The 46962-nt window shown below is 73.9% G+C and carries 39 protein-coding genes and 1 riboswitch (1 of these 40 running past the window's edge); of the genes, 24 read left to right on the plus strand and 15 right to left on the minus strand.

The window, feature by feature from the left end:
- A protein-coding gene (locus ACI8AF_RS05965; RefSeq protein ID WP_456538760.1) for a tetratricopeptide repeat protein crosses the window boundary here: on the plus strand, nt 1-464 show its 3' portion. Its footprint begins 127 nt before the window's first position; the window shows 464 of its 591 coding nt (coding positions 128-591); its start codon lies off the left edge, out of view; the stop codon is at nt 462-464.
- On the opposite strand, the gene ACI8AF_RS05970 is transcribed toward ACI8AF_RS05965, so the two are convergent.
- Together ACI8AF_RS05970 and ACI8AF_RS05975 are read right to left on the minus strand one after the other, a co-directional pair.
- Nucleotides 458-604: a hypothetical protein gene (locus ACI8AF_RS05970; RefSeq protein ID WP_456538761.1), complete on the minus strand. Its 147-nt coding sequence runs from the start codon at nt 602-604 to the stop codon at nt 458-460. The two genes, ACI8AF_RS05965 and ACI8AF_RS05970, sit on opposite strands and share 7 nt — an antisense overlap.
- 143 nt (nt 605-747) lie before the next feature.
- Complete coding sequence (locus tag ACI8AF_RS05975; RefSeq protein WP_456538762.1) at nt 748-1704, minus strand: helix-turn-helix domain-containing protein; 957 nt, start codon at nt 1702-1704, stop codon at nt 748-750.
- An 81-nt stretch (nt 1705-1785) separates the two neighbouring features.
- Here ACI8AF_RS05975 and ACI8AF_RS05980 point away from each other — a divergent pair, with 81 nt between their 5' ends.
- The 5 genes from ACI8AF_RS05980 (at nt 1786) to ACI8AF_RS06000 (ending at nt 6776) form a co-directional block, all read left to right on the plus strand.
- The gene (locus ACI8AF_RS05980) at nt 1786-2640 is read left to right on the plus strand and encodes a hypothetical protein (RefSeq protein ID WP_456538763.1); all 855 of its coding nucleotides are present in this window, start codon (nt 1786-1788) and stop codon (nt 2638-2640) included.
- Nucleotides 2641-2702: 62 nt separating this feature from the next.
- Complete coding sequence (locus tag ACI8AF_RS05985) at nt 2703-3842, plus strand: serine/threonine-protein kinase (RefSeq protein WP_456538764.1); 1140 nt, start codon at nt 2703-2705, stop codon at nt 3840-3842.
- Between the two features lie 12 nt (nt 3843-3854).
- Nucleotides 3855-3992, plus strand: coding sequence for a hypothetical protein (locus ACI8AF_RS05990; protein WP_456538765.1), 138 nt, complete (start codon nt 3855-3857; stop codon nt 3990-3992).
- Between the two features lies 1 nt (nt 3993).
- Nucleotides 3994-5169, plus strand: a complete 1176-nt coding sequence (locus tag ACI8AF_RS05995; RefSeq protein ID WP_456538766.1) for a hypothetical protein — start codon at nt 3994-3996, stop codon at nt 5167-5169.
- Complete coding sequence (locus ACI8AF_RS06000; RefSeq protein ID WP_456538767.1) at nt 5154-6776, plus strand: hypothetical protein; 1623 nt, start codon at nt 5154-5156, stop codon at nt 6774-6776. Before ACI8AF_RS05995 ends, ACI8AF_RS06000 begins: the two co-directional genes overlap by 16 nt.
- Before the next feature lie 12 nt (nt 6777-6788).
- On the opposite strand, the gene ACI8AF_RS06005 is transcribed toward ACI8AF_RS06000, so the two are convergent.
- A complete protein-coding gene (locus tag ACI8AF_RS06005; protein ID WP_456538768.1) occupies nt 6789-7622 on the minus strand; it encodes a phytanoyl-CoA dioxygenase family protein in 834 nt (277 codons plus the stop codon).
- A 58-nt stretch (nt 7623-7680) separates the two neighbouring features.
- Complete coding sequence (locus ACI8AF_RS06010; RefSeq protein WP_456538769.1) at nt 7681-8715, minus strand: LacI family DNA-binding transcriptional regulator; 1035 nt, start codon at nt 8713-8715, stop codon at nt 7681-7683.
- Between the two features lie 164 nt (nt 8716-8879).
- Between ACI8AF_RS06010 and arfA the strand changes: the two genes are divergently transcribed.
- From arfA to ACI8AF_RS06045, 7 genes are all read left to right on the plus strand, one after another.
- Nucleotides 8880-10418: an arabinosylfuranosidase ArfA gene (gene arfA / locus ACI8AF_RS06015; protein WP_456538770.1), complete on the plus strand. Its 1539-nt coding sequence runs from the start codon at nt 8880-8882 to the stop codon at nt 10416-10418.
- A gap of 51 nt (nt 10419-10469) precedes the next feature.
- Nucleotides 10470-11780 (plus strand): ABC transporter substrate-binding protein, encoded by a 1311-nt coding sequence (locus ACI8AF_RS06020; RefSeq protein ID WP_456538771.1) that lies wholly within the window; start codon nt 10470-10472, stop codon nt 11778-11780.
- A gap of 2 nt (nt 11781-11782) precedes the next feature.
- Nucleotides 11783-12784 carry a carbohydrate ABC transporter permease gene (locus ACI8AF_RS06025; protein WP_456538772.1) on the plus strand — a complete coding sequence of 334 codons (1002 nt, stop codon included), beginning with the start codon at nt 11783-11785 and terminating at the stop codon, nt 12782-12784.
- A 3-nt stretch (nt 12785-12787) separates the two neighbouring features.
- Complete coding sequence (locus ACI8AF_RS06030) at nt 12788-13690, plus strand: carbohydrate ABC transporter permease (protein WP_456538773.1); 903 nt, start codon at nt 12788-12790, stop codon at nt 13688-13690.
- On the plus strand, nt 13687-14718 hold the full coding sequence (locus tag ACI8AF_RS06035; RefSeq protein WP_456538774.1) for an aldose epimerase family protein: 1032 nt from the start codon (nt 13687-13689) through the stop codon (nt 14716-14718). The genes ACI8AF_RS06030 and ACI8AF_RS06035 overlap by 4 nt, the downstream gene beginning before the upstream one ends.
- Nucleotides 14715-15710, plus strand: a complete 996-nt coding sequence (locus ACI8AF_RS06040) for a glycoside hydrolase family 43 protein (RefSeq protein WP_456538775.1) — start codon at nt 14715-14717, stop codon at nt 15708-15710. The genes ACI8AF_RS06035 and ACI8AF_RS06040 overlap by 4 nt, the downstream gene beginning before the upstream one ends.
- A gap of 65 nt (nt 15711-15775) precedes the next feature.
- On the plus strand, nt 15776-16321 hold the full coding sequence (locus tag ACI8AF_RS06045) for a hypothetical protein (protein WP_456538776.1): 546 nt from the start codon (nt 15776-15778) through the stop codon (nt 16319-16321).
- Between the two features lie 64 nt (nt 16322-16385).
- On the opposite strand, the gene ACI8AF_RS06050 is transcribed toward ACI8AF_RS06045, so the two are convergent.
- Nucleotides 16386-19094 (minus strand): MGH1-like glycoside hydrolase domain-containing protein, encoded by a 2709-nt coding sequence (locus ACI8AF_RS06050; RefSeq protein ID WP_456538777.1) that lies wholly within the window; start codon nt 19092-19094, stop codon nt 16386-16388.
- Between the two features lie 673 nt (nt 19095-19767).
- Between ACI8AF_RS06050 and ACI8AF_RS06055 the strand changes: the two genes are divergently transcribed.
- Both ACI8AF_RS06055 and ACI8AF_RS06060 read left to right on the plus strand, forming a co-directional pair.
- On the plus strand, nt 19768-20493 hold the full coding sequence (locus ACI8AF_RS06055; RefSeq protein ID WP_456538778.1) for an alpha/beta hydrolase family protein: 726 nt from the start codon (nt 19768-19770) through the stop codon (nt 20491-20493).
- A 15-nt stretch (nt 20494-20508) separates the two neighbouring features.
- The gene (locus tag ACI8AF_RS06060) at nt 20509-21417 is read left to right on the plus strand and encodes a protein-tyrosine phosphatase family protein (RefSeq protein WP_456538779.1); all 909 of its coding nucleotides are present in this window, start codon (nt 20509-20511) and stop codon (nt 21415-21417) included.
- Here the strand turns inward: ACI8AF_RS06060 and ACI8AF_RS06065 are convergent.
- Nucleotides 21414-21608 carry a hypothetical protein gene (locus ACI8AF_RS06065; RefSeq protein WP_456538780.1) on the minus strand — a complete coding sequence of 65 codons (195 nt, stop codon included), beginning with the start codon at nt 21606-21608 and terminating at the stop codon, nt 21414-21416. The two genes, ACI8AF_RS06060 and ACI8AF_RS06065, sit on opposite strands and share 4 nt — an antisense overlap.
- Before the next feature lie 330 nt (nt 21609-21938).
- Nucleotides 21939-22028, plus strand: a riboswitch (cyclic di-AMP (ydaO/yuaA leader).
- Nucleotides 22029-22063: 35 nt separating this feature from the next.
- Here ACI8AF_RS06065 and ACI8AF_RS06070 point away from each other — a divergent pair.
- Both ACI8AF_RS06070 and ACI8AF_RS06075 read left to right on the plus strand, forming a co-directional pair.
- The gene (locus tag ACI8AF_RS06070) at nt 22064-22573 is read left to right on the plus strand and encodes a C40 family peptidase (RefSeq protein ID WP_456538781.1); all 510 of its coding nucleotides are present in this window, start codon (nt 22064-22066) and stop codon (nt 22571-22573) included.
- Nucleotides 22574-22759: 186 nt separating this feature from the next.
- Nucleotides 22760-24280 (plus strand): lytic transglycosylase domain-containing protein, encoded by a 1521-nt coding sequence (locus ACI8AF_RS06075; protein WP_456538782.1) that lies wholly within the window; start codon nt 22760-22762, stop codon nt 24278-24280.
- A gap of 7 nt (nt 24281-24287) precedes the next feature.
- Here ACI8AF_RS06075 and ACI8AF_RS06080 read toward each other — a convergent pair whose 3' ends face one another.
- The 4 genes from ACI8AF_RS06080 to ACI8AF_RS06095 form a co-directional block, all read right to left on the minus strand.
- Nucleotides 24288-25112 (minus strand): MBL fold metallo-hydrolase, encoded by an 825-nt coding sequence (locus tag ACI8AF_RS06080; RefSeq protein WP_456538783.1) that lies wholly within the window; start codon nt 25110-25112, stop codon nt 24288-24290.
- 151 nt (nt 25113-25263) lie between these two features.
- Nucleotides 25264-26949: a CocE/NonD family hydrolase gene (locus ACI8AF_RS06085; RefSeq protein ID WP_456538784.1), complete on the minus strand. Its 1686-nt coding sequence runs from the start codon at nt 26947-26949 to the stop codon at nt 25264-25266.
- 23 nt (nt 26950-26972) lie between these two features.
- Nucleotides 26973-27776, minus strand: a complete 804-nt coding sequence (locus ACI8AF_RS06090) for a DUF427 domain-containing protein (RefSeq protein ID WP_456538785.1) — start codon at nt 27774-27776, stop codon at nt 26973-26975.
- A gap of 29 nt (nt 27777-27805) precedes the next feature.
- The gene (locus ACI8AF_RS06095) at nt 27806-30133 is read right to left on the minus strand and encodes a transketolase-like TK C-terminal-containing protein (RefSeq protein ID WP_456538786.1); all 2328 of its coding nucleotides are present in this window, start codon (nt 30131-30133) and stop codon (nt 27806-27808) included.
- A gap of 306 nt (nt 30134-30439) precedes the next feature.
- On the opposite strand from ACI8AF_RS06095, the gene ACI8AF_RS06100 reads away from it, so the two are divergent.
- The 5 genes from ACI8AF_RS06100 to ACI8AF_RS06120 all read left to right on the plus strand — a co-directional run bounded on the left by ACI8AF_RS06100 (nt 30440) and on the right by ACI8AF_RS06120 (nt 35361).
- Nucleotides 30440-31255: an N-acyl homoserine lactonase family protein gene (locus tag ACI8AF_RS06100; protein ID WP_456538787.1), complete on the plus strand. Its 816-nt coding sequence runs from the start codon at nt 30440-30442 to the stop codon at nt 31253-31255.
- Nucleotides 31252-32541 carry a hydroxyacid-oxoacid transhydrogenase gene (locus ACI8AF_RS06105; protein ID WP_456538788.1) on the plus strand — a complete coding sequence of 430 codons (1290 nt, stop codon included), beginning with the start codon at nt 31252-31254 and terminating at the stop codon, nt 32539-32541. The genes ACI8AF_RS06100 and ACI8AF_RS06105 overlap by 4 nt, the downstream gene beginning before the upstream one ends.
- A gap of 5 nt (nt 32542-32546) precedes the next feature.
- Nucleotides 32547-32996 (plus strand): zinc ribbon domain-containing protein, encoded by a 450-nt coding sequence (locus ACI8AF_RS06110; RefSeq protein ID WP_456538789.1) that lies wholly within the window; start codon nt 32547-32549, stop codon nt 32994-32996.
- A gap of 10 nt (nt 32997-33006) precedes the next feature.
- Complete coding sequence (locus ACI8AF_RS06115; protein WP_456538790.1) at nt 33007-34476, plus strand: aldehyde dehydrogenase; 1470 nt, start codon at nt 33007-33009, stop codon at nt 34474-34476.
- Between the two features lie 300 nt (nt 34477-34776).
- Complete coding sequence (locus ACI8AF_RS06120) at nt 34777-35361, plus strand: hypothetical protein (protein ID WP_456538791.1); 585 nt, start codon at nt 34777-34779, stop codon at nt 35359-35361.
- Nucleotides 35362-35383: 22 nt separating this feature from the next.
- On the opposite strand, the gene ACI8AF_RS06125 is transcribed toward ACI8AF_RS06120, so the two are convergent.
- The 5 genes from ACI8AF_RS06125 to ACI8AF_RS06145 all read right to left on the minus strand — a co-directional run bounded on the left by ACI8AF_RS06125 (nt 35384) and on the right by ACI8AF_RS06145 (nt 43747).
- Nucleotides 35384-36340, minus strand: coding sequence for a D-2-hydroxyacid dehydrogenase family protein (locus ACI8AF_RS06125; protein ID WP_456538792.1), 957 nt, complete (start codon nt 36338-36340; stop codon nt 35384-35386).
- 22 nt (nt 36341-36362) lie between these two features.
- A complete protein-coding gene (locus tag ACI8AF_RS06130) occupies nt 36363-37196 on the minus strand; it encodes a GmrSD restriction endonuclease domain-containing protein (protein WP_456538793.1) in 834 nt (277 codons plus the stop codon).
- Nucleotides 37197-37443: 247 nt separating this feature from the next.
- Nucleotides 37444-40758 carry a tetratricopeptide repeat protein gene (locus ACI8AF_RS06135; RefSeq protein ID WP_456538794.1) on the minus strand — a complete coding sequence of 1105 codons (3315 nt, stop codon included), beginning with the start codon at nt 40756-40758 and terminating at the stop codon, nt 37444-37446.
- Complete coding sequence (locus tag ACI8AF_RS06140; RefSeq protein WP_456538795.1) at nt 40758-43037, minus strand: putative bifunctional diguanylate cyclase/phosphodiesterase; 2280 nt, start codon at nt 43035-43037, stop codon at nt 40758-40760. The genes ACI8AF_RS06135 and ACI8AF_RS06140 overlap by 1 nt, the downstream gene beginning before the upstream one ends.
- 104 nt (nt 43038-43141) lie before the next feature.
- Nucleotides 43142-43747: a hypothetical protein gene (locus tag ACI8AF_RS06145; protein ID WP_456538796.1), complete on the minus strand. Its 606-nt coding sequence runs from the start codon at nt 43745-43747 to the stop codon at nt 43142-43144.
- Nucleotides 43748-43910: 163 nt separating this feature from the next.
- Here ACI8AF_RS06145 and ACI8AF_RS06150 point away from each other — a divergent pair, with 163 nt between their 5' ends.
- Both ACI8AF_RS06150 and ACI8AF_RS06155 read left to right on the plus strand, forming a co-directional pair.
- Complete coding sequence (locus tag ACI8AF_RS06150) at nt 43911-44420, plus strand: HAD domain-containing protein (RefSeq protein ID WP_456538797.1); 510 nt, start codon at nt 43911-43913, stop codon at nt 44418-44420.
- Between the two features lie 88 nt (nt 44421-44508).
- Nucleotides 44509-46833, plus strand: a complete 2325-nt coding sequence (locus ACI8AF_RS06155) for a family 43 glycosylhydrolase (protein WP_456538798.1) — start codon at nt 44509-44511, stop codon at nt 46831-46833.
- Nucleotides 46834-46962: the final 129 nt, after the last annotated feature.

The raw sequence follows: 46962 nt of genomic DNA on the forward strand, positions 1-46962 counted from the left end.
AGGAGGCCGGCCCGGCCGCGCTGCTCTCGGCGGCCGCGTGGCACCTGGACCGGGCCGGCGACGCGGCCGGCGCGCTGGCGATGCACCGCCGGGCCGCAGCCGCCGCCGGCCACGTGCCACCCGATCCCCGGGTCTACCTGCACGCCGCGCTCCTGCGGGCCGGCGAGGTCGAGGAGGCCCGGCAGCTGGCCGACGCGCTGCGCCGCGAGCGGCCGGAGGACCCCGACGTCTACACGTTCATGGCCGAGAACTTCGAGGAGGCCGGCGACCTGCGGCAGGCGCACCGCTGGGCGGAGCTGGGGGCCGGCCTGCTCGAGGCGGCCGCCGCGGAGGGCCTGCTCGCCGACGAGTGGTCGACCGAGCAGCTGCTGCGCACCCGCCGGCGGGTGCGGGAAGCGCTGGGCTTCCCGCCGGACGACCTCGACGCGGTCGTCCCGCCCCCGCCGGCGGACGGCGCTCAGTAGCCCCGGCTGCCCTTTTTCGCGTTCTTGTTCTGCATCTGGGCGACGAACTGCTTGATCTTCGCCTGGTTCTGCGGCTTGCGGGCCTCGTCGATGACCTTCTTCGCGACGGCCGCCACGATGGCGCTGCGGACCAGCTTCACGTCTTCTCCTCGTTCGAGCTGTCGTCGATCCCCGGCAGGTGGCCGACCGACACGCCGTCGGCGCCGGCCACCCGCCGGTGATCCCGGCGGATGTCGGATCTCCCAACGCCCTGTGCCCGGTGATCGGTTCCGCGAACCGGCGTTCACCCGACCTGTCGAAAGGCGCGGCGGTACTCGGCCGGGCCGACCCCCCGCCCGGCGGCGAAGTGGTGGCGCAGCGTGTCGCCGCTGCCGAAGCCCACGCGGCCGGCGACCGCGTCCACCGGCAGGTCGGTGGTCTCCAGCAGCTGCTCGGCCAGCCGCAGCCGCCGGTGCAGCAGGTGCCGGTGCGGGGTCGTGCCGGTGACCGCGCGGAAGCGGCGGGCGAAGGTGCGCGGTGACATCAGCGCCCGCGCCGCGAGCGCCTCGACGGTCAGCGGCTCGGCGACGTGCGCGTCGATCCAGTCGAGCAGCCCGGCGAGCTCGCCGTCGTCCTCGGGCTCGGGGACCGGGGCCTGCACGAACTGCGCCTGCCCGCCGGCCCGGTGCGCGGGCACCACCATCCGCCGGGCCAGCGCGTTCGCGACCGCGGCGCCGTGCTCCTGGCGGACGAGGTGCAGGCAGGCGTCGATGCCGGCGGCCGCACCCGCGCTGCTGAGCACCGGGCCGTCCTCGACGTAGAGCACGTCCGCGTCGACCCGCACCGCCGGGTGCGCGCGGCGCAGCGCGTCGGCGAACTGCCAGTGGGTGGCGGCGCGGCGGCCGTCGAGCAGCCCGGCGGCGGCCAGGAGGAACGCGCCGCTGCAGATGGACAGCAGCCGGGCACCGCGCTCGGCCGCCGCGCGCAGCGCGTCGACCAGCTCGGGCGCCGGCGGGGCGGTCAGCTGCGGCCACGCCGGGACGACGACCAGGTCGGCGCCGGCCAGCCGGTCGGGGCCGTGCGGCACGTGCAGCGGGAAGCCCGACGTCGTCGGCACCGGGCCGGGGCGGGCGCCGGCGAGGGCGAAGTCGTAGACCGGCAGGCCGTCGTCGGCACGGTCGAGGCCGAACACCTGGCAGGCGATGCCCAGCTCGAAGGCCGCTGCCCGCTCGCCGACCACGGCCACCACGTCGCGGATCACCCGGCCATGATGGCAGGAAGTTCCGGCATACCGGCATTCCTGCCGGTGTCCGGAGCCGCGGCCGCTCGGCAGGGTGGCGGCATGACCACCTTCCCGATCCCCGGCTCCACCCCCGCCGTGACCGTCGTCCCGGCGCCCGGCCCCGGGCCGCAGCAGTGGGCGGGCGCCGCCGCCGTCGCGCGGGACGCCGACGGCTCGCTCGTCCTCGCCTACCGCGAGCGCTCCGGCGCAGGTGACCGGAACGTGCTCGCCCGCAGCGACGACGGCGTCCGGCTGACGACCGTCGCCGTCCTCGAGCCGGCCCGGATCGGCGCGGCGATGGTGGAGCGCCCCGCGCTGGTCCGCACGCCCGGGGGCCGGTGGCGGATGTGGGTGTCGGCCGCGACGCCCGGCACCAAGCACTGGTCCGTCGCCCTGCTCGAGGCGGCGTCCCCGGAGGAGCTGCCCGGCGCCGCCCCGCGGCCGGCCTTCCCCGGCGACCCGGCGACCGTGGGCGTCAAGGACCCCGTCGTGCGGCTGCGGGACGGCCGCTGGGAGGCCTGGCTGTGCTGCCACCCGCTCGACGTCCCCGGCGCCGAGGACCGCATGACCACCGCGTACGCCACCAGCGCCGACGGTCTGGACTGGACCTGGCGCGGCACGGTGCTGCGGCCGACGCCGGGCAGCTGGGACGCGCGCGGCGCCCGGGTGACCGCGGTCCTCGACGACGGCCGGGTCGCCTACGACGGCCGCCCGACCGCCGAGGCGAACTGGTTCGAGCAGACCGGCCTCGCCGTCCCGGCGCCCGAGGGGCTGCGGCCGGTCGGCACCGCCCCCGCGTACGACGCCCGCTACCTGACCGTGCTGCCGCTGCCCGGCGGGGGCACGCGGGTCTGGTACGAGTTCCGGCTCCCCGACGAGTCGCACGAGCTGCGCACGGAGCGCCTGCCGCGCTGACCGCCGCCCTCCCGCCCAGCCGCCCGAAGTACCGTCCGGGAACCGCACAGCCGCTCCCGCGCGTGAGGGGGGCGACCGACAGCGAGGAGGGCGCCGTGGTGGAAGAGGAGCTTCCCCCCACCGAGGAGGTCGCCCTCATCGGCACCCGGCGGGTCCACCCGCTGGAGGCCGGCGACCCGGCGGCGATCGGCCCGTACACCGTGCTGTGCCGGCTGCCGCGCGGCGGGCAGGGCGCCGACGTCTTCGTCGCGCGCACCGACGAGGGCGGCGCGCTGGTCGTCGTGAAGTGCCTGCCGGCCAGTGCCGGCGAGCTGACCCGGCGCCGGTTCGCCCGCGAGGTCGAGAACGCCGCCCGGATCAGGAGCCCGCGGGTGGCCCGCATCGTCGGCCAGGACCTCGAGGCGGCCAGCCCCTACTACGTGCAGGAGTACGTCAGCGGCATCCCGCTCGACGAGTTCCTGGCCCAGCGCGAGCGCGGCGGGCTCAACGCCGAGGAGCTGCGCCGGATCGCGATCGGCCTGCTGCGCGCGCTGCGCGACGCGCACGCGGCCAAGGTCGTCCACCGCGACGTGAAGCCCGGCAACATCATCATCAGCGAGCGCGGTGTGCACCTGGTCGACTTCGGCATCAGCCGCTACCTCGGCGGCGAGCGGCCCGACGGCACGGTGACGACGGCGATGGCCGGCTTCGGCTCGAAGCTGTTCGCCAGCCCCGAGCAGCTCCAGGGCCAGCCGCTGACCGAGGCCAGCGACGTCTACAGCTGGGCGATGGTCATCGCCTACGCCGCCGGCGGCCGGCACCCGGTCGACCCGGACGACGAGCTCTCCCCCGCCGACTACTGGCTGGAGCTCAAGGCCGGCCGGATCGACCTGTCCGCCGTCCCGTCGAACCTGCTCGACAGCGTCACGCACGCGCTGCGGTTCGCCCCCGAGCGGCGCCCGACGCTGGCCGAGCTGGCCCGCGACGTGGAGTCGAGCACCCGCTGGCTGAACCAGACCTCGCAGATCCCGTCGCCGCAGAGCGGGTTCGGCGACTTCCGCTCGCTCGCCTCGGTGCTCGACGTCGCCCGCTACCACCTCTCCCGGCTGGAGCGGGCGATCGCCGACACCACGAGCGGCTTCGCGATCGCCGTCGCCGTCGTCCTGGTGCTCGGCGCCGTCACCGGGCTGGTGCTCGCCGGCCTGTACCACGTGGTGTTCTGAGGAGGAGGTCTCGTGTCCGGCATGTACCAGCGGGCCCTGGCCCAGCAGGCGCTGGAGGCGCGGCGCCACCGCTACCTGCAGCGCCAGCGCGTGCTGCTGCTGGTGTTCGCGCTGAGCGCGCTCGCGATCTTCCTGCTGACGGTGCGCTGACGTGCCGAAGACCTTCGTCTGCCCCCGCTGCCTGGAGCGGTTCACCGAGCCGATGTGGATGAACTCGGCCGGCCAGCGGGTGGCCCCGCCGCCGCCCACGCGGACCCGCTGGTCGCGGTTCACCGAGGCGTTCAAGGCCCCCGAGCCGAACGGGCCGGGGCCCTCGCCGGAGTTCCGCGCGGCGATGGGCGACGCCCGCCGGCTCACCGCCGTCTGCCCGCGCGGGCACCGGCTGCCGCCGGACTACCTGGAGCGGCCGACCGTCGTCGTCGGGCTGGTCGGGCTCACCGGCGCGTCGAAGTCGACCTACCTCACCGTGCTGCTCGACCAGCTCTACGCCGGGGCGCTGGCGCCGCTGGACATCTCCGTGGAGATGGACGAGGAGAGCGCCGACCGGTTCGAGCTGAACTACCGCCAGCCGCTGCTGGTCGACCACCGGCAGCTGCCGCTCACCCCGCTGCTGCTGGAGGAGGGCCAGTCGCCCGAGCCGCTGACGGTGGTGTTCCGGCGGTCGACCCGCGGCGAGGCGGAGCGGTCGCTCAACGTCGTCTTCTTCGACGCCTCCGGCGAGCAGCTCTACCGCAAGGAGGACCTCGGCCGGTTCGGGAAGTTCCTCTACGTCGCCAGCTCGATCGTCGTCGTCCTGTCGCCGGGCATGTTCCCCGGGCTGGCGTCGGCGGCCGACCCGGGCGAGTCCTCGATCGGGCTGGCCCGCCCGACGCAGATGCTGGTCAACCTGGCCGACCTGCTGCGCTCGGCGCGCGGGCTGAAGAAGGACGCCTACCTCTCCGACGTCTCGGCCTCGGTGATCCTCAGCAAGGCCGACAAGCTGCTCGGCCGGCCCGACTTCCCCGCCGACGCGCTGCGCGACCCGGAGCTCTCCCCCGCCGGGCTGCCGCGGCTGTTCGAGGAGGTGCGGGTCAACTCCGGCCGGCTGGTCGACTTCCTCGAGACCAACGGCGGGTCCAACCTGCTGACGGCTCTGCTCGGCCGGCTGCCCGACCCGACGGTGCACGCCGTCTCGGCCACCGGCTCCGAGCCCACCGGCGGGCGGTACCCGACGATCGCGCCGCGCGGGGTGCTCGACCCGCTGCTGGTGCTGCTCGCCCGCCACCGGTTCATCCCGCGGGAGGGGCTGGAGCTGGAGTCCGCGCTGGCCGAATGGCCGCGCGCATGACCGCCTGCCCGCAGCTCGTCTACACCTCCGCCAGCCGCACCCTCGAGGGGCCCGGCTTCGGGGTGTTCGCGATGTCGCGGGACTGGCCGGCCGCGCTGGGCACGTCGCGCTCGTCGCTCGGGGCGCTGATCCGCCCGCCCGGGGACGGCGAGGCGTTCGGGCTGCTGTCGGCCTCCGGCGGGCGGCTGGCCTACTCCAAGGCGCCGGCGGTGTCCGACGACTTCGGGCGGGCCGGCAACTACGTCGTCCAGCTGCTGTGGGACGCCGGGTCGTCGCTGGGCCCGCGCGACGTGCTGGCGCTGCACCGCTCCGGCGGCTTCCTCTCCTCGGTCGCCGGGGCGGAGCCGTCGCGCGACGCCCCGCCGGTCGCCGTCCCGCGCGCCCGCCGCCTCACGCCGGTGCTGGCGCTGCACGAGGTCGAGGCGCTGGTGCCGGCGGTGGGCGTGGTGCTCGCGGCGCTGGCGGCCGGCGTCGGCCAGGTGGGCCTGCCGGCGGCGTCGGTGGTGTTCGACGTGCTGCCGCGGGCGCTGGCCGACGGCGTCTCGCTGCACGTCGGGACGGCGGAGACGATGGGCGACGCCGGCGCCGTCCAGGTGCTGGTCGGGGCGTACCGGCAGCCGCCGGTCGACGCCGCGAACGCCGCCCGCGCGCGGGCGCTGCTGGAGGCCGCCGCGAAGGGCGACCTGTGCCCCGACGACGTGGCGCGGGTCGACGAGCTCGACGCCTGGCTGTTCGCCGACGAGTGGCGCGAGCTCGACCCGGCCACGCTCACCGACGCCCAGCTGGTCGCCGTCCTGGCCTCGCCGGCCGCCGGGGCGTGGCTGCAGTCGCCGCGGGCGGCGTCGGTGGTCACCGTGGCCGCGGCGGGGTCGCCCGCCGTCGAGGCCGCGCTGCGGGCGGCGCTGGCGCGCGATCCCGCGGCGCGGTCGGGCGTGCGCGCGGCCGAGACCGGCGCGGCGCTCCGCGCGGTGTTCGAGGGCAGCCCCGGGCGGACGACGGACTTCGCCGGGCTGACCCAGGGCGACCTGTGCGCCGGGTTCGTCCGCGAGCTGGGCCGCGGGCGGCGGGTGCCGCGGATCAGCGCCGAGGCCGGGCTGCTGGTCGAGCAGGCGCTGGGGCTGGGCCACGACGTCCCCCTGATCGGGCTCACCGACGACGCCGAGGGGCTGGCCGGGCTGGTGGCGCGGCGGCCGGTGGTGCGGGAGGCGCTGCTGCGGGAGTGGTCGCTGACCGCCTGGAGCCCCGCGCACGAGGAGCTGCTGGTGCAGCTGCTGCGCTACGACGCCGAGTGGTTCACCACCCTGGCGCCGCTGACGCCGGAGAAGCCGACGCGGGCGGCGCTGCGCGCTGCCGCGCGGGAGATGTCGGCGCGGCAGGTGGAGAAGCTGGCGGTCACCGTCGCCTCCAGCGAGGCGGCCGGGCACGGGCTGGCGCTGCGCTGCGTGCTGTTCCCCTCGGGCCTGCCGCCGGAGGAGATCTCGGCGATCGTGGCCCGCAACTTCGCGCTGCTGGCCCGCGACGACGGCTGGCCCCGCGGGATCGCGGCGCGGACCGCCGGCCGGCTCGGCGACGACCCGCCGCCCGCGACGAGGCGCCGCCGCCGCTGAGGTGGTCCGGGCTCAGGCCTCGCCCATCACCAGGCCCTCGATGGTGTGCTGCTGGACGATCGGCTCCAGCCGGTCCACCACGCGGCCGAGCAGGTGCCGGCGCACGTCCTCGGGGATCGAGTCGAAGTACTCCTGGGTCATCGCCATGTCGTGGAACGCGTCGTGGCCGGCGCCCGGCGCGTCCACGCCGACCACCAGCACCGGCCGCGCCTTCTGCGACTCGTTCTTCGTCCCGCGGTGCACGGTCAGCGCCGAGCGGGCGGAGATGTCCCCGCGCTGCGGGTACTTGCGGACGGCGAGGGACTCGAAGCGGGGGTACTCGCTCTTCGGCGGGAACATCTGGTGGTGCCAGTCGAGGCCGGCCTCGAACTGGGTGCCGAGGGCGATCTCGAACGGCCCCATGTCCTCGGCGGTGTCCACGGCGGTGAGGTTGAACGCCAGCGAGGTCAGCCGCCGGCCCTCGTAGGTCTCCGGCGGCGAGGGGAAGTCGCGGTGCCACGGCTGGTTCATCGCGCCGGCGAAGGGGATGTCGAAGCCCAGCTCGAGCACCTTGTAGTCGGGGCCGAGCGCGGTCTCGCAGACGGTGCGGAACCACGGGTGCGAGACGATGTCGAGGAAGCCGCGCAGCTGCTCGGGGTGGATCTCGACGTAGTAGCGGTTCGGCCCGCGCCCGACGGCGCCGCCCTCGCGGTCGACGGCCTCCTCGAACGCCGCCTCGATGTCCTCCCGCATGCGGTCGGCCCACTCGGTGGAGAACGCGCCCTTGAGCGCGGTGATCCCGTCGGTCATCAGGGCCTGCTCGATCGCCGCGCGGTCGTAGCCGGTCTGAGCTGAGGTGGTGGTCATCGCGAACCCCTTCGTTCGACGCCGCTCCCCCATTTCACAACGTTGTAACGGGCGGCTGTCAAACCGAGCAGCGACCGGCGGTGCTCTCGCGGACGGCGAGGGTGAACGGCGCGGTCACCTCGCGCGGCCGCTCCGCCCGCCCCTCGCCCAGCCGGGACGCCAGGAAGTCGACCGCGAGCTCGGCGATCTGCGCCTTGTCCGGGCTGATCGTCGTCAGCGTCGGCGTGCTGTACCGGCTGTCCTCCACGTCGTCCCAGCCGACGACGGCGACGTCCTCCGGCACCCGCAGGCCGAGCTCGTGCAGCGCGCGCAGGGCACCGAGGGCGAGCAGGTCGTTGAAGCAGAACACCGCGTCCGGCGGCTCGGGCAGGGTCATCAGGCGGCGCACCGCCTCGGCGCCGTCGGCCCGGTGGTAGGCGTCCACCCGGACCACCAGCTCCGGCGGCGCGGGCAGCCCGTTCGCGGCCAGGGCCTCCTGGTAGCCGCGCAGCCGCAGGTGCGCGGTCTGCGACTGCGGCTGCGGCTGGTCACCGATCGCGGCGATCCGCCGCCGCCCCAGCCCGACGAGGTGCCCGGTGGCCACCCGCGCGGCCGCGACGTTGTCGATCGAGACGTGGTCGGCCGGCCCGTCGTACACGCGCTCACCCAGCAGGACGAGCGGGACGGTGTCGCGGCGCCGGCCCAGCTCCTCCGCGCCCAGGGCGATGGGGCTGAAGATGAGCCCGTCGATGAGCCGCCCCCGGATGCCGTCGAGCACGAGCTGCTCGCGGTCGACCAGCCCGTCGGTCTGGTCGATCAGCACCGTCCAGCCCTTCTCCTCGGCGCACTTGATCACCGAGCGCGCCAGCTCGGCGAAGTAGGGGGCGTCGATCTCGGGCAGGGCGAGCGCGATGACGTCGGAGCGGCCCTGCCGCAGGTTGCGGGCCGCCAGGTTGGGGCGGTAGTTCAGCTCGTCGATCGCCCGCTGCACCCGCGCACGGGTCTCGTCGGTCACGTGCACGTAGCCGTTGACCACGTTGGAGACGGTCTTGACCGACACGCCGGCCCGGGCCGCGACGTGCTTGAGGCTCACGCGCGAGTGGTCCCCGTTCATCGGCGGAAGGGTAGCGACCAACCGAACCGCGCGGCTCCTTTCGCGTCAGGTCACCACTCGGTAACGGTGCTGTGGCGGGCGCCACACTGCCCGTGTACAACGATGCAAAACCACGCCGACCCCGAGACCACCGCCGCTCTCTCCCCCCGGACGGTTCGCACCAGATGACCTCCCCGACGGCCCGATCCACGGACGACGGAGCCTCCCTCGTCCTCGACCCCCGGTTCGTCCTCGCCGACGTCGACCGCCGCCTCTTCGGCTCCTTCGTGGAGCACATGGGCCGCTGCGTCTACACCGGCATCTACGAGCCGGAACACCCCACCGCCGACGAGTCCGGCTTCCGCGGCGACGTCCTCGAGCTCGTCCGCGAGCTCGGTCCCACGGTGGTCCGGTACCCGGGCGGCAACTTCGTCTCCAGCTACCGGTGGGAGGACGGCGTCGGCCCGGTGGAGGACCGGCCCACGCGCCTCGACCTGGCCTGGCGGTCGATCGAGCCGAACAGCGTCGGCCTCAACGAGTTCGTGCACTGGGCCCGCACCGCCGGCGTGGAGCCGATGATGGCGGTCAACCTGGGCACCCGCGGCGTGGCCGAGGCCTGCGACCTGCTCGAGTACACCAACCACCCGGGCGGGACGGCGCTGTCGGACCTGCGGCGCTCGCACGGGGTCAAGGACCCGCACGACGTCAAGCTGTGGTGCCTGGGCAACGAGCTCGACGGGCCCTGGCAGATCGGGCAGAAGACCGCGCACGAGTACGGCCGGGTGGCCGCCGAGGCGGGCAAGGCGATGCGGCTGGTCGATCCGTCGATCGAGCTGGTCGCCGTCGGCAGCTCCAACAGCGGGATGCCGACGTTCGCCTCCTGGGAGGCGACGGTGCTCGAGCACACCTACGGAGTCGTCGACTACATCTCGCTGCACGCGTACTACGAGCAGCACGGGGACGACGTCGCGAGCTTCCTGGCGACCGCCACCGACATGGACATGTTCATCGACGCGGTCATCGCCACCGCCGACCACGTCGGGGCGCGGCTGCGCTCGCCCAAGAAGCTGCGGCTGGCCTTCGACGAGTGGAACGTCTGGTACCAGGAGCGCTTCGTCGGGCAGACCAACCTCGACTGGCAGTACGCGCGGCCGCTGATCGAGGACAACTACTCGGTGGTCGACGCCGTCGTCGTCGGCAGCTACCTCATCTCGCTGCTCAACCACGCCGACCGGGTGGCCATCGCCTGCCAGGCGCAGCTGGTCAACATCATCGCGCCGATCCTCACCGAGCCCGGCGGCCGCGCGTGGCGGCAGACGATCTTCCACCCGTTCGCGCAGGCGGCGCGGCTGGCCCGCGGGCGGGTGCTGCGCCTGCTCGTGGACACCCCCCTGCACCCGACCGAGCGGTTCGGCGAGGTGCCCACGCTGCACGCGACGGCCACGTTCGACGACGACACCGGCGACCTCTGCCTGTTCGCGGTCAACCGCAGCACCACCGAGACGCTGCCGCTGACCGCCGACGTCCGCGGCTTCGGCGCCCTGCAGGTGGCCGAGCACTCCGTGCTGGCCGACGACGACCTCACCGCCCGCAACACCGCCGACGACCCCGACCGGGTCGCCCCCCGGACCGGCGCGGGCGCCCGGCTCGAGGACGGCCGGCTGACCGTCGGCCTCCCGCCGGCCTCCTGGAACGTCCTGCGACTGACCCCCACCACTTCCTGAACAGCACCGACCCATCCCACCGAGCGGTTCTCGACGACGAGGAGCGAACAGATGAGACGAACGACCCGGACCGCGGTGCTCGCCGCGGGATTCGCCGGCGCCCTGGTGGTGTCCGGCTGCGGCGGCGGCCAGGGGCCCGGAGGGGGTGGGGCGGCAGCGGACGGTCTCGGCGACTTCACCGAGACCTACGACGGCGAGCAGGTGACGCTGTCGTACTGGAACGGCTTCACCGGCGGTGACGGGCCGTTCATGGAGGACCTCGTCCAGCAGTTCAACGAGGAGCACGAGAACATCGTCGTCGAGTCCAACACCATCCAGTGGGCCGACTTCTACCAGCGGGTGCCCGCCGCCGTGCAGGCCGGCCAGGGCCCCGACATCGGCGTCATGCACCTCGACCAGCTGGCCACCTTCGCCGCGCGCGACATCATCGTGCCCCTGGACGACCTCGCCGAGGGCATCGGCCTGTCGGCCGACGACTTCACCGAGCAGATCTGGGACGCCGGCATGTACGAGGACCAGCGCTACGGCATCCCGCTCGACGTGCACTCGCTGGCCATGTACTACAACACCGAGCACTTCGCGGCGGCCGGCATCACCGAGCCGCCCACCGACGCGGCGTCCTTCCAGGCCGCGCTCGACCAGCTCAGGGCGGCCGGCTACGCCCAGCCGTTCTGGGTGCCCACGCTGTGGCCGGCGCACCTGATGTACCTGAGCCTCACGTGGCAGAACGGCGGGACGCCCTACAGCGAGGACGGCACCGCGGCCGAGTACGACTCCGACGCCGGCGTCGAGGCGCTGACCTGGATGCGGTCGCTGGTCGAGGCCGGCTACAGCCCGAGCAACGTCGCGATCGACGCGCAGTACACGGCGTTCAAGAACGGCGAGACGTCGATCACCTGGGACGGCATCTGGCAGATCAACGACCTCGAGGCGTCCGGCACCCCCTACGGCATCGCGCCGGTGCCGACCATCGGCGAGGAGCAGGCCGTCTGGGCGAACTCGCACCACTTCTTCGCCAGCCGGCAGGCCGCCGAGGACGAGAACAAGGCGCAGGCCGCCCAGGTGTTCATCACCTGGATGAGCGAGCACTCCGCGGAGTGGGCGGGCTCCGGGATGATCCCGGCCCGCGAGTCCGAGCGCGACGGTGCGGCCGACCTGCCGCAGGCCGTGATCGCCGAGCAGATCGAGACCATGCGGTTCCTGCCGGCGGTCCCGGGTGTCGGCGGCGTGCAGACCGAGGCGCTGGAGCCGGCCGTGGCCGAGGGCGTCCTCGGCGAGGCACCGGTCGAGGAGGCCCTCGGCGACGCGGCGAGCCAGGCCACCGAGCTGATGGAACGCAACGCAGAGCAGTTCGGGGACTGACCATGGCCTCCACCGTCACGGCGCCCCGCAGCGACAGCGTGTCCGACGCCCGCCGCGGCGGGGCGCCGCGGCGGCGGGGCGGCATCAACAGCGTCGGCGCCGCACCCTGGCTCTTCCTCGCGCCCTACCTGGTCCTGTTCCTGACGTTCGTCGTCGTCCCGATCGTCTACGGGTTCTGGATCAGCCTGCACCGCTACGACTACACGCTCCCGAACAAGCCGTTCGTGGGGTTCGAGAACTACGGCGACCTGTTCACGCCCGGATCGGTCACGTTCGAGCCGTTCTGGAGCGCGATGCGCGCCACCGGCATCTTCACCGTGTTCAGCGTGCCGCTGCTGCTGGCGGTGCCGCTGGTCATCGCGCTGGTGATGAACAGGAAGTTCCCCGGCCGGAACCTCTTCCGGGCGGTCTACTTCGCGCCCTACGTGCTGGGCGTCGCCGTCGTCACCGTGCTGTGGCGCTACCTGCTCAGCAACGTCGGCCCGGTCAACTACTACCTCGGGCTGCTGGGCCTGCCCGACGACATCGCCTGGACGACGTCGACGCCGCCGGCCTGGGTGGCGCTGGTCGGGGTCACCGTGTGGTGGACGCTGGGCTTCAACGCCGTCATCTACCTCGCCGGGCTGCAGGACATCCCCAAGGAGCTCTACGAGGCGGCCGAGATGGACGGTGCCGGCCGCTGGCAGCAGTTCCGGCACGTGACCCTGCCGGGGCTGCGGCCGGTGCTCTCGTTCGTCACGATGACCACGATCATCGCCTCGGCGAACATGTTCGGGCAGTCGTACCTGATCACCCGCGGCGCGCCCGGTACCGAGACGCGGACGGCGATCTACCAGATCGCCGAGACCGGCCTGCGCAACTACCAGATGGGCAGCGCGTCGGCGATGAGCTACATCCTCACGCTGTTCCTGGTGCTGCTGTCCATCGCCGTGTTCTGGCTGTTCCGCGAGCGGCAGAAGCCGAAGGGCGCCGCCCCGCTGGCGCTGCGGCAGGGAAGGGGCTGACCCATGGCGTCCTCCGTGCAGACGCCGGAGACCACCGCACCGGTCACCAGGGGCCCGTCCCGGCCACCGGAGCCGGCCGGCCGCAAGGCGCGGCGGGTGCTGCGCTACGCGCTCATGATCGCGCTGGCGCTGCTGTTCATCAGCCCGCTGGTCTTCATGCTGGTCACGTCGTTCAAGACCCGCAGCGCGGCCGCGTCGTGGCCGCCGTCGTGGATCCCCGACCCGTTCAGCACCGACGCCTACAGCACCCTGCTCGGCGCCGGCAGCGAGACGCCGGTGCTGCGCTGGTTCGCCAACAGCATGCTCGCGGCCGCGGCGCACGCGCTGCTGGTGGTGGCCACCTCGGCGCTGGCGGCCTATCCCCTGGCGCGCATGGACTTCCGCGGCAAGAAGCTGGTGTTCGGCGCGGTGGTGGCGACGCTGTTCGTGCCGCCGGTCATCCTGATCATCCCGAACTACCTGATCGTCGGGCAGCTGTACTGGCTGGACACCCTGCTGGCGATCATCGTCCCGACGGCGGCGTCGGCGTTCGGGGTGTTCTTCCTGCGACAGTTCTTCGTCGGCCTGCCCGTGGAGCTGGAGGAGGCCGCCCGGCTCGACGGCGCCAACCGGTGGCAGGTCTTCTGGCGGATCGTGCTGCCGCTGTCCCGGCCGGCGCTGGTGACCCTGGCGATGCTGTCGTTCCTGACCAACTACAACGACTTCCTCTGGCCGGTGTACGTGCTGTTCAGCCCGGAGTCGCAGACGCTGCCGCCGGGGTTGTCGACCCTGCAGACGGCGAACGCGGTCCGCTACGACCTGCTCATGGCCGGCGCGGTGATCGCCAGCGTGCCCGTGCTGGCGCTGTTCGTCGGGGCGCAGCGGTTCATCATCGAGGGCGTCTCGCGGTCCGGGCTGAAGGGGTGACGGTGCGGCGCGAGCACTTCGGCGCGCTGCCCGACGGGCGCGAGGTGGAGCGGTTCGTGCTGCGCGCCGGCGGCACCGAGGTCGCCGTCCTCAGCTACGGCGCGGTGCTGCAGTCGGTGTGCGCGCCGGACGCCGGCGGCACGGTCGCCGACGTCGTCCTCGGCTTCGACGACCTCGCCGGCTACCTGGCCGACGGCAGCTACCACGGCGCGGTGGCCGGCCGGTACGCCAACCGGATCGCCGGCGCGCGGTTCACCCTCGACGGCGTCGAGCACGTGCTGCCCGCCAACCACGGGGTGGCGTGCCTGCACGGGGGCCCCGAGGGGTTCCACTCGAAGCTGTGGTCGGCCCGGGAGGTCCCCGGTGGGGTGGCGCTGTCGCTGACCAGCCCGGACGGCGACATGGGGTTCCCCGGTGAGCTCACGGCCACCGTCACCTACGTGCTGGACGACGACGGGCTGACGCTGTCCTACGAGGCCACCACCGACCGGCCGACCGTGGTGAACCTGACCAACCACGCCTACTGGAACCTCGGGGGGCGTGGTGGCACGGTCGAGGACCACGTGCTGGAGCTGGCGGCGTCGCGGTTCGTCGCGGTCGACGACGAGCTGATCCCCACCGGCGTCGAGCCGGTCGACGGCACCCCGCTGGACTTCCGCACGCCGCGGCGGGTCGGCGACCGGCTGCGGGAGGCTCACGAGCAGCTGGTCAAGGCGCAGGGGTACGACCACGCGTGGGTGCTCGACGGGGACGGGCTGCGGCTCGCCGCCCGGCTGTCCGACCCGGGCTCCGGGCGGGTGCTGGAGGTGGTCACCGACCAGCCGAGCGTGCAGTTCTACTCGGGCAACTTCCTCGACGGCGGCGCGGTCGGCCGGGGCGGGCGGCTGATCCGGCAGAGCGACGGGCTGTGCCTGGAGACCCAGCACCTGCCGGACTCCCCCAACCGGCCGGAGTTCCCCTCGACGGTGCTGCGCCCCGGCGAGCGGTACGCGACGACCACCGTGTTCCGGTTCGGGACGGCGCCGTGAGGCGGCTGGCCCTGGCGGCCGTCGGACTCCTGCTGCTGACCGGCTGCGGCGGCGGGTCCGACGACGGCGGCGGCTCCGGCTCGGCGGCGTCGCCGTCCTCGGCCGGACCGGAGGTCGACGGCAACCCGGTGCTCGACGACGACTTCCCCGATCCCGACGTCCTCGAGGTGGACGGGACCTACTACGCGTACGCGACCAACACCGCGTCGCTGAACGTGCAGGTGGCGACCTCGACCGACCTCGAGTCGTGGGAGGTGCTGCCCGACGACGCGCTGCCGGCGCTGCCGTCCTGGGTGATCCCGGGCAAGACCTGGGCGCCGGAGGTGAGCCGGTTCGGCGACACCTTCGTCATGTACACGACGACGACCAACTTCGACCCGGCGGTGCAGTGCATCGCGGTGGCGACGGCGACCGCGCCGGAGGGGCCGTTCGAGGTGGTCGGCGACAGCATGCTGGTCTGCCCCGCGGAGCAGGGCGGGGCGATCGACGCCTCCACCTTCGTCGACGACGACGGCACCCCGTACCTGCTGTGGAAGAACGACGGCAACTGCTGCGGCCTGGACACCTGGCTCTACCTGGCGCCGCTGAGCGCCGACGGGCTGACCCTGGCCGGGCCGCCGGTCCAGCTGGTCAAGCAGGACCTGGAGTGGGAGGGCGAGCTGGTCGAGGCGCCGACGCTGGTCGCCCGGGACGGCACCTACGTGCTGCTGTACTCCGCGAACAGCTACGGCGACGAGACCTACGCGATCGGCTACGCGACGGCTGACGCGGTGACCGGCCCGTACACCAAGTCGGAGGAGCCGCTGTTCTCCACCGACGCCAGCGACGGCCGCTACATCGGCCCCGGCGGCCAGGACGTCGTCGCCACCGCCGACGGCGACCGGCTGGTCTTCCACTCCTGGTACGGCGGGATCACCTACCGGGGGATGAACGTGCTCGAGCTCGCCTGGGAGGACGGCGTCCCCTCGGTCGTCGTGGAGCCCGCCGGCTGACCCTGTCGTGCCCCGCACGCACGGAGGCCCCCTAGGGGCGTGTGCCCTGCATCACACTCCACAGCATGCCATCGGCCCCGGTGCGCCCCGGCGACGCAGTCGTCATGAGCATCGCGCCGCGGCGGAGTTCGTGGTTCGAGGGGGGAATGCTGGGGTTGACCACCCTCTTCCTCGCGACCATCGGCGTGTGGCTGGTCGTGGCCGGGCTGTGGTGGACGTTGCTCGTCTCGCTGCCCGTGGTGTGGTTCCCGGGGCGGTGGACGGTCGAGACCTTCCGGCTCGGCAACGTGCGCCTCAGGTTGACCCCGTCGCAGTTCCTGGTCCCCAGCGGGCTGCGTGGGTGGACGGCGATCGACGTGGCCTCGATCGCCGAGGTCTACGTCCGGCACTTCGAGGGCGGCGAGAGCTTCGACACCTGGTACCTGCACATCGCCACGACCGACGGCCGAGCCCGCGACGTCCGGGTCGACAAGCACCAGCGCTACCGGGAACACGCGCCGGCCGGGGACTGGGAGCGGCTGCTCCCGCGTACCGGCCACCACGAGACCGCTGCGGTGCTCGCCGCCCATGTGCTCGCTCTCCAAGGACCCGGCGGCCCGCTGAGCCCGTGACCGCACCGGCTGCTCGATGCGTCCGACGTGCACGGCGAGCGCCGCTCCGCACGGGTCAGCGACGCTAGGAGAAGCGCGGGTCGGGGGGCAGCCGGGGGTTGAGCAGGTGGGCCACCAGCGCGGTCCAGCCGGTCTGGTGCGTCGCCCCCAGGCCCTCGCCGGTGTCGCCGTCGAAGTACTCGCTGAAGGTGGGGTGCGCGCGCCACAGCGGGGAGTCGCCGGCCTCGATCCGCTTGCCGTCGGCCGGGCGCTTGCCCTCGACCGGCCGGAACAGCGCGGTCAGCGAGTTGTCGATCAGGTCGGCGGCGTCGACCAGGGTGCAGCGGTTGCCCGAGCCGGTCGGGATCTCGATGGTGAAGTCGTCGCCGTAGAAGCGGCCCAGCGTGCGCAGCTTGTCGGCGAGCAGCACGTTGACCGGGAACCAGACCGGTCCGCGCCAGTTGGAGTTGCCGCCGAACAGGCCGGTGCGCGACTCCCCCGGCTCGTACTCGATGCCGAACTCGCGGTCGCCGAGCCGGGCGACCACCTGACCGGTGGCCTTGGACAGCGAGCGGATCCCGTAGGGCGAGAGGAACTCCTCCGGGTCGAACATCCGCTCCAGGATCCGCTGCAGCCGCTCGCGGCTGACCAGCGACAGCACCATCTTGCGACCCTCGGGCGCCGACCGGCTGCGCAGCGGGCCGATCAGGTGCGGCCGGCGGCGCTGCAGCCAGCGCAGCTGGTTGGCCAGGTCGGGGGCGTCGCGGGCGATCCAGCCGGGCACCTCCGTGACGCCGAGGATCGGCAGCAGACCCACCATCGAGCGGATCCGCAGCGGCTGCGCCCGGCCGTCGGGCGCGACGAGGACGTCGTAGAAGAAGCCGTCCTGCTCGTGCCACAGCGACACCTCGTGCGAGCCGAAGGTGTTCATGGCCTGCGCGATGGAGAGGAAGTGCTCGAAGAACTTGGTCGCCGTCCCGTCCCACGCCTGGTCGAACCGGGACAGCTCCAGGGCGATCTTGAACATCTGCTGGCAGTAGAACGCCATCCAGCTGGTCGCGTCCGACTGCTCCAGCCGGTAGCCGGGCGGCAGCGGGGCCGACCGGTCGAACAGCGCGATGTTGTCCATGCCGAGGAAGCCGCCCTCGAAGACGTTCGAGCCGTCGGCGTCCTTGCGGTTGACCCACCAGGAGAAGTTCATCAGCAGCTTGGTGAACACCCGGATGAGGAACTGCTGGTCGCGGTAGCCGTCGATCCGGTAGACGTGCCACGCGGCCCAGGCGTGCACCGGCGGGTTGACGTCGCCGAACGCCCACTCGTAGGCCGGCAGCTGGCCGTTGGGGTGCATGGCCCACTCGCGGCACATCAGGACCAGCTGCTCCTTGGCGAAGTCGGGGTCGACGTGCGCCAGGGGGATGCAGTGGAAGGCGGTGTCCCACGCGGCGAACCAGGGGTACTCCCACTCGTCCGGCATGGAGATGACGTCGGCGAGGGCGAGGTGCCGCCAGCCGGTGTTGCGCCGGCCGCGCCTGCGGCGCGACTCCGGCGCCGGCGACCCGGGGTCGCCGTCCAGCCACTGGGAGACGTCGAGCCGGTAGAGCTGCTTGGTCCACAGCAGGCCGGCGTAGGCGCGGCGGGCCACGTGCCGGTCCTCGGCGGAGACGCCCTCGTGGATGACGTGCGCGTAGAAGTCGTCGGCCTCGGCCCTGCGGGTGGCCAGCACCTCCTCGAAGCCGTCGCCGAACACGTCGTCGTCCGGGTCCTGCCGGCGCAGCCGCAGCCGGACCTCGACGGTCTCCCCCGGCGCGACGGCGTCCCACCGGTACCAGAAGGCGGCCTTGGTGCCGGAGTCCGACGGGCTGACCGCCGACCGGTCGCCGTGGACGACGCAGCGGTCGATCCCGTCCTTCGGGTACCGGCTGGCGTTGCGCTCGGCACCGAACAGCGCGACGGCGTCGGTCTCGTTGTCGCAGCACAGCACCATGGGCGCGCCCTCGGCGGCGAGCACGTACCGGCCGAGGTAGCCGTGCTCGGCCTCGACGGCCTCCAGCCCGCTCGCGGTGAGCGTCGGGGCGAGCAGCTGGGTGATGGTGCCCTGCCGGTGCTCGCGGCCCCACGACCAGGTGTTGCGGAACCAGACCTGCGGCAGCAGGTGCAGCGGCGCGGGGTCGGGGCCGTGGTTGGTGGCCGAGACGACGATGCAGACGTCGTCCGGCGCGTGCTTGGCGTAGGTGACCTGGACGTCGAAGAACCGGTCCTCGTCGAGGACGCCGGTGTCGGCCAGCTCGTACTCGCGCTCGAGGCGGGAGCGCTTGGCGTTCTCCTCGCGCAGCTGCCGGTAGGGGAACTCCGCCTGGGGGTAGCGGTAGAGCCACTGCATCCAGGAGTGCGTGGGCGTGCCGTCGACGGCCCACCAGTACTCCTTGGCGTCCTCGCCGTGGTTGCCCTCGGCGTTGGTCAGGCCGAAGAGCCGCTCCTTCAGGATCGGGTCCCGGCCGTTCCACAGCGCGACGGAGAAGTTGAGGAAGCCCCAGCGGTCGCAGATGCCGCCGAGGCCGTCCTCGCCCCAGCGGTAGGCGCGGGCGTGCGCGTGGTCGAACGGGAAGTGGCCCCAGGCGTCGCCGTCCTCGGAGTAGTCCTCGCGGACGGTGCCCCACTGGCGGCCGGCGAGGTACGGACCCCACTGGCGCCAGGGCGCGGCCATGTCGGCGGACTCGGCCAGCCGCGCGTGCTCGGCGGTGCGGGGCGGGGCCCCGACCGGTCGGTCCCGGTCGCCGGGTACTGCGGTGGACACGACCCCACGGTGCCACGGGTGGGAAGCGCTCCGTGGTCGACGGGGTCACGGACGGGCCACCAGGGCCGGGTGGGACTCGCGGGTCCGGCGGTCGGCCCCTTCCCCGGCACCCGCGGGTTGCAGTACGCATGGGTCCGGCAACGCCGAGCGGGGGCCGCGCCCGCGTCCGTGGGCCCGGACGGGCACGCGAGAGGGCCTTCGGTGCACACCTTCTTCAAGCACTCCGACTTCCAGTTCGCCGTCGAGAACGTGCTGGGCGGGACGTACTCGCGCGCGGCCGACGTGGGCGAGGTGCTGACCACCGTCGACCGCATCCACGACGGCGACGCGACGGGCTGGGTCCGGGAGTGGACCGCGACCGCCGAGCGGGTCGCGGGGCTGGCCCGGGAGGCCGGGGCGGCGGGCCACCGGCAGTCGGCCGCCGCCCGCTGGCTGCGGGCGGCCAACTACTACGCCGCGGCGTCGCGAGAAGGCCGACGCCACGGGCAGCTTCGCCGAGCTGTGGGAGCGGCACCGCTAGGCGTGGGACGGGTGGGTCGAGCTGACCGACGTCGACGTCGAGCCGGTCGCGGTCCCCTACGAGGGCACCACGCTGCGCGGCTACTTCTTCCGGTCGGGCGCGGCCGACGAGCCGCGGCGGACGCTGGTCCACACCAACGGCAGCGACGGCTCGGTGGTCGGCGCCTGGTCGCGGTGCGCGGTCGACGCGCTGGCGCGTGGCTGGAACGTGCTCACCTACGACGGCCCGGGGCAGAACGCGGCGCTGGTGCGGCAGGGTCTCCCGTTCCGGCCCGACTGGGAGCACGTGCTCACCCCGGTCGTCGACCGGCTGCTCGAGCGGCCGGACGTCGACCCGGCCCGGATCGCGGTCGTCGGCGTCAGCCAGGGCGGCTACTGGGTGCCGCGGGCGGTGGCCTTCGAGCACCGGGTCGCCGCGGCGGTGGCTGATCCCGGCGTCGTCGACGTCTCGACGTACTCGGCCGAGCAGCTGCCGCACTTCCTCGTCAAGCTGCTGGACGCCGGCGAGGGGGAGAAGTTCGACAAGGAGGTGGAGCTGGGGCTGAAGCTGTCCGGGGCGACCCGCACGACGCTGCGGTGGCGGATGCGGCCCTACGGCGTGACCTCGTACTTCGATTTCTTCACCGCGATGCGGCGGTACGCGCTGACCGACGAGCAGCTGGCGGCGGTCGGGTGCCCGCTGCTGGTGACCGACCCGGAGCACGAGCAGTTCTGGCCGGGGCAGTCGGCGCGCATGGCGCGGGGGGTCGGCGCCCGGGCGCAGCTCCTGCCGTTCACCTCCGCCGAGGGGGCCGACGGCCACTGCGAGCCGGCCGCGACCGGGCTGCGCGGCGAGCGGGTCCTCGACTGGCTCGACGAGCAGGTGCCGGCCGCCGGCTGACGTACCGTCGCGGCCGTGACGCCGCCGATGCACCGGTCGCACCGCGTGGCCGGTGCACTGGTGGGCGCGGCGGTCGGGGACGCGCTGGCCGCCCCGTTCGCGGGCGCGCCGGCCGGTGAGTTCTCGCGGCGGTTCCCCGTGCCGGTGCGCGGGTCGCGGACGGAGATGGGCGGCGATCCGCCCGGGCGGCTGACGTCGGCGTTCGAGGCGCTGCTGGCGCGGCGGCCGCCGGCGGTGCCCGAGGAGCTCTGCCGGGCGCTGGGCGGGGAGCCGGTGCCGCTGCCCGGCGCCGACTTCGCCGGGGTGCTGCGGCAGGTGATCGACGCCCGCGGGGACGCGGTGGCGGCGGGGGGGCTGGCCGGCGCGGTGTTCGGGATGGCCGGGATCCCGATGCGCTGGTCGTCGTCGGTGGTGCACGGCGTGGTCGACGGCCGGCCGGTCGGCCTGGACGAGCTGCTGGACCTGGCGCCGGTGCTCGACGGGCGGGAGCCGCGGCCGTTCGAGGGCGGGGTGCTGCCCCGGATCGGCCCGCGCGAGGTGCTGCCGGGCATCTGGGCGGGCAACCTCGACGGCGCCCGGTCCAGCGATCCCGACTTCGCGGTGATCTCGCTGTGCCGCGTGGGTCGGCCCTTCGGGCACCAGGTTCAGCGGATGGCCTACCTGGCCGACGACGAGTTCAACACCGAGTTGGACGTCGTCCTCGAGGACGTGCTGGCCGACATGGCCGCGCTGCGCGCCGAGGGCCGGCGGCTGCTGGTGCACTGCCACGGCGGGGCGTCACGGACCGGGCTGGTGCTGCGCGCGTGGCTGCGCCGCACCGAGGGCCTCTCGGCCGACGAGGCGACGGCGCGGGTGGCGTCCCGCTGGCCGTACCTCGGGCTGTGGAACGCCAGCTTCACGACCGCCCTGGAGCGGATGCGCTAACCCGTCGGGCCGGTGGCGTCGGAGATGCCCGGCGCCTTGGCGTCGGCGCCTTCCTCGACGTCCTGGTCGCCCGGCACCCGGGTGACGTCGCCCGACATCGGGCCCTGCGCGGCGCGCGGCGACTGCTCGGGTGCGGCGGACACCTGCTCCTGGTCCTCGTTGCGGGTGCCACCCTGCGGTCCCTGGGTCATGACGCTTCGGTGCCCGGCCGGCCAGGCCCCAAACGGTGCCCCTCCGGCAGTGATCGCCTACACCGCGTGCGGCCACGCGGACGTGGCCGAGATCGTCCGACCTGCGCTTTTCCCGGGCGTCTCCGGGCCGACTTCCCGCGTCGCCGGTGGTCGGGCAGGCGTGTCGGGTGGCAGGACGACGCCGGGCACACCGTCGACCCCGCTTTGCCACGTCCTCCGCGATCTTCCTAGCGTCGTCGCGTCCGACCGGGCCGCACCGGTCCCCGAGACCGTGGGGACACCCGCTCGGACGCCGCCGAACCGGGCGGCCGGCCGCGCGCCGGCACCCGGGCCGGGGACCCACCGCAGTCATGGGGTGAAGCGCGACGACGACGTCGCGCCGGGCAGGTTCTCCCGCCCGAACCCGTCAGCTAACCCGGTAGGCGGCCACGGAGAACAAGGAGAACCCGTCGTCGATGACGACTGCACACACGTCTCTCGCACGCCGTCTCACCGGTCCCGCCCTCGCCGTCGCCGCTGCGGCGGGGCTCGTCCTCACCCCGGGCGTCGCCTCGGCCAACACCGCGGCCCCGGCCGCACCCACTGCCACCGCGGCCGCGGTCGCCGCACCCAACGCCGCTGCGCAGACTGCGGTCGACACCGCGCTCGCCCAGCAGGGCAAGCCCTACGCCTGGGGCGGCGCGGGGCCGAGCTCGTTCGACTGCTCCGGCCTGGTCCAGTACGCCTACGCGGCCGCCGGGGTGAGCCTGCCGCACTCGTCGCGCACCCAGTCGACGCTGGGGGCCCCGGTCGACCGGGCCAACCTGCAGCCCGGTGACCTGGTGTTCTTCTACAGCCCGGTCAGCCACGTCGGCATCTACATCGGCAACGGGCAGATGGTGCACTCGTCCACCTACGGCAAGCCGGTCAGCGTCGTGGACGTCGACTCGGTGCCGGGCTACAACACCGCCCGCCGGATCGTCTGACGCCCCTCCGGTGATCATCGGCGGGTGGCTGCCCGTCCCCGCGTGCCGGGCAGCCACCCGCCGATGATCGACGGCCTCGTTTTCACCCCCGTTCACCCGCTCGTCGCGCGGACACCCCTTCCGCGGGGCGGGAGGGGCGCGGTTCAGTGGAACCGCCAGGTCCGGTGACGGCGGTAGGGGCAGCCCGTGGGAGTGCGGCACGCGTCGGCGGTGCTGACCGCCGGGCTGACCGTGGCCGCGCTGATCGCGCTCCCCCAGGGGCTCGCGCCCGCAGCGGCTCCTGCGGCTCCCCCGGCACCGGCCGACTCCGCCTACCTGACCGCGTCGCGGGAGACCGCGGTCGCCACGAGCACCTCGGCTCCCAGCAGCTCGACCACCAGCACCTCGGTCGCGGCCACGCCGACCCCCGCACCCGAGCCGGTCGTGGCCGCCGAGGAGCCGGCGCCGCAGGACGTCGTCCTGACCGCCTCGACGCTGGCGGGCAGCGGCATACCGTCGACCGCCCTCGACGCCTACCGGCAGGCCGCGGCGGGCGCCCCGTGCACCATCGACTGGACGCTGCTGGCCGCGATCGGGCGGGTGGAGTCCAACCACGGCCGCTTCGCCGGGGCCGAGCTGCACACCGACGGGCTGTCGTCGCCGCCGATCGTCGGCATCGCGCTCGACGGGGTCGGCGTCGCGCTGATCCGCGACACCGACGGCGGCCGGTTCGACGGCGACGCCACCCTCGACCGCGCGGTCGGGCCGATGCAGTTCATCCCGTCGACGTGGGCGCTGTACGGCCGCGACGGCAACGGCGACGGCACCGAGGACCCGTTCAACATCTTCGACGCGGCCGCCGCGGCCGCGGCGTACCTGTGCCGGACGGGCGGCGACCTGACGTCGACCGAGGGCCGGGTCAGGGCGGTGTTCGCCTACAACCACTCCGACGCCTACGTGGCGAAGGTGCTCGGTCTGGCCGCCGCCTACGCCGGCAGCGAGCCGCCGGTCCTGCCGACGACGGAGCCGCCACCGGCGCCGCTCCCGCCGGCCTCGGTCGCTCCCCCACCGGCCGTGGAAGAGCCACCGGTCGAGGAACCGCCGGTCGTCGCAGCGCCGGTCGAGGAGCCACCGGTCGTCGCGGCTCCGGTCGAGGAGCCGCCGGTCGTCGCGGCGCCGGCCGACCCTGCGCCGACGCCCACGCCGACTCCCACGCCCACGGAGACACCGACTCCGACCCCGTCCCCCATTCCCACTCCGACCCCGTCGGAGACACCCACGCCGACCCCGTCCCCCACTCCCACTCCGACCCCGTCGGAGACACCCACGCCGAGCCCGACGCCGACTCCCACACCGACGCCGACTCCCACACCGACGCCGTCCCCCACGCCCACCCCCACCCCGACGTGTCCGGTGCCCGAGCCGCTGACCGTCGACGTCGTCGACACCACCGGCGACCCGGCCGTGCGCGACGAGACGACGCAGCTGCTCACCGCGGCCGGGCTGGTCGTCGGCACGGTCACGACCGCCGCGCCGGCGCCGACCGCCCTCACCTACCCGGCCGCGGAGCAGGAGAGGGCCGAGCAGCTGGCGGCCGCGCTCGAGGCGACCGACCGGCTGCAGCCCGGCGAGGTCGAGCACGTCACCGTCGTCCTCGGTGCGGACGGGCTGGAGCCGTTCCTGACGGCGCTGCGGGCCTTCACCGGGCTGCCCGCGCCGACCTGCTGACCGCTGGTCAGGACGTCGGGACCGGCTCGCCCCGGCGCTGCAGCTCGGTCATCGCCTCGACCATCTGCGTGAACTGCTCGGAGTCCGGCGGCACGTCCGGTTCGGCGTCCGGCACCCGCTCGAGGACGGCGAGGAAGTCCTCCAGCGACGTGCCGCTCGCGGCCGGCAGGTGCGAGGAGAAGATCCGCGACGGCGCCAGGGTGCGGACCCGGCCGAGGACCTCGTCGAAGCGCACGCGGTCGACCAGGTGCGCCCACGGCGAGTCCGACGTCGCCCAGCCGAGCATGCCGCCGGCCAGGGCCTCGGGCGGCACGTCGGAGATGTGCTGCGTCGCCTCGGGGAGGATCGCGCCGAAGGCGTCGACGCTGAACAGCGCGCCGGTCGACCGGTCGAGCACGCCGATCGACATGGGGTTGTCGAACAGCGGCGGCGAGACGGCGGTGAGGGTGCGGTCCCCGGCGGAGATCTCGTCGCCAGGACGGATGGCGTGCACGCGGTCCAGGGGAACCGGCCACCACGTCGACATCCGGAGCGCGGCGAACCCGTGCGTGACCAGGGTGGCGTTCGGCGCCAGTTCCATGACCCGCTGAAGGTTGCCGGTGTGGTCGGCGTCGTCGTGGGTCAGCCACACCCAGCGGATGTCGCGCGGGTCGACGATCGAGGTGAGCGCGGCGACGAAGTCCTCGTCGTCGATCGCCAGCCCGGTGTCGATGAGGACCGGCTGCTCGGCCATCAGCAGGTAGGCGTTGATCGGCAGCACGCCCATGCCGGGCAGGGTCAGGTTGGCGGGGAGGACGTGGACGTCGTCGGCGCCCTGGTACGGCTCGTCCATGGCGGACCTCCAGGTGTTGGATGGCCGCCGAAGCTAGGACCGTGCCGCCGCCTGGGACACGGCCCTTCGACCCTGACCCGCACCGTTCGCCGCGATCATGGAGTTCGGGAAGCGACGCGCCGCCGTCCGCCGGCATGTCGCTTCCCGAACGTCATGATCGTCGCCCGACCGGCAGCGTGAGCGAGGACGGCGAGGCGACGTCGTGGCCGATGCGGTGAGTGACCGGCCGGCCCTCGGTGGCCCGGCCGATCGGCTCGCCGGTGCCGAGGTTGCGGGCGTAGCGCGGGTGCGCGCCGCCGGAGACCTGCAGCCGCACCCGGTGCCCGGCGAGGAAGCGGTGCGCCGTGTCGGGCAGCGTCACGTCGAGGGTGCGCTCGAGAGCCCCGTCGTCGGAGTTCAGCCGCACCAGCCGGTCGGTGACGTTGACCGACCGGCCGCGCGGGTCGACGTCGCACAGCCGCACGAAGACGTCGGAGTACGGGTTGTCCGACGACAGGAACAGCCGCACGGTCGCGCCGCCGAGCAGCTCGACCGGCTCCTCCAGCGGCGCGGTGGTGAACGTGCGGACGTCGGGCCGCGCCTCCAGCCGGCGGTTGTCGCGGCGGCCGGCGCCCCGCGCGAGCACCCGCCCGCCGACCGACGGCGTCGGGTCCATCGGGTCGTAGCTGACGAACGTGCCCGCGCCGGGCTGGGTCGGCGCGGCGTCGGTGAGCCCGCCCGCCGGGGCCAGGTACCAGGTGCGGTCCTCGGACGCCGGCGGCCAGTCGGGCAGCTCGCGCCAGCGGTTCTCGCCGGTCACGTAGACCCGCACGCGGGGCCGCTCAGGCGCCGGAGCCTCCTCCACCGGGAGGTGGGTCTGCAGCCAGGCGAGGCTCTCCCGGGTCGCCACCCGGGCGTCGAGCGTCAGGTGCGCCCACGGTCCGATCGTCATGGCGACGTCGACGCCGCGGTCGCGCAGGACGGCGTACTGGTAGAGCGTCTGCTCGAGGAACCAGTCCTGCCAGCCGCCGACGAGCAGCGCCGGCACGGTCGAGGAGTGCACGGCCGGGGTGGCGCGGTAGCGGTCCCAGTACGGGTCGGCCGGGTCGAAGTGGTCGATCCACTCGTCGAACCAGGGCGCCGGGTTGCCGCCGAACCGCTGCGCCAGGCCCTCGATCGGCAGCACCCGCAGGTGCGGGGCCAGCCGCCGCTCCGCCGTCATCAGCCGGACCATCCCGCGCACCGTGCCGACCCGCTCCTGGTGGGCGATGAGCTCGGTCCAGACGGCGAGGTTGAGCAGCTGCGGGACGCCGTCGAGCATGCCGGCCTGGGCCAGGTCGTGCGGGCCGATGTGCAGCACCATCGCCCGGAGCTCCGGCGGCGGGTCGAGCGCCAGAGCCCACTGCGTGTAGGCGAGGTAGCTGGGACCGAGGGTGGCCAGCCGGCCGTCGAACCACGGCTGCTCGCGCAGCCAGGCGACGGTGTCGTGCCCGTCGTGCTCCTCGTTGACCACCGGCTCGAACTCCCCGCCCGAACCGAACGTGCCGCGGACGCTCTGCAGCAGCACCGCGTAGCCGCGGGCGGCGTACGGCGTCGCCATGCTGGTGGCCAGCTGACCGGTGCGGCCGTACGGCGAGCGCAGCAGCACCGTGGGGTGCGGCCCGTCGGTGTCGGGGAGGTAGACGTCGGCCCGCAGGACGGCGCCGTCGCGCACCGGGACGGCGACGTCGAGCACCACCCGGATGCCACTGGTCGCCGGCGGCAGCTGCCAGCGCCGGTCGAGGGTGCGCGCGACGAAGCGGGCGGGACGGGTCAGCGGCTCCCCGGCGGCGGGGACGAGGCGGTCGAGCTCCGGCACGAGCGCCGACGATAACCAGGCCGTCAGGACCAGGGGGTGATCGGCCGCTCCAGCCGCTCGCCGTCGACGACGAGGTCGACGTGCTCGTTGCGGAAGCAGATCAGCCCGGCGATCCGCGGGTTCTCGGGCACCGGCGTCGGATAGCTCCACGCGACGTCGTCGAGCTCCCGGTCCCCCACGCGCACCGACCACCAGCTGGCCACGCCCTTGTACGGGCAGGTCGTCCGGGTGGGACTGCGCCACAGCTCGACCCGGACGTCGTCGCGCGGCAGGTAGTAGCGGGTGGGCAGGGACGTCTCGAACAGCAGCAGGGGACGGCGGCTCTGGGCCAGCAGCGTGCCGTCCACCTCGACGCGCACGTGCCGCGAGCTCGGGACGACGTCGACGCGCTTGTGCGGGTCGCGGGCGTGGGCCAGCAGCGGCTCGTCCTCCTCGAACCAGGTCAGGCCGCCGCCCCAGGAGAAGGTGACCAGGTCGCGCAGCGCCGCCAGCGGTGCGGGTGGCTCCCGGTGCGCCCACGCGGCGTCCTCGGCCCGCTGCCCGCCGGCCTGCACCGTCCAGGTGGTGAGCCCGCCGTCGTCGCGCCGGTCGACCAGCACGCCGGGCGCGACGTCCTCCGGCGGCAGGTAGTAGGTCGGCAGGAAGCTGCGCGGCACCTCCCCCGGCCCGTACTGGACGTGCAGCAGCGCGCGGCGGGAGTCGGCCACCAGCTCGCCGCCGAGGCGGACGCGGACCCACCGGGGGGACGGCTCGACCAGCGGCCACCAGGGACGCATGCCGGCCAGCGCGGCGAGCCGCTCGCCCAGGTCGCTCGGAGGGGCGCTCATGCCCGGTCAGGCTCCTCCCGCCGGGCCCCTCAGTCCACGAGGTCCAGCGCGGCGCCGACGATCGTCTCGGTGTCCAGGCCGTGCAGCCGGTGCACCGCCGCCAGGTCGCCGCTCTGCCCGAACTGCGTCACGCCCAGGTGCGCGGCGGGCACGTTCCGCACGCCGGCGAGGAAGGCGAGCGTGTGCGGGTGGCCGTCGAGGACGGTGACCATCGGCCGCGCCCGGTCGGCGGGGAACGCGGCGTCGAGGATCCAGGTCGGTCCGTCGTCCAGCCCGCGCCGGGCCTGCAGCGCCCGGAACAGCAGCCCGGGCGAGGTCACGATGACCACGTCGGCGGCGAAGCCGAGCCGTTCCAGCCGCTCGGCGGCGGCCAGCGCTTCCGGCACCACCGCGCCCATGGCGACGAGCGTGACCCCGGGGTCGGACACGTCGTGGTCGCTCCAGCGGGGGCAGGCCCCGGCGACCACCTGCTTCCGGCGCCGCTCGCGGGCGGCCGGATCCTCCGGGATCCGCGCCAGCGACTGGTCCACCGGCCGGGTCGACAGCCGCAGGTACGCCGACGAGCCGCCCGGCTTCCCGAGTCGGCCGAGCGCCGCGAGCAGGCACCACTCGGTGTCCTGCGCGAACGCGGGCTCGTAGGAGACGCAGCCCGGCTGCTCCAGCCCGATCGAGGGCGTCTTGATCGACTGGTGCGCCCCGCCCTCCGGCGCCAGCGTCACGCCCGACGGCGTCCCCACCAGGATCGACTGACCGCCGGCGTAGATGCCGAACGACCACGGCTCCAGGGCCCGCTCGACGAACGGGTCGTAGAGGACGCCGATCGGCAGCAGCGGCTGCCCCCACCGTGACCAGGTGGCGCCGAGCTCGCCGATCGCGCCGACCAGGTTGGTCTCGGCGATGCCGAGCTCGATGTGCTGGCCCGAGGGCTTCTCGCGCCAGTGCAGGATCGTCTCGGCGTCGTCGGCGAACCAGTCCTGCCGCGCCTCGTGGGACCAGACGCCCACCTTGTTCACCCAGCCACCGAGGTTGGTCGAGCTCGAGACGTCGGGGCTCACGGTCACCACGCGGTGGCCGACGTCGGGCGCGGCGCGGTTGAGGTCGAGCAGCGTGCGGCCGAGCGCGGCCTGCGTCGTCCCGACCCCGTGCGGCGTCCGGCCGAGGTCGGTCGGCACCTCGGGTGCCTCCACCGCGACCGGTGGCACGCGGGTGAGCCGCGCGGCCACCTCGGCGAGCAGCTGCCCGGCATCGCTGGAGGGGTCGAACCCGGCCCACGGGTCGGCCGGGTCGACGCCGAGGTCGCCGGCCAGCGCCTTGAGCTGGTCCTCGGTGAGCAGCGCGGAGTGGTTCTGCGGATGGCCCTCGATCGCCAGCCCGTAGCCCTTGAGCGTGTAGGCGATGACGACGGTCGGCCGGGTGTCGTCGATCTGCGCGAACGCCTCGCGCAGCGCGGAGAGGTCGTGCCCGCCGAGGTTGCGAACGGCGGCGACGAGGTCGTCGTCCGGGACGTCGGCGATGAGCGCGGCGATGTCGGCGGCGCCGGGACCGTCGCCGGGCAGGTGCGCGCGGACCTCCTCGGCGGTGCGCCGCAGCATGCGCTGGTACTCGGGGTTGGACATGGCGTCGATCCGGTCGCGCAGGGCGGCGCCGCCGGGGCGGGTGAACAGCTCCTCGAGCAGCCGGCCGTACTTGACGGTGAGCACCTGCCAGCCGGCGGCGGTGAACATGCCCTGCAGCCGGTTCGTGCCCATGGTGGGGACGACGCGGTCCAGCGACTGCCGGTTGAAGTCGACGATCCAGTTGACCTCGCCGAGCTCGGCCACCATCGGGTCGAGCACCGCCTCCCAGACGGCGCCCTCGTCGAGCTCGGCGTCCCCGACCAGCGACCACTGCCGGCCGGTGCCGCCGGCGCCGAGCTGGGTGTTGACGTACCGGCGGGCGATGGCGCCCCAGATCGGCGCCGTCGCGCCGATGCCGACCGACCCGGTCGAGTAGTCGGCCGGCACCGGGTCCTTGAGCCGCGACGGGTAGGACTGCAGGCCGCCGAACTCCCGCAGGCTGGTCAGGTACTGCCGGTCCAGCTGGCCGAGCAGGTACTCCAGCGCGTGCAGCACCGGCGAGGCGTGCGGCTTAACGCTGACCCGGTCGTCGGCGCGCAGCTGCTCGAGCCACAGCGACGTCATGATCGTGACCATCGAGGCGCTGGAGGCCTGGTGGCCGCCGACCTTGAGGCCGGTCGGGTTCGGCCGGACGCGGTTGGCGTGGTCGACGATCGCCGTGGCGAGCCACAGCACGCGCTGCTCGATCTGCCGGAGGACGTCGTCGGTGGTGGTCCCGGCCCGGGCCGCCGTCAGGCTCATGTGCTCGCTCCTCGGTCCGCGACGCTGCGTCGTCCGCCAGTCTCCGCCCCGGCCGCCGCGGCCGAGAAGGCAGTCCGTGCACGTGACACGCGCGGGCACGCCGGCAATGCGGGCACGGAGTGCCTTCTCGGCGACCGAGCCGAGCGGGGTGCAACGTCGGTGCAACCGTCCCGCTTGACACCGCGATCAGACCAGGCGAAAGGTGCGAGGCGTGCTCCGCTCCCGGGCCCGCCGCCGTGGACAGGGAGGTGCGCGGCCCGGTCGTCGGTAGCGCCCCCACCCACCGCCTCCAACGAGGGAGCAGCCATGGCCACGGGAACGACCGTCAGCATCCTGCCGTGCGGCGCGATGAGCACCGACCTCACCTGGCTGCTCCTGGCCCCCGGCCGGGCGATGCGGACGAGGACGACGAAGGACCAACCGGCCGAGTGGATCGACTGCCCCACGCACTGCGTCCTCGTCGACACCCCCGACGGCCGGCTGCTGTGGGACACCTCCTGCCCGCGGGACTGGGAGGAGCGCTGGGCGCCGACCGGCCTGCAGGAGTTCTTCCCCTACGACAAGGTCTCCGAGGACGAGTACCTCGACTCGCGCCTGAAGCAGCTGGGCCTCGGCCCCGGCGACCTCGACTACGTCGTCTTCTCGCACCTGCACTTCGACCACGCGGGCAACGCGCAGATGTTCAAGGACACGAACGCGAAGCTGGTCTGCAGCGACAAGGAGCTCGAGTGGTGCCACGCCTTCGACGGCCCGTTCAACGGCGCGCACCTCAAGGCCGACTACGAGGGGCTGACCTTCGAGACCGTCTCGGGTGACACGCAGGACTTCCTGCCGGGCGTCTCGTTCATCCAGACCCCGGGGCACACGCCGGGCAGCATGTCGATGCGGGTGGACCTGCCCGAGACCGGCACCATGATCTTCACCGCCGACGCCGTCTACATGGGCGCCAGCTACGGCCCGCCGACCGTGCCCGCGGCGATCGTGAACAACCTCGAGCAGTTCTACAGCTCGGTGGAGAAGATCCGCGGCATCGCCGAGGAGACCGACGCGACGGTCGTCTTCGGCCACGACGCGCAGCAGATCCACGAGCTGCGGACGGCGCCGGAGGGCAGCTACCGATGAGCGAGGACACCGGGCGCACCGAGGAGACGATCTTCACCTGGGGCGCGACACCGCTGAAGTTCGGTCCGGGCGCGGTGGACGAGATCGGCTTCGACATCTCGCAGTACGGCGTCGAGCGGGTGCTGATCATCACCGACGCGAACGTGCACTCCGCCGGGCTGCCGCAGCGGATCGCCGACTCGCTCACCAAGTACGGCATCCGCTCGGAGATCTTCGACGGCGTCCACGTCGAGCCGACCGACGAGAGCATGGACAAGGCGGCCAGCTACGCGCGGGCGCAGGGGCCGTGGGACGGGTTCGTCGCCGTCGGCGGCGGGTCGGCGATCGACACCGCCAAGGCGGTCAACCTGCTCACCACCGACGGCGGTGAGCTCATGGACTACATCAACAAGCCGATCGGCCAGGCCCGCGCGCCGAAGGGGCAGCTCAAGCCGCTGATCGCCGTCCCCACGACGGCCGGGACCGGGTCGGAGAGCACCGCGATGTGCGTGCTCGACATCCTCTCGATGAAGGTGAAGACGGGAATCAGCCACTGGCGGCTGCGCCCGACGCTGGCCGTCGTCGACCCGCTGCTGTCGCTGTCGCTGCCGCCGGAGGTGACCGCGTCGGCGGGGATGGACATCGTCTGCCATGCGCTGGAGAGCTACACCGCCCGCTGGTACGAGAGCTTCGACCGGAAGAAGGCCGAGGAGCGGGTGACCTACTGCGGGTCGAACCCGGTCTCGGACCTGTGGTGCGAGAAGTCGATGACGCTGCTGGCGCGGTCGTTCCGCAAGGCCGTGCACCAGGGCGACGACCTGCAGGCGCGGTCGGACATGATGGCGGCGGCGACGTTCGCGGGCATGGGTTTCGGCAACTCCGGGGTGCACATCCCGCACGCCAACGCCTACCCGATCGCCGGCATGGTCAAGGACTACCGGCCGCCGGGCTACCCGCAGGACGAGCCGATGGTGCCGCACGGCATGTCGGTGTCGCTGACGGCGCCGGAGGCGTTCCGGTTCAGCTTCGAGTCCGCGCCGGAGCGGCACCTCAAGGCGGCGGCGCTGATGGCGCCCGACCGGGACACGCTCAACGACCCGCACGAGCAGCTGCCGACGGTGCTGACCGAGCTGATGCGCGACATCGGGATCCCGAACGGCATCGGGGCGGTGGGCTACACCGAGGCCGACATCCCCGACCTGGTGCCGGGGACGATGAAGCAGCAGCGGCTGCTGGCGACCTGCCCGCGTCCGGTGGACGAGGACGCGATCGCCGACATCTTCGCCAAGTCGATCTCCAACTGGTGACGGCGATGCCGCTCTACGACTACCGCTGCACGGCGGGTCACCGCTTCGAGGCGATGGCGTCCCTGTCGTCCGGGGCCGACGCGGTCTGCCCCTGCGGCGCCGACGCGGTCAAGGTGCCGTCGCGGGTGACGCTGGGCGGGTCGGCCGACGCCGGCCGGCCGATGGAGCTCATGCCGCAGACCTGGCGCGGCACCTACGAGGGCGACCGGGAGTACCTCGGGCAGCTGCGCCGGGACTGGGGTGCGCGGCAGAAGCTCGAGGAGAAGTACCCGGAGCTGGCCGGGGACCGCCGGCCGATCATCGCGCACGAGGGCCGCTACCACGGGGCGCCGCTGCGGGCGGGTGACCCGGTGCCGGGGCATGCGCACGGCCACACGCACGGGGGCCACACCCACGGGGGCCACACGCACGGGGGCCACGCGCACGCGCACGACGGAACGGGGACGACGACCTAGGGGGACGGCGATGGCGCTCGAGGAGTTCCGGCTGTTCATCGACGGGAAGGGTGTCGACGCGCTGTCGGGGCGGACGTTCGAGTCGGTGAACCCGTACACCGGGCAGCCGTGGGCGCGGCTGGCCGACGGCGGCCCGGAGGACGTGGACGCCGCGGTCGGCTCGGCGCGGGCGGCGTTCGACGGCGAGTGGGGCGGGCTGACCGGGTTCCAGCGGGCAGCGGTGCTGCGCGCGTGCGCGGAGGCGGTGGCCGACAACGCGGAGCGGCTGGCGCTGCTGGAGGTCCGTGACTCGGGGAAGCTCTTGCGGGAGATGCGGGGGCAGCTGCAGGCGATCCCGCAGTGGTTCTTCTACTTCTCGGGGCTGGCCGACAAGCTCGAGGGCCGCACGATCCCGCCGGTGAACCCGAACTACTTCGGCTACACGCGGCGTGAGCCGGTCGGGGTGGTCGGGGCGATCACCCCGTGGAACTCGCCACTGCTGCTGCTCACCTGGAAGCTGGCGCCGGCCCTGGCCGCGGGGTGCACGGTCGTGGCCAAGCCGTCGGAGCACTCGCCGGCGTCGACCGTGGCGCTGGCGGAGGTGCTGTTCTCGGCCGGGCTGCCGGCGGGGGTGCTGAACGTGGTGACCGGCTGGGACCGGTCGACCGGGGAGCGGCTGGCCGGGCACCCGGGCGTGGACAAGGTGGCGTTCACCGGGTCGACGGCGACCGGGGTGCGGGTGGCGCAGTCGGCTGCGGCGAACGTCAACCGGGTGACGCTGGAGCTGGGCGGGAAGAGCCCGCAGATCGTGTTCCCCGACGCCGACCTCGACGCCGCGGCGAACGGGCTGGTGGCGGGGGTCTTCGCGGCGACCGGGCAGACGTGCATGGCGGGGTCGCGGCTGATCGTGCACGCCGAGGTCCACGACACCTTGGTCGACCGCATCGCCGAGCGGGCGCGGACGATCAAGCTGGGCGACCCGACCGACCCCGCGACGGAGATGGGGCCGGTGGCGAACCAGCCGCAGTACGAGAAGGTGCTGGGCTACCTGAGCGGAGCGGCCGCCGAGGGGGCTTCCTTCGCGTGCGGCGGGGCGCCGTCGTCGCTGGGCGGGCTGTTCGTGGAGCCGACCGTGGTCACCGGGGTGTCGCCGGGGACGACGATCGTGCGGGAGGAGGTGTTCGGGCCGGTGCTCGCGGCGCTGACGTTCACCGACGAGGACGAGGCGCTGAAGCTGGCCAACGACACCCCGTACGGGCTGGCCGGGTCGGTGTGGACCAAGGACGTGCACCGGGCGCACCGGGTGGCGGCGAAGCTGCGGGCCGGGACGGTGTGGATCAACGCCTACCGCGTGGTGGCGCCCAACATGCCGTTCGGCGGGTTCGGGCTCTCGGGCGTGGGCCGGGAGAACGGCATGTCCGCGGTGGACGAGTACACCGAGACCAAGTCGGTGTGGGTGGAGCTCACCGGCGGCACCCGCGACCCCTTCCAGCTCGGCTGACCTCCGTCGTTGATCATCGGCAGCTGGCTGCCCCCTCCGGCGTGGCGACCAGCCACCTGCCGATGATCGACGCTGAGCGCGCTCCCAACAGAACTGTTTCGTCACATACGCGCGCTCCCGCCACCCCTGCAGCGGCGGTCACCCAGGAAGTGCCCTCCACCCGACCTACCGTCGTCGAGGCGCCAGTCGGTCGAGGGGGAACCGGTGCACGGAAGCAGCGACACGATGACCCGTCCGGGCAGTTCGCCGGGCGGGGATCAGAGCACGAGCAAGGTCAGCGGTTCGCTCAAGCAGCACCCCATGGTGGTCGGAGTCGTCGGCGCCGTGGTGTCCGCCGTAGCCGGCGGGATCACCACGGCTGCGCTCGTCGGCGGCGGGGACGGCGCGCCGGGCAGCACCTCCGTGGACACGTACACGGCGCAGCCCGCCTCCACGGACGGGATGAGTGAGCAGACCGCTCCCCCGGTCCGGCCGGACGCTCCCGCGAGCCCGACCACGGCCGTCGATCCGTGGGCCCTGCAGTGGGGGCCGGGCACGGTGAACATCGTGCGCCTCGACTTCGACATGAACCCTCCGGAGGTGCTGTCCCCGGGGCTGACGACCGACCTGAACGCCCACTCGCTCACCGCGGATGGCCGGGCAGCACTGCACATGTCGGGCGGTTCCCGGCTCGCTCGCTGGACCGGTACCACCGATCCGACGGCGAGCGACTGCTACCGGCTGACGTCGACCCAGCCCGTGGACGAAGTCCCGGCCGCCGTCGGCGACCGGGCGTGCGTCCTCTCCCGCAACGGTCACGTAGCCCTGGTGGTCGTCTCGTCGGTAGAGGGCTCGCGGAGCGACCCCACGGTGACCGCCTCGCTGACCGTGTGGCGGCAGGACTGACCTCGCGGTTTCCGCCGCTCGATCACTGCGGGATCAGTCGAGTCGGCGTACCCGCGAGCCAGGCGGCGACGTCCTCGACGGCCTCGCGGTAGAAGACCTCGTAGCCGCGGCCGGTGACGTAGCCGAGGTGGGGGGTGAGGACGACGCGCCGCAGCTCCCGCAGCGGGTGGTGGCGCGGCAATGGCTCCTGGTCGAAGACGTCGAGCCCCGCGCCGTGGATCGCGCCGCCGCGCAACGCCTCGACCAGCGCCTGCTCGTCGACGATCGGCCCGCGGCTGGTGTTGACCAGGATCGCCGTCGGCTTCATCAGCGACAGCTCGGGCCGGCCGATCAGCCCGTGGGTCCGGTCCGAGAGCTGCAGGTGGATCGTGACGACGTCCGCACCCGTGAGGAGCTCCTCCTTCGAAGACGCCCGCCGCACGCCCACCTCGGCGGCGCGCTCCGGCGTCAGGTTCTGGCTCCACGCGACGACGTCCATGCCGAACGCCTGGCCGATCTGCGCCACCCGCGATCCGAGCCGCCCGAGGCCGATCACCCCCAGCGTGCCGCCGGCCAGATCGAGGCCGACGGTCTGCTGCCACCCGCCGGCGCGGACCGAGGCGTCCTCCTGCGGGACGTGCCGGGCGACGGCGAGGATCAGCGCCCACGTGAGCTCCGCCGTCCCCGACGGGTGCGCGCCGGTGCCGCACACGGTGACGCCGAGCTCGGCGGCGGCCGCGACGTCGATCGACGCGTTGCGCGCGCCGGTCGTCACGAGCAGCCGGAGGTTCGGCAGCCGCTCGAGCAGAGCACGCGGGAACGGCGTCCGCTCCCGCATCGCGACGACGACGTCGAACGGCTGCAGCCGCCGGACCAGCGCCTCCCGGTCGTCGACGTGGTCGTGGAACTCGACCACCTCGGCCGGCTCGGGCAGCCGCGACCAGTCGGCGTAGCTCGCAGCGGCGGACTGGTAGTCGTCGAGGACGGCGATCCGGTGCACGCGACGGGTCTACACCCGCGGCCTACTCGCAGCCGACCCCGTCGCCGTTGCCGTCGAACTCCTCGCGCCAGCCGGGGTCGCCCGGGCGGATCGGGGCGGCGCCCGCCGCGCGGACGTGGTCGCAGTTCGCGTACGCCACGTCCGCCGAGCTGGGCGAAGCCGCACCGCCGACCGGCAGCGGCTCGTCCGGGCAGTCGCCCAGCACGCGGCCGATCGCCTCGTGCTCGGCGGCGGTCATCCAGAGCCCGTACGTGACCTTCACGGCCACCTGCCGGGCCACGTAGTCGCACCGGTAGGAGCGGTTCGGCGGCAGCCAGGTGGCCGCGTCGCCGTCCCCCTTCTGCTGGTTGAGCGGCCCGTCGACGGCCAGGAGGTTCAGCGGGTCGTTGGCGAACGCCGTGCGCACCTCCGGCGTCCACTGCTGGGCGCCCTTCTGCCACGCGTCGGACAGGGCGACGACGTGGTCGATCTGCACCGCCTCGCTCGTCCCCTCCCCGCGCTGGAAGGCGAGGGTCTCGCCCGAGTAGGGGTCGTGCAGCGTGCCGGTCAGGACGACGCAGTCGTGGGTGCCCGGCCGGTACGTCTCGTCGGCCAGGTCGCGGGCCAGGATGTCGTTGCGGGTGTCGCAGCCGTTCCGGTCGGTGTCGGCCCAGGCGGCGCCGAACTGGTCGCGGTCGTACCCGGTGCGCGGGGCTCGCCCCTTGACCTCGATCGTGGCGAGCGCCTCGAGCGCGGTCCCCGAGGCGGCCGCCGGGCTCGCCGCCGTGTCGTCCGCGGCGGCCGCCGACGGCGCGCTCGACGCGTCGCTCGCCGGAGAGGACGGCGCGACGACGGCACAGCCACCGAGCAGCAGCACGGCGGCGACGCCGGCGGGCCAAGCTGTCAGCGGTCTCAGGGGGCCGCGCTCTCGGGGGTGCACCCCCACCTCGATACCTGATCCGACCGGCCGCACGTCGTACCGACGCGACACCTGGGGGCCGAGAGGACGGCGGGACCGGAGGGGTGGGTGACCGCGCCGCTAGGCGCAGCCACCCCGGGGCCGGAGGCTGCCGCCCGAACCGCACGGGATCGACGCCGCGAGCGACCACGGCTGTTCGCGAGGCTCAGCGGTGCCGGCGCCGGGGACTCCGCTTGGGACGGCGGGTCGGCTTCCGGCTCCGGTGTGCGGCGGGTCTCGCTGGCCCGTCTCCCGCACGCCGGGGGTGGACGACGTCGTTCAGCGAGAGCTCACCGCTGTCGACCATCCGGGCGATGGTGGCGGCCAGCGACTCCGCCTGCTCCAGCACACCCGACCAGTAGTCGATGCTCCCCCGCGTGCTCACGACGGCCGGGGCGTCCGGCCCGAGCGCCCGCTCCTGGTCGGCCAGCAGCTCGCGGAACTGCGCGAGCGCTGCCTCGGCGTTCCCGGAGTCGCCCGTCCAGTACGCGATGTTGCTGCGGGCGGTGAACGTCTCCGGCGCGTCCGGCCCGAGGACGCGCACCTCGTCCTCGAGCAGCTCCCGGAACTGGGCGAGCGCCGCGTCGACCTCCCCCGAGCCGGCCGTCCAGTACGCGATGTTGCTGCGCGTGCCGAACGTCTCCGGTGCCTCCGGCCCGAGGACGCGCACCTGGTCGGCCAACAGCCTGCGCAGTTCCGCGAGTGCTTCCTGGACCTGACCCGCGTCCGCGAGGCAGGAGGCGAGGTTGTTCCGCGCGCTGAGGGTCTCCCGAGCGTCCGCGCCCAGCACCCGGACCGCGTCGACGAGCATGGTCCGGAGTTCGGCGATCGCCGCTTCGGTCTTCCCGGAGTGGCGCAGGGCGGCGGCGAGGTTGTTGCGCGCGACCAAGCTGGTCGGCGAGTCAGGGCCGTGGACCCGTTCCTGATCGGTGAGCAGCCGCCGGAACTCGGCGATCGCCGCCTCGTGCTGGCCCGACTGCCCGAGCAGGGATGCCACGTTGTGCCTGGACACGAGGGTGTGCGGGGCATCGGCCCCGAGCACGCGCACCTGGTCCTCCAGAAGGGCACGCGCCTCGGCGAGTGCCGCGTCGACGCGCCCGGCCTGCCCCAGTGCATAGGCCAGGTTCAGGCGGGTGGTGAGCGTGTCCGGTGCGTCGGCGCCCCGCACCCGCTCCTGGTCGGCGACCAGCTGCCTGAACTCCGCGACCGCTTCCTCCCGTTGTCCGGCGCGTGCCAGGGCGGAGGCGAAGTTGTTGCGGGTGGTCAGGACGCCGTCGGCGTCCGGGCCCTCCGTGCGCACCAGGTCGGTGAGCAGTGCCCTCAGCTCGTCGATCGCCGCCTGCGCTTCGCCGGCTCGCGACAGCCAGACCGCGAAGTTGGCGCGCGTGGCCCGGGTGGCCGGCGAGCCAGGACCCAGGACACGCTCCTCGTCGGCGAGCAGCCGGCGGAACTCGGCCACCGCCGGTTCGACCTGACCCGATTGGCCGAGGAACGTGGCGAGGTCGTTGCGAGTGGTGAAGGCCGGCTCCGCGTCAGCGCCGAGGACGCGCACCTGCTCGGCCAGGAGGTCCCGGCACTCCGCGATCGCGGCAGCGAGTTGTCCCGACTCGGCCAGGGCGACCGCGACGCGGCGGTGGGTGGCCAGGGTCTCCGGTGCCTCTGCGCCGAGGACGCGACGGCGATCGGTGAGCAGCTCCCGGTAGACCTCGACCGCTGGGCCGTACTGCCCGGTCTCCAGCAGCGCGTCACCACGGCGCTCCCGGAGGTCCAGCAGCCGCTCATCGGTCGAGTTCCCCGCCTTGGCCAGGACGAACTCGGCGACTGCCAGCACCTGGTTCTGGTCGCCCACGGCCGGGCTGGCGGCCAGCGTCTCGCAAGTCCGTGTCGCGGCGCCCAGGACGCTCTCCTCGCCGGTGTCCACGAAGCCCTCGGCGGCCAGGGCCAGCACCAGTCGGTCCCGGTGGCGGCGCTGGACCGGGCTCAGCTCCTGCGCCGGGTCGTGTCGCGCCAGGAGAGCGGCGTAGAGGGCGCGGCGTTCCTCCTCCCCGTACTCGCCGCGCGCGGCGGTGAGCGCGACGTCCCGTTGGGCCGGGTCGTGGAAGCGCTGCAGCCAGTCCTCGACGGTGCGGACCCAGCTGTAGGCGTCCTGCGCGCGGTCGAGGTCGGCGAGCAGCGGGCCGGTCTCCTCGCGCAGCCATCCCTCCGCCTCGATCGCGGCCTGTACGAGAGCGGGATCCCACCGGTCCTCGCCGAAGGTCAGCTGCCCGCCGACGGACGTCGGCGCGGACAGCACGGAGAGGGTCAGCGCCTCCCGGACCGCGGGCGGCAGCTCCTGCCACAGCTGCCTGTAGAGCCCCGACACGTCGTCGGGGAGCTGCGCGACGAGCGCCGCCGACAGCGCACCGCGGGTCGCACCCCGGCGGACCGCACCCAGCCGGCACGCCGTCTGCAGCGCCCACGGGTTCGCATAGCGCTCGGCCAGCAGCCGACCGCTCACCCCGTCGAGGGCGGGCAGGGCGTTGCGCGCGAGCGCCGCCCGCTCGTCCACGGTCAGGTCGGTGAGGTCTACGCCGCCCCGGAACCGTCTCGTCCGCTCGGCGGGCACGCGCGCCAGCAGTTCTGCACTCGGGCGGTGCGCCTCGTCCAGGAGTCCGCTCCACGACGTCGTGATCAGCAGGACCCGGGACTCCTGGGCAGCGAGCAAGCGGGCGAGCAGCTCGACGAGCGTCGGGTCCGCGGCGTGCGCGTCCTCCACGACGATCACCAGCGGCAACCCGACGGCACCCAGCCGCTCCATCGCCGGGGCGAGTTCGTCGACGACGGACGCGCCCGCGGTCGCGGGTCCGACCTCTCCGGCCCGACGGTCCTGCACTTCGCGGACACCGCGCTGGACGGCCCACTTGCCGACGAGCACCAGCAGTCCGAGTCCGGGGACCGCGAGGTTCGCCGCGGTCGCCGCCGCACCGACCGCCTCCCCCACCCCGGTCTCGGCGAGCTCCCCTGCGCGCCCTTTCAGGCGCTTGCGCAGCCGGGCCCCGCGCGAGGCGAGCTCCGCCCAGCGGCGCTCCAGCCCGGGACCGTGCCGCCGGAACTGGTCGAGATCGACCACCAGCGCCTCGAACTCGGTTCCCGGCCGGCTCAGGCAGGAGACGCCCCACCAGAAGTACGGCGGCGTGGCCTGCCGATCGGCCGACAGGAGATCCGGCGCGACCCGCTTGCGGAGCCCCTCACCGTCGATGGCAGGCCCCTCGCCCACCTGCGTGAGGGACTGCGGCCAGTAGTGCGGGTCCGGCTGGCGGTCGGTGGCGAGGCGTGCGTAGAGCTCCTGCGCGATCCGCGTCTTGCCCCAGCCCGGCGGTGCTTCGAGCGACCACCACTGCGGCACGCCGGACTCGGCCACCTCGTCGAAAGCGCGGACGAGGTCGTCGACCAGGGTGCGACGTTCATCGCCCAGGAACGGAGGCTGCGCCGGAGTGCTCATCACCGGAGAGCTTCGACCGGACGGCCACCGGCCTTGAGCGGACGTGACTCCCCGGCCAGCCACGCGGCGAACTGCGCGGCCGGGACCGGCGGCTGGTGCAGCCACCCCTGGACAGCGGTGATCCCGGCCCGCCGGACGAAGTCCTCCTGGTCGGGGCGCTCCACGCCCTCGGCCACGGTCTCCAGGCCGAGCCGGTGGGCCATCTGCGCGATGGCCTCGATGACCGCCTGGTCGGCGTCCACGGTCGCCGCGCCGGCGACGAACGACTTGTCGATCTTCACGACGTCGACCGGCAGGGTGCGCAGCGTCGTCAGAGCCGAGTAACCGGTGCCGAAGTCGTCGACGGCGATCCCGACGCCGAGCCCGGCGAGGACGTCGAGGGTGCCCTGCACCGCCGGGGAGTCGAGCACGGTCGACTCGGTGATCTCGATGATCAGCTGCTTGGGCGCCAGCGCGTGCTCGGCCAGGCAGTCGCGGACGACGGTGACGAAGTGCGGGTGCGCCAGCTGCGACGGCGAGGCGTTGACGTGCAGCGCGATGTCGCCGTCGTCCCAGGTGGCGAGGTCGGCGCAGGCCTGGCGGAGCACCTGCTCCCCGATCGGGATGACGACGCCGGTGTGCTCGGCGACGTCGAGGAAGTCGCCGGGCAGTCGCAGCCCGAGAACCGGGTGCGCCCAGCGGACCAGCGCCTCGACGGCGACGCAGCGGCCGTCGGTGGTGGAGACGATCGGCTGGTAGTGGACGACGAACTGGTCCTCGTCGACCGCGCGCCGCAGCTCCGCCTCGAGCGCCGAGGTGTCCGAGAGCAGGGCCGGCGTGAACGACTGGACCCGGTTCTTGCCCGCCGCCTTGGCCGCGTACATCGCGATGTCGGCGTGCTGCACCACCTGGCTGCCGGTCGTCCCAGGCTGCAGGCGGGCGAGGCCCACGCTGGCGCCCACCTGGGTGCGCCGGCCCTCGAGCATCACGGGCGCCGACAGCAGCTCGACCAGCCGCTGGCCGATCGCTCCGGCCTCCGCCTCGTCGGCGTCGCGCAGCAGGACGCCGAACTCGTCGCCGCCGAGGCGCGCGCAGAGGTCCTGCTCGCGCAGCGCGCCGAGCATGCGGGTGGCGACGTGGCGGAGGAGCTCGTCGCCGGCGGCGTGCCCGAGCCCGTCGTTGACCACCTTGAAGTCGTCGAGGTCGAGGAAGAGCACCCAGCTCCGGCCGACCGACGCCCGTGCCGCCTCCTCCAGCGCGGCGGTGAACGCGGCGCGGTTGGCCAGCCCGGTGAGGGCGTCGGTGAGCGCCTGCGCCTCGAGGTCGCGGTGCGCCTGGCTGCTGCGCATGGCCAGTGCGACCTGGTTGTTCAGCGACTGCAGCGCGTTCACGGCCTCGCCGGGGACACCGTCCGGCGCCCCGACCAGCATGAACGCGCCCGGGAAGAGCTTCGAGTGCCCCGGGAAGTAGGGCAGCGGGATCCGCAGCCAGCGGCGGGCGACGTCCTCGAGGACGCCGGGTTCGAGGATCTCCTCCACCTCGTTCCCGCCCCCGCGGACGAGGTCGAAGGGCAGCGAGGTGAACCCGAGGTCGCCGGTCTGCTCGACCACGCGCAGCGTCCGCTTCTCCACCGCGACGGCGAGGACGCTCAGGCCCGGCGTCCACCGGGCGACGTCCTCGACGGCGCGCCAGCCCTGGGCGCGGATCGCCTTCGGATCGGTCACGCCGAGGAGGTTGGTGCCCAGCTCCCGCAGCGCGGCGTCGCGGCCGCGGGTCTGCTGGCGCTCGAGCATGCCGAGGGCCAGGTGCCGGGCGCCGAGAGCGGTCAGGCCGAGCACCGGCAGCGTGGAGAAGACGGGCGCGCTGTCGGTCACCTCGGGCTGTCCGGGGACGATGCCCCAGATCAGGGGTGCGGTGATCATCGCAGCGGCGATGAGAGCGGCGTGGAAGACCACCCGCCGCGTGCGGTCGTACATGCCGCGGAACCACAGTGCCGGGAACACGATGCCGAAGGCCACCGCGGGCCATGGGCAGGCGAGCGCGAACCCCAGCGTGGCCAGGCCGTCGCAGACGTCCAGCAGCAGCAGCGCCCGGCGCGACCGGTAGCGGTGGGTCCAGATGGCGGTCAGCGCGAGGGTGGAGCCGGCCAGCAGGCCCACGCGGGCGGGCCCGGCCCCGATGAGCGCGCCCGGCACGACGGTGAGCAACGAGCCCAGCGCGATGACGAAGAACAGCCACCGGGTGTAGGCGACCGGTTCGGTGGGGCGCACCAGGAGCCGGCGCACGGCGGTGCTGCTCATCTCGGTCCTCGGGTCGGCGACACAGCGCTGTTCGCACTGGTCATCGACCCGTCGGCGGGCCGGCTGGAGAACGGCCTCACCCGTGCGGGGGGTGGCTCCCGCGGCTACCCCTCGTGGACGCGGACGAACTCCTCGCCGGTCCAGTGCCAGCGCACGGTGATCGGCACCGACGGTCCACTGGCGTGGGAGTCGCCGGCCCCGTAGGCCAGCATGGCGGCGACGACGTCGCCGTCCTCGACCGAGAGGCCCTCGGGGTCGTAGAGCGGCGGGAGGTGGAGCCCCTCGCGCAGCAGCCGCGGGCTCGGCAGCTCGGCGAGCAGGTCGCCGTCGGCGGTGAAGACCTGGACCTCCTGCACGATGCCGTTGGACGGCTGCGGCGAGCACTCGAGCAGGACGACGGTGTCGTCCGCGCCGTCCCCGTCGACGTCGCCGCTGGTCTCGCCCTCGTACGTGACGTCGTAGTACGCGTAGAACGGCGGCCGGGTGTCGTCGGCGGGGACCCGCGTCGTGCCGTCGACGAGGGCAGCCCGGAACCCGGCGGGGACGATGCCGTCGCAGGTGATCGTGTAGGCGGCGTTGCGCCAGTCGGGAGCGGGTTCCGCGGCCGCGCCGCCGCCGTCCCGGTCACCGCCGTCCTGGCTGCCACACCCGGCGAGGACGGCGAGAACCGCGCCGACGGCGGACCATGCGCGCACTGCCGCTCTGGACATCGGGCCTCACCTCGGCCGGGCGGAGAGACGGGAAGCATCCCTTCCGGAACGAAGCGTCCCACTCCGGGAGACGCCCGCGGCGGGCGCGGAGCGGGCGGTGTGCGAGCCGGATCGGAAGCACGTCGGCGCGACTGCGGACGGTGACCCGGCGGACCATCGCACCATGGCCGACGTCCCGATCCTGCTGCTCGACGTCGACGGCGTGCTGAACGCGGCACGGGAGGAGCTGCCCGAGGGCTGGCGGCGCGGGACGTTCCACGGGTTCGTGCTGTCGTGGGACCCGACCGTGACCGCCCGGCTGCGGGAGTGGCACGAGTCGGGCCGGGTGGAGATCCAGTGGCTCACCACGTGGACGACGGACGCCGACCGGCTGCTGGCCGAGCCGATGGGCCTGCCGCGGGGGCTGAGGACCCACGACCGCGAGGACGCCGCGCCGGTCGGGTTCCTCGGCCGGCTGACCGGACTGTCGGGGTGGTGGAAGCTGGCCGCCGCCCGCGCGGTCGCCGAGGCCGAGCCGGACCGGCGGATCGTCTGGATCGACGACGACCTGGCCGAGCAGGCCGAGGACACCGGCGAGTGGCTGGCCGCCCACCCGCAGGTGCTCGTGGTCGCGCCGGACCTCTACGACGGGCTCACCCACGAGCAGCTCGACGAGATCGAGGCCTGGCTCTGACCCACCGCTTCGAGATGCGGAATCCCCAGGACTCGTTACGGTGACCCCCGTCACGTTCCAACGTTGTAAAGGTGACAGGGGGAACGCCGTGTTCACGTCCACCCGCGTCCGAGGTGCCGTCGCGGTCACCGCGACCGCTCTGGGGCTGGCTCTCCTGGCCCCACCGGGCACCGCGGCCGGGGCGCCGCCGACGGGCCCGGTCGAGCCCACCGCGACCAGCTACACCAACCCGGTCAGCGCGCCCGTCGCCGACACCTACGCCGACCCCGCGGTCATCCGCGGCAAGGACGGCTGGTGGTACGCCTACGGCACCACCGATCCCCTGCGCGAGGGCGACACGGAGCGGCACCTGCTGCCGATCTCCCGGTCGCAGGACCTGGTGAGCTGGGAGTACGTCGGTGATGCCTTCACCGAGGCCACCAAGCCGGCCTGGGCGGAGGCCGGCGCGGGCCTCTGGGCGCCCGACATCCGCTACGTGGACGGGCAGTACCGGCTGTACTACGTCGTCACCGAGACCACCATGTCCGCCGAGACGGGCGACAACGCCATCGGCGTCGCGTTCTCCGACTCCCCCGCCGGTCCCTGGACGGACTCCGGCGACCCGGTGGTCGACCCCCGTCGCCAGGGGCCGGACAACTATCTGTGGACGTTCGACCCGCACCACGTGAGCGGTCCGGACGGCGAGGAGTACCTGTTCTACGGCTCCTACTACGGCGGCATCTGGGTCACCGAGCTGGACGACGACGGCACCGAGGCGGTCGGCACCGCGACCCGGGTGGCCATCGACAACAAGTACGAGGGCGCCTACGTCGTCCAGCACGACGGCTGGTGGTACCTGATGGCGTCGTCGGCGAACTGCTGCGCCGGCCCGACCACGGGCTACAGCGTCCACGTCGGGCGCTCGCAGAGCCTGACCGGGCCGTACGTCGACCGCGAGGGCGTGCCGCTGAACCAGTCGCGGGCCGGCGGGACGCCGGTGCTCGCCCAGAACGGCAACCGGTGGATCGGCACCGGCCACAACGCGGTCGTGACCGACCTCGCCGGCCAGGACTGGGCGGTCTACCACGCGATCGACCGCGGCGACCCGTACCTGACCGGCACCGACGGCATCAACGAGCGGCCGATGCTCATCGACCGGCTCGACTGGATCGACGGCTGGCCGACCGTCCGCGCGGGCGCGTGGGCGTCGGACGACGAGCAGCCCGGCCCGGCCACCGGCCCCGTCACCGACTTCAGCGACGGGGCCGACGGCGCGTGGGCGACCGCCGGCGGGTGGCGGACGGTCGAGGACGCGCAGGCCGGGACGTCGCTGGCGACCAAGGGGAACGGCGTCCACACGATCCTCAGCCGTGCCTCGCTGCCGGCCGACGTCCGGGTCGAGGCGGACGTGCGCAGCACCGCCGGGTCCACCGGTGAGTACGGTCTGCTGGCCGGGGGCCGGCACGGTCAGCGCGGCACCGTCGAGGCGGTGATCGACCCGGCGGCGGGGACGCTCGTGCTGCGGACGCTCGACGGCAACCGGGTGACCGGTCAGCAGACCTCCCCGCTGCCGCCCGGCTACCAGCACGAGGACTGGCACAGCCTGGTGCTCGAGGTCCGCGACGGCGTGGCCACCGCGGAGCTGACCCACGCGCGCCTCTTCGACCCGCTCGCCCGGGCCGAGCTGACGGTGCCCGGCGGCGGAGCGGAGGGCCCGGCCGGTGCGACGGCGAGGGGCGAGGGCGTCCAGTTCGACAACCTCTCCGCGCTGCCGGCCGCCGAGCTGGTGACCGAGCGGGTTCCCGGCCCCCAGCCGGGCGAGCTGCTGCCGGAGTACAGCGACGAGTTCGACGGAGCCGCGCTGGCCGACGGCTGGGAGGCGGTGCGCGACCCGCAGGTCACCCTGTCCGGCGGGCAGCTCTCCTGGCCGGTCGAGGCCGCCGACCTGACCGGCAGCGGCAACGACGCCGGCGTGCTCCTGCGGGACGTGCCGGACGGCGACTGGACGGCCGAGACCCGGCTGAGCATCGACCTCGGCACCGACGCCGTCCGCAACTTCCAGCAGGGCGGCCTGATCGCCTACGTCGACGACGACCTCTTCGCGCGGCTGTCGCACGTGGCGATCTGGAACACCCGGCAGACGGAGTTCGGCAAGGAGATGCCCTACGCCGGTCGGCTCTCCTACGGCGGGACGATCATCGGCCCGCCGGCGGACACGACGTGGCTGCGGCTGACCCACCGGACGGCCGCGAACGGCGAGCGCCTGCTGCAGGCGTCGACCAGCACGGACGGCGAGACCTGGGTGGTCGGCGGGGTGTGGACCCTGCCCGAGGGCTCCGACCTGCGCATCGGGCTCGTCTCGCACGGCCGGACCGACCCCGCGCAGGCCGCCGCGACGTCGCAGTTCGACTACCTCCGCGTCTACGCCGACTGAACCACGACCGGGGGGGGGGGGGGGGGGGGGGGGGGGGGGGGGGGGGGGGGGGGGGGGGGGGGGGGGGGGGGGGGGGGGGGGGGGCGGCGGGGGGGGGGGGGGTTTTGGGGGGGGGGGGTGGGGGTGGGG

The organism is Blastococcus sp. SYSU D00669, from assembly GCF_054050715.1.

Excerpts from the sequence above, each read along its gene's own strand:
- ACI8AF_RS05980 (WP_456538763.1), top strand. The coding sequence starts at position 1,786 with ATGACCACCTTCCCGATCCCCGGCTCCACCCCCGCCGTGACCGTCGTC.
- ACI8AF_RS06000 (WP_456538767.1), top strand. The coding sequence starts at position 5,154 with ATGGCCGCGCGCATGACCGCCTGCCCGCAGCTCGTCTACACCTCCGCC.
- ACI8AF_RS06005 (WP_456538768.1), bottom strand. The coding sequence starts at position 7,622 with ATGACCACCACCTCAGCTCAGACCGGCTACGACCGCGCGGCGATCGAG.
- ACI8AF_RS06010 (WP_456538769.1), bottom strand. The coding sequence starts at position 8,715 with ATGAACGGGGACCACTCGCGCGTGAGCCTCAAGCACGTCGCGGCCCGG.
- arfA (WP_456538770.1), top strand. The coding sequence starts at position 8,880 with ATGACCTCCCCGACGGCCCGATCCACGGACGACGGAGCCTCCCTCGTC.
- ACI8AF_RS06020 (WP_456538771.1), top strand. The coding sequence starts at position 10,470 with ATGAGACGAACGACCCGGACCGCGGTGCTCGCCGCGGGATTCGCCGGC.
- ACI8AF_RS06025 (WP_456538772.1), top strand. The coding sequence starts at position 11,783 with ATGGCCTCCACCGTCACGGCGCCCCGCAGCGACAGCGTGTCCGACGCC.
- ACI8AF_RS06030 (WP_456538773.1), top strand. The coding sequence starts at position 12,788 with ATGGCGTCCTCCGTGCAGACGCCGGAGACCACCGCACCGGTCACCAGG.
- ACI8AF_RS06045 (WP_456538776.1), top strand. The coding sequence starts at position 15,776 with ATGCCATCGGCCCCGGTGCGCCCCGGCGACGCAGTCGTCATGAGCATC.
- ACI8AF_RS06065 (WP_456538780.1), bottom strand. The coding sequence starts at position 21,608 with ATGACCCAGGGACCGCAGGGTGGCACCCGCAACGAGGACCAGGAGCAG.
- ACI8AF_RS06070 (WP_456538781.1), top strand. The coding sequence starts at position 22,064 with ATGACGACTGCACACACGTCTCTCGCACGCCGTCTCACCGGTCCCGCC.
- ACI8AF_RS06080 (WP_456538783.1), bottom strand. The coding sequence starts at position 25,112 with ATGGACGAGCCGTACCAGGGCGCCGACGACGTCCACGTCCTCCCCGCC.
- ACI8AF_RS06090 (WP_456538785.1), bottom strand. The coding sequence starts at position 27,776 with ATGAGCGCCCCTCCGAGCGACCTGGGCGAGCGGCTCGCCGCGCTGGCC.
- ACI8AF_RS06095 (WP_456538786.1), bottom strand. The coding sequence starts at position 30,133 with ATGAGCCTGACGGCGGCCCGGGCCGGGACCACCACCGACGACGTCCTC.
- ACI8AF_RS06100 (WP_456538787.1), top strand. The coding sequence starts at position 30,440 with ATGGCCACGGGAACGACCGTCAGCATCCTGCCGTGCGGCGCGATGAGC.
- ACI8AF_RS06105 (WP_456538788.1), top strand. The coding sequence starts at position 31,252 with ATGAGCGAGGACACCGGGCGCACCGAGGAGACGATCTTCACCTGGGGC.
- ACI8AF_RS06110 (WP_456538789.1), top strand. The coding sequence starts at position 32,547 with ATGCCGCTCTACGACTACCGCTGCACGGCGGGTCACCGCTTCGAGGCG.
- ACI8AF_RS06115 (WP_456538790.1), top strand. The coding sequence starts at position 33,007 with ATGGCGCTCGAGGAGTTCCGGCTGTTCATCGACGGGAAGGGTGTCGAC.
- ACI8AF_RS06120 (WP_456538791.1), top strand. The coding sequence starts at position 34,777 with ATGGTGGTCGGAGTCGTCGGCGCCGTGGTGTCCGCCGTAGCCGGCGGG.
- ACI8AF_RS06135 (WP_456538794.1), bottom strand. The coding sequence starts at position 40,758 with ATGAGCACTCCGGCGCAGCCTCCGTTCCTGGGCGATGAACGTCGCACC.
- ACI8AF_RS06140 (WP_456538795.1), bottom strand. The coding sequence starts at position 43,037 with ATGAGCAGCACCGCCGTGCGCCGGCTCCTGGTGCGCCCCACCGAACCG.
- ACI8AF_RS06145 (WP_456538796.1), bottom strand. The coding sequence starts at position 43,747 with ATGTCCAGAGCGGCAGTGCGCGCATGGTCCGCCGTCGGCGCGGTTCTC.
- ACI8AF_RS06150 (WP_456538797.1), top strand. The coding sequence starts at position 43,911 with ATGGCCGACGTCCCGATCCTGCTGCTCGACGTCGACGGCGTGCTGAAC.